This is a genomic window from Spirosoma aerophilum (assembly GCF_054782495.1).
The window spans coordinates 1-57,391 of record NZ_BAAGSJ010000031.1; the positions used below are offsets into that span (position 1 = coordinate 1).

The following is a 57,391-nucleotide window of genomic DNA, read 5'->3' on the forward strand; positions in this document are numbered from 1 at the left end:
ATAATCCCTTATCTTTGTATCATACTTTCAGAACGGACGTAATGACCGAGGGAAAAACAGCAGTCGAAGTTGACGAAGATAAATCTGTAACGCGATTTAGTGCTTGCTTACTTTTTTCAGCAAACGCACTTTCACGAGCCATTACAGCCATCGGCGATGAGGAATTTGGTCGGTTTGGGATGTGTTACTCACACGCTTATATGTTGTGTGAAGTCGTAGGCCAACCGGGTATTACCCCATCTGAATTGAGTGAAACCTTGTACCTGACACCATCGACGATTACTCGTCTGGTTGAAAAATTAGAACAGAAACACTTGGTCCGACGGGAGTCGGAAGGTAAGAAAACACTCATTTATCCAACATCGGAGGGTATAGCCCTGCAACCCGAAATTGCCGAAGCCTGGGATCGTGTCGGAAAACACTATTCACAGCTTATTGGCGAAAACGACGTTTGTAAGTTGACACACCAGGTGTTCAAGGCGGCTCAGGCCTTAGGCTAGAGCCCCCTTAAAAAAATTTCCTATAAATATTGTTTGCACATACAACAAACCATAGCCATGAAAACGAACGACGAAACCATCGGATTAGTAAGCAGCAATGCAACAGAAACCACGAAAGATATTTGCCGCTCGCTGGCTAAAAAAGGTATCTCGGCCATTGTTGTGCAGAAGGAGGGAATCTCACACGAAGTAGATGAGCCCGCCGACCATCACCACTGGTCTGGCCAACCCGGCAAAGACCTGTTCTTCAACGGCTGGAAACTCATGTTTTAAAGAGAATTCTTTTGTATGATGTAGGAGATATCGTATCCTTCCTATAACCCTGACGGATTATAATACATCATATAGAATACATCATACATTCCTACCCCCATGAACTACATCATTACCGGCTCGTTGGGCCATACCGGCAAACCCATTACCGAAGGCCTCGTTAAGGCAGGACATACGGTTACTGTTATTACCAGTCGACACGAAAACGCATCGGCTATTGAAGCGCTCGGGGCAAAGGCCGCCGTGGGTAGCGTGGAGGATGCGGATTTTGTGAAGCAGACGTTTGCCGGTGCCCATGCCGTTTATCTGCTCATTCCCGGCAAATGGGGCGTCACGGATTGGCGGGCCTTTCAAAACCGCATCATCGACAACTATATTGCCGCTATTGAGGCCAATGATATCCGTTTTGCGGTGTTGTTAAGTAGTATAGGAGCACATTTAGGCGAGGGAACCGGCCCCGTTGACGGGCTGTTCGACGCGGAACAAAAACTATCCGCCGTATCGGGGTTGAACAATAAGTTTCTGCGTCCTTCCTACTTCATGTACAATCTCTTCGGGATCATTGACATGGTGAAAGGGGCGGGGATTGCCGGTAGTAACTTTGGCGATGAACCGGTTGTTCTCACGCATACCGACGATATTGCCGCTGTCGCCTTGCCGGAGTTATTAAATCTGGACTTTACGGGTAACCGGGTTCGTTACATCGCCAGCGATGAACGGACCGGACCGGAGATTGCCCGGGTGCTGGGCGAAGCCATTGGCAAACCCGATATGCCCTGGGTGGTTTTCTCCGATGAACAATATACAGAAGGTCTCAAACAGGCCGGCCTTAACGAGGAGATGGCCAATGGATACGCCAAACTTGGTGAGTCTGTTCGTAACGGGCGGATGCAGGCCGATTTTTATGCCAACAAACCAGCTTTTGGTCAGGTGAAGCTCGAAACGTTTGCCAAAAACGAGTTTGCTCCGGCTGTCAACGCCTGACACGCCACCCCCATTCCACACCTACTGAATTATAGGTCTGCACATTAATTTGATGCAGATCTGTTTATCCCACAGATTCGTGCAGACTAGTCGATGTCGAACTATTCTGCACGAATCTGTTTTTTTATGTACACCCCTATCGGGTATCGTATCGACACTAATTTATCATTAACAGCTTTTACACATGAAAACGGCATTGATCACAGGGGCTAACGTTGGCATTGGGCTGGCCACCGCAAAGGCACTGGCGCGCAAAGGATTTAACCTGATTCTGGTTTGCCGGAACGAACAAAAAGGTCAGGAGGCTATGGCTACCCTGAAACGAATAAATCCGGCCGTAACCGTCGAACTGTTGATTGCTGATCTGACCAATGTCGATTCGATAAAAAGAGCCGCCGAACAGGTAAATAAGACCCACCAAAAACTGGATGTGCTGATTAACAACGCTGGTTATTCACCCGACAGAATTGAGTTTGTCGGGACGGTCGAGAAATCGTTTTTTGCCAACCATATTGGCCATTTTGTGCTGACCTATTACCTGATGGATCTGCTCAAAGCGGCTGGTGAAGCCCGGATCATTAACCTCTCGTCGGCGGCTTATGCGCTGGGGAAGGCTTCCCGGTTTTTGCAGTACGACAAAAAAATATCCATTATGTCGGCCTACGGCGATGGGAAGCTGGCCAATATCCTGTTCACTAAAGAGCTGGCAAAACGCTATGCCGATGCCGGTATAACGGCCTACGCCGTACACCCCGGTGTGGTCAACACGGGCTTTGGCAGTAATTTTACCGGTGCACTGGGCTTTATGATGAACCTTGCCCGGCCGTTCATGCGCTCACCCGAGCGGGGTGCCGAAACGTCCATTTTTCTGGCCACAGCCCCGTTATCGGAGGTGACGAAACGGAACGGCAATGCGGGCGGGTCGGGTGGTTTCTTTGCCGACTCAGCGCCAAAAGCAATCAAGCATAACGACGTGACCAGCAAGCAGGCGGCCGATTTGTGGGAAAAAAGCCTGGCGTTTGTGTAGTCCGATCAAACGGCTCGCGTCAACGTAAGCGTGTGCCGCTCGTCGGCGTAGCTGTATGAAACGGCCAACTGATAACTATCACAAATCTGCCTGACAATAGCCAGACCCAGGCCGACAGAGGCATTGCTTGTGGTATCTTTCCGGAACCGAAGAAACAGACTGGCGGGGTCTGTGGCTAAGCCAGGGCCTGTGTTACGCAGCGAGAGGTGGTCGGTCGAAGAGCTTATGTCGATGCAGCCTCCTGTTACATTATGGCGAATGGCATTGCTGACAAGATTGGAGAGCAGGCTGTCGGCCAGAAAAGGCGGGAGTTGTACCTGAAACGGAGTGCCGGGCTGATACGTAACCGTAATCTGTTTGTGAAGCAGGACTTCCTCCATATCGGTAAGTCGCTGGGTTAGTTCGGCGGTTAGATCGATGGGTTGCGCATCCACAAACTGTCCATTCTCGATCTTGGCCAGTAGCAGCAGGCCCTGATTGAGCCGGGCCATTCGCCGGGATGCCTGATAAATGCTTTCAATCCAGTCCGTTTGTGCCTTTGTCAACTGCTCCGACTGAATCAACTGTTCCACTTTCGCATTGATCAGCGCCAGGGGCGTCTGCATTTCGTGCGAGGCATTTTCGGTAAACTCTTTCAGATTCCGGTAGTCATGCTGCATTTTGTCGGCCATCTTTTGCAGGACTTCGTTCAACTCGCTGAACTCCGCAATGTCGGGCTGCGATAGTCTCAGGGGTTTACTGTTGCGAAGGTCGAATACTTTAATGCGCGACAGCGTGTCGTAGAAAGGGTACCAGAGCTGGACAGATAGCCGGCTTTGAAACCAGAATGTTCCCAGCAGCAGCAGACCCAGAAACAAAGCCATTGTAATCGTGATCACTTCAATAAGCCGATACGTCTGAATCAGCGACTTCCTGATCTCGATTCGGTGCATGGTTCCCTGAATCGGTGCGTAGAAGGTGAGTTGCCGAAACGGAATCAGCTCGTCATCGTATCGGTTGCGAATAAGGGTGTCGGTAAACAATTCGCCGGTTGCCGGGGCCTGCCGCACGGGTACAACCTCTATTTTATTCTCGACAAAATAAGGGCTGCTCGACCAGGCATTGTGGGAGTGAACATAGGCTTCGAAGTCGCGCTTCTCGACTTTCAACCGGCTTTCGACCTCGTCGTAGATCAGAAACCGGATGATCTGGTAAAACGCTACGGCCGTCAACAGGTAAACCACCAGTGAGAAGGCCAGATAGATCCGGTTGGTTTTGGTGAGCAGTTTCAAGGCTGGCCAAATTTATACCCGATGCCGTAAATGGACTGCACGTAGTCGGCGGCTCCTTTCTCCAGCAGTTTACGGCGCAGGTTTTTGATATGTGAATATACCATATCAAACGAATCGGCAGAGTCGATGTTGTCGCCCCAGAGATGTTCGGCGATGGAAGCTTTCGTTAGCGCCACGTCTGTATTCGACAGGAAGTACAACAGCAAATCATACTCTTTTCTGGATAGGGTAGTGGGCTGGCCGTTCACAAATACCTTCCGGGCATTTGGCGAAACGCTGATCTCCCGAAAGCGGATTTCGGTATGACCGCCAAACTGCCGCCGACGCAGCAGCGACTTGACGCGGGCATTCAGTTCGGATAAATGAAAGGGCTTGGTCAGGTAGTCGTCAGAGCCAATCTCCAGTCCCTTTATCTTGTCTTCCAGTGCATTACGAGCCGAAATGATAATCACGCCCGTTGTGGCTACCAGTTGTTTGAGCGTCTGTATCAACCCAAATCCGTTGCCATCGGGCAGCGTCAAATCGACAATCACACAGTCGTAATTGTACAGATGAATCTTTTCATCGGCCTCCCGAAAGGTAGCCGCCGTTTCGCAGATATAGCCCTCTTTGACCATGTAGTCGGTGATACCTTCGGCCAGTCCCTGCTCATCTTCCACAACCAGTACTTTCATGCTGTTACCCGCTAAGTAGTGAACGAAGGTAGCGGTCAATTCTGGAAAGATTTAGGAATCGACGTTTCACAAATTCATTAGGTACTACCGCCACGCTACAGTCATTTGATCGCTATGTGCCCGGTAACCAAAGCTTCATCTTAACGCCGTCATTGCCTTAATCAACTCATTTTCTTCGGCCAACCGCCTGTTTTCCCAAATGTTTCCAGAATTGAGGTCGTGTTTTGCTGACGGAATCCGAGCACGAAATCAAGGCCGGATGTATTGTCTGGGATGAAACACGTACAAGTCAAGCATACCGCAGGTCAGAAATCAACCGCCAGGCTGTTCATTCTGGGAATGAGCTTGCTGGCTCTTCAGGCATCGGGGCAAGCCCTGACGCTGAATCAGGTGGTGGAGCAGAGCGTTCGGCAATATCCGTTCCTGCGCGCCAAACAGGCCGAAGTGAGCAGTGCCCAGCGACGGCTTCAGGCCACTCGAACGGAACTGCTGCCCACGGTAATCCTTCAGGATCAGTATACCTATGCCACCAGTAACAGCCTCAATAACTCCTATTTCCCCAATGAAGGCACGGCGATATCGACGTCGGGAGGTGTTCGGCCGGTGGCCATATCGCAGGCCAGTTTTGGTAGTTACACCAGTGCGTCCATCGAGTGGCGTGCCATTACATTCGGACGGGTGAAGGCCAATATCAATGCCGCCAAAGCCGATCTCCAGCGCAACGAGGCTGATTACGACAATGAGATTTTTCAGCACCAGGTTCGCACCATCGACGCCTATCTGCTTTTATTAATCAATCAGAAACTGGTGCAGATTCAGCGGAGTAATCTCGAACGGGCCGAAACGTTCAAGCGCGTTGTCGATGCCGGGGTTCGGTCGGGTATGCGGGCGGGTGTCGATAGCGCTCTGGCCACTGCCGAAGCGGTTCGGGCGCGGTTGCTGCTTCTCGAAAGCCAACAGCGCGAACAGGTGCAGCGGCTACGGCTTTCTGAACTGGCGGGCCAGCTTCAGCCCGGCATGAAGGTAGACAGCATGCAGTTTTACAGCTCGCTGCCCAACGGTACTTTCCTGTCCGATTCGCTCTCACCAAAGAACCCAACGCTGCGGTTGTTTCAGTCGCAGATCAACCTGTCGGCGGCTCGGAGTCTGGCTACCCAGCGGTCGGGTATGCCGGTTATTTCGCTGGTGGGGGCCGGCAATGCCCGTGGCTCCGGCTTCTCGAACCAGGGCGATATTTTTCAGACGAATCAGTTAAACGGACTGGGGTATCAGCTGGGTAATTACCTGCTGGGCGTGGTGGCCCGCTGGAACCTGACGAACCTGTTACGGGCAAATCAGGACTATCGGGCCGATCAGTTTCTGGTCGAGCGGTCGAGACAGTTGTTCAACACGCAGCGGCTGCAAATTACCCGGCAATATCAGGAAGCCGAGACCCAGTATCAGGTGGCGCTGGAGCAGGCCAGGCAAACACCCGTTCAGCTACGGGCTGCGCGGCAGGCGTATAATCAGGCCCAGACCCGCTACCAGAATGGTCTGACCGACCTGCCCACACTTCTGCAAAGCGTCGTGACGCTCAACCGGGCCGAAGTAGACGGCTACGTCGCCACCAGCAACGTCTGGCGGTATCTGCTGCTGAAGTCAGCTGCCGATGGTGATCTGTCTTTATTCATGAATCAAGTCAGGTAGAGACGTAATTCCTTACGTCTCTACATACCAAATCCTCCTATGTACAACATCATTCGTTCCGCCTTACGGAAACCCATTTCGGTCGTTGTGGGCGTTGTGGCTATCCTGTTTTTCTCGGTAATATCGCTGTTCACGATCCCCGTCGATATTTTCCCGAACCTCGATTTGCCAACCATTTACGTGGTGCAGCCCTACGGGGGTATGGCCCCCGACCAGATGGACGGTTTTATCGCTACCCGCTATCAGGACCACTTCCTGTATGTGTCGGGTATCCGCGACATTGACATAAAAACCATTCAGGGACTGTCGCTCATTAAGCTGCAATTCTATCCGGGTACCGATATGGCGCAGGCAGCCGCTGAAGTGGCCAATAACGTGTCGCGTGCGAAGGCATATATGCCCGAGGGCACGGTGCCGCCCCAGGTTGTGCGTTTCGATGCCAGTTCGGTGCCGGTGGGGCAGCTGGTCTTCGAAAGCCCCACGCGTTCGCTCAACGAAATTCAGGATTATGCGTCCTCGCGGGTGCGGCCCATGTTCTCCCGCATTCCGGGGGTGTCCAGTCCGCCCCCCTTCGGTGGTAACCAGCGAACCATCGTTGTTCGGGTAAATCCGCAGCTGGTGCGGAGCTATCAGCTAACGCCGGAGGAGGTGATCAAATCCATCGTTACCAATAACCAGCCGTCGCCAGCCGGAAACATCCGTATTGGCGAGAAAACGCTGATGACGCCCGTAAACTCGCTGGTCAAGAAGCCGGAGGATTTTCTGAACATACCCATACGTGTAGGGTCTGGCCCAACGGTTTTCGTGCGCGACATTGCGACGGTGGAGGATGCCGCCGACGTAACCGTGAGCTATGCGCTCGTGAATGGCCGCCGGGCGGTATACATTCCGGTGGTGAAAAAGTCGGATGCGTCGACGCTGGATGTGGTCAGCAACATCCGCAAAGCCATGCCGGAGCTGCAAAAAGCGGTGCCGGAAGATGTGAAAATCTCCTACGAATTTGACCAGTCGGTTTACGTAACCAACTCGCTGAAAAGCCTGGTAACGGAAGGGATTCTGGGGGCCGTGCTGACCGGTTTGATGGTGCTGCTTTTTCTGCGCGACTGGCGTAGTGTGATCATTGTGGTCCTGACAATTCCGATCTCTATTTTGTGCGCCGTGATTTTGCTGAACCTCTTTGGGCAAACGATCAACATCATGACCCTGTCGGGGCTGGCGCTGGCTATCGGGATTCTGGTGGATCAGGCCACCGTCAGTATTGAAAATATTCACCAGCATCTGGAGATGGGGCGGCCGAAAGCGGTGGCGATCTGGGATGCGTGTAAAGAAATTGTTTTTCCCGAATTCCTGATCCTGCTGGCAATTCTGGCGGTGTTTGCACCCGCCTTTGTCATGAGCGGTGTGCCACGTTCGATGTTTCTGCCGCTGTCATTATCGGTTGGTTTTGCCATGATCGCGTCGTTCCTGCTGTCGCAGACGTTTGTGCCGGTACTGGCTAACTGGCTGTTGAAAAGCCACCCGCACCACGAAGCGCCAACCCTCGCCCTCGACGCCGAAGAGCGGCACATGATCGAGCAGGAAGGCACGCATCCCGTAGCCAACGCCACCGGATTTGACAAGTTCAAGCAACGGTATTCGGCAGCCCTCGAAAAAATCCTGAATCGGCGCAAATGGGTCGTTGGCGGGTATCTGGCGGGCAGCCTGGTCATTATCGGCCTGTGTTTCTCGTTCATTGGTACCGATATTCTTCCACACGGCAACAGCCATCAGTTTCAGATGCGGCTTCGTATTCCGGATGGAACACGGGTTGAACGCACAGAAATGGCAACGCTGAAAGTGCTCGATATCATAAAGCAAACCGTTGATAAAGACGGGCAGCATCCTGACGCGGTCGAAATTTCATCGGCTTATGTCGGCACCGTGCCTTCCAGTTATGGTACGTCGAATATTTTCGTGTTCAACAGTGGGCCGCATGAGGCTGTGCTGCAGGTATCGCTGAAAGAGGAGTATCCGGTAAAAATGGATAACCTGAAAGAAGAACTCCGGGCCAATATTGCCAAAGCTTTACCAGCCGCCAGCATTTCTTTCGAACCCATTGAGCTGACCGAGAAGATCATGAGTCAGGGGGCATCGACTCCCATTGAGGTAACGGTGGCGGCTAAAGACCTGAAGGAAGCGGGGCGATTTGCCAATAAGATTCGGGAGCGGATGACGAAAATTGATTTTCTGCGCGATGTGCAGATTGCCCAGCCCCTGTCGTATCCTGTGCTGAATGTGACCATGAACCGCGAACGGGCGGGACAGTTGGGCGTAACGTCTACGCAGGTGGCCCGGTCTATGGTGGCCGCTACTTCATCGAGTCGCTTTACGGATAAGAACCTGTGGCTGGATGAGTCGAAAGGACTGGCCTACCAGGTGCAGGTGCAGATTCCGGAATACCAGATGAGCAGTGCCGGCGACATGGGCAACATTCCGCTCAAGAGTGGCGAAATGCACCCGCTATTATCCGATGTGGCTACGTTTTCGGAAGGTACGGCCCCCGGCGAATACGACCGGGCCGGCCCAAACCGGCTGGTAACGGTAACGGCCAATCTACAGAATAAAGACTTGGGTTCGGCCCGCAAAGCCGTTGAGCAAGCCATTAAAGAAGCCGGAGAGCCTCCGCGTGGGGTACTGGTTGACATGGGTGGGCAAACCAATCTGCTGGTCGATACACTCGATAGTTTACAGAACGGTCTGCTGGTGGCCATTGTCATTATTTTCCTGCTGCTGGCGGCCAACTACCAGTCTTTCAAGCTGTCGCTGGTGATTATGGCCGCTATTCCGGCGGTGGTGGCCGGGGCCTTGCTGATGCTGCTGGCCTGTGGCGCTACGCTGAACCTGCAATCGTACATGGGTCTGATCATGTCGGTTGGGGTGTCGGTGGCCAACGCCATCCTGATGGTGACCAATGCCGAGAACTTACGCCTGGAAACCGGCAATACACGACGGGCGGTGGTCATGGCGGCCAACAGCCGGATTCGCCCGATTCTGATGACCAGTATTGCCATGATTGCCGGGATGGTGCCAATGGCTTCGGGCATGGGCGAAGGAGGAGACCAGATTGCGCCACTGGGTCAGGCCGTTATTGGCGGATTGATCGCGTCGACGCTGGCCGCCCTGCTGGTGTTACCCTGCGTGTTCACACAGTTTCAGACTAAAGCCGCCCTTCAGTCTGTATCCCTTGATCCCGAAGATCCAGAAAGTAAATTCTATCATCAGGAGACAACTGCCAGCGTGTAATAACCTATAGCTCAAGCCGATCTAATGTTCACGTTCAACTGATACAGACATGCTCTTTTCAATCGTTAACCGCTCCTTTGCTCATTCACTCTTTCGCTCTTTTTTGACAATGAAGCTCCTATTGCCGCTAATCGCCCCTGCTTGTCTCGCCCTTGGACTGGCTTCCTGCTCATCGGCCGTGAGCGATGACAAATCCGCCCGCAAAGAGCCCGAAGTCCAGGCCGTTGCCGTCGCTACGGTTCAGTCGATGCAGCCCAGCAAGCAGGTTACGCTGCCGGGTGAATTAAAACCCTGGAACCGGGTAAATATGTACGCTAAAGTAAAGGGCTACGTGCGCGATATCGCCGTTGACCGGGGCACTTCTGTTCGGAAAGGGCAGGTGCTGGCCCGACTCGAAGCGCCGGAAGTCATCTCGGAACTGAGCCAGGCGCAGGCACAGCTGCAGGCGCAGGAAGCTACGCTGGTGGAGCAAACGACCCGCGCCCGGGCCAGTCGGCTAACCTACCAGCGGCTGGTGCAAACGGCCAAAATGGAGGGAGCCGTGTCGGCCAATGAAATTGACCAGGCCCAGGCCAGAATGCAGGCCGACAGCGCTATGGTAGCTGTGGCGCGCGGCACGGTGCAGGCGGCCCGTTCCAACTACCAGGCCAAAACCGAGCTTCGGCAGTACCTCACCATCACGGCTCCCTTCGACGGTATCGTGATCGAACGAAACATCAGCCCCGGCGCATTAGTCGGTTCGGGCGATAGCGGCAAGCCCCTGTTTGTGCTGGAAGATAACCGCATACTCCGGTTGACGGTAGCCATTCCCGAAACCTTTGCCAATCAGTTGAAAACCAAAAGCGCCGTCTCATTTACCGTCAACGCCATTCCCGAGCGCAGATTTAAGGCGACACTGGCGCGGTCGGCGGAGAGTCTGGTAGAAGCCAACCGCGCCATGATGGCCGAGTTCGACGTGAACAACGCCGGGCATGATTTAAAAGCGGGTATGTATGCCGATGTGACGCTGCCCATTGAACGGTTGGCGAAAACACTGTTCGTGCCGGTAACATCGGTTGTCAGTTCGAGCGAAAAGATGTTTGTGATTCGCGTGCGCGACAACCGGGCGCAGTGGGTATCGGTGCAGAAAGGTAATGTGGTGGATAGTCTGGTCGAAGTGTTTGGCGATCTGCAGCCCGGCGTGGCTATTGTTAGAACGGCATCCGAAGAAATTCGGGATGGTCAGGCCGTAACATCTACGCGTAAGTAAGGTAAAACGGGTAAGTGTGGAGACCTTTTATGGAAGATGGGCCAGGGTCTCGTCTGCTCATAAAGGTAGTTAACGAGCGTCTGCACCAAAGTAAACTTTTGGGGTCTTGTAGCGCGGAAGCAACGTTTTTTCACTAACCTTACTCCTTGTCAATAACAACTGTTTTTACCTCAACTCCCTGGTTATGAAACGAATTAGCATTACGTTACTGATTAGCCTGATACTCGCTGTATATCAGGTAGGTTATTCGCAGACTACGATTGTCGGGAACGGCCAGATCATCAAGACACAGCGCACAATCAGCAGCTTTAGTAAACTATCGGTGCGGGTAGGCATGCGGGTGCGTATTGTGCCCGGCGATGCCGGTATACTGGATCTGGAAGGTGAAAGCAATATACTGGAGCATGTGGTGACCGACGTGAAAAACGGCGAACTGACGGTAATGCTGACGCAGAATAAAAGTTATAACCAGACCAAAGGGGTCACCGTCACGCTGCACGTTGCCAAACTTGATCAGGTGATGGTGAGCACTGGCTCTTCTGTCGAGTCAGATCGGCCTATTCAGGCCAACAAGCTAGTGGCTACGGTCGAGACCGGTAGTCGGATAACCGCCCCCATTTCAACTAAAATGCTGAAATTAACCGTCCGGGAAGGGTCACAGGCCAATCTGGAGGGAACGGCAACCGACGCTGATATCAGCCTTTCGGGAGCGGGTAAACTGAATGCGGATAAATTAACCATTGCGCACGCCAACCTACGGGTCGATGGGGCCAGTCGGGCTGATATCCACGTAACAGAATCGTTGTCGGCTTCGGCAGATGGCGTTAGTACGGTCAACTATACCGGTAACCCAACCGTGAAATCAACGGAAGCGACCGGATTATCCAAGATTCGGAAGCAGGGGAAGTGACGGGGGGCGAAAGAGTGAAAGAGCGAAAGAATGAAAGAGCGCTGGACTCACAATCACTCTTTCGCTCTTTCACTCTTTCACTCTTTCACTCTTTCACTCTTTCGCTCTTTCACTCTTTCACTCTTTCACTCTTTCACTCTTTGCCTATGAACAAAAATGGCGACGCCCAACTGGTCGTCGCCATTTTGAAACCCACTCTATGAGAAATGTTTTAGTTACCGGCCGCTCAGCGGGAAGATATAGCCGAGCGCTGCCTGTCCAAAAATTGTTTTTGAATCGGTACTGAAGCCATTATCGATATCGCCCAGTGGATAAAGTCCCCGAACTTCGATCGTGACGTGGCCCGGTCCGGCTTTCAGGGCTGCGCCAACACCGGCACCTGCTCCAAAGCCGAAGCGTCCTTTGGCACCATCAATGGATATTGTTTTTCCGTTTTCGCTGATGTTCAGTTCATAGGCGGCATAGGGGCCAACGTTCAGGAAGAAACGGTTTCCGGCGTAGGTGCCCGTTGAGAATTTAAGGAATAGGGGTACTTCCACAACATCAGCGCCTAAAGTCGATGTCGTACCGAATAGTTTAACGCTCTGGGCATACCGGGTATAGTTGATCTCTGGCTGAAAGGATACAGCTCCTTTGCCAAAGTTGAAGGTCAGGCCACCCACAAAGCCGATGGCCGGATCAATACCAGTGACTGCTTCGGTAAAAACCGGGTAGGTAACGCCACCCCGTACACCGATTCGAAAGCCGGATGTACTGCTGGCTACGCGCTCCGGCTGGCTGGTTGTCATTGTCGGCTGGGTGGTGGCTGGCTGTTGAGTTTGGGCTCGATCGGCTGTTGAAGGTGTAGTCGAGGGCGTTTTTGCTGGTTTCCGGGTAATACCATGATGCTCATCATACAGTTCCTGCTGGCGGTTGGTAGGGGTGGCCACGGTTGAACTGGCCGGCTTCGTTCGGGATGCCGGCTGTGTTGTACTTGCCGGCTTCGTTTGCGCAATCGCTAAACCAGCAGGCAACAGAGTAAGCGCCAGGAAAAACTTTAATGCTTTCATTAGGTAAGTACTGGATTAATAAATTAACTATGTAAGATTAGTCGCTAATCTACTAAATTCTGTAACAGGTCTTAGGAAACGGTCGATTCGTTTGAGGGTACGGTTGTTTTTACAAACATTTCAGCCGAAAGTTGAGTAAATAAAGAGAAGTAAATCAGTACGTATGAAAACGGAACACCAGCGCACGGCACTCATTACGGGAGCTAATAAAGGAATAGGTAAAGAAATTGCCCGGCAGTTAGCCCAGAAAGGGTATGCCGTATTTATCGGTGCCCGCGATATGGCCAAAGGACGTGAAGCCGCCGAGGAGCTTTGCGAAGCCGGTTATGAGGCAACATTTATACAGCTTGATGTCAATGACCCGGTTAGTATACGAACGGCTTCGGGTACGTTCTCACAAAAGGCCGACCATCTGGATGTGCTGGTCAATAACGCGGGTATCCTGGAAGATCATGGCGAAAATATCCTCGATCTGAATGTTGAAATGCTGAACCGCACGTTCAAAGCCAACGTAGCCGGTCCCATTCAGGTAATTCAGGAATTCTTACAATATCTGCACAAAAGCCCCAATGGAGGCCGTATTGTGAATGTATCGAGCGGAGCCGGTTCACTCGCCAAGATGAGTACATATGCACCGGCCTACAGCGTCTCCAAAACGGCGTTGAATGCGGTAACCCGGCAATTTGCGGGGGCTTTAAAGGAACATAACATTGCCGTCAACTGCGTTGATCCGGGTTGGGTACGTACCGATATGGGCGGCCCCACCGCCAGTCGGCCCGTTGAGAAAGGTGCCGAAACGATTGTCTGGCTCGCCAGCGAAGCCCCGCAGTCAGAAACGGGTAAGTTCTGGCACGACAAGCAGGAAGCGGAGTGGTAACCGGAATGTCTGAACCGGGATTTTCTGGATTTAAATGATCTACCTGATTATCCTTGACAGCTTCAGTAGTATTCGAATAGAACCTACCAGGGATAATCATTTAGATTTCTGATTACCCTTAGTAGTGTTCGACTTTGTACTAATCAGGTAAATCATCTAAATCCAGAAAATCCCGGTTCAGATAGCATCTTCACCGCTTCATACGCATTCAGCAAACCACCCGAACGGCTCAGGTTTTTGAAGGGAACGGACTGATCGGCCCGGCCGGGTTTACGTACCTGAAGGTCGGGCTTGTAGCTGCTTTTCATCAGAATATCTTTGATCTGAACGGCCGTTAGCTTTGGGAAATAGGATCGTAACAGAGCGGCTACGCCTGCGGTCATGGGGGCGGCCATGCTTGTGCCCGAAAAGCTGGCATACTGGTCATGGGGGAGTGTTGACAGAATATCGGTGCCGGGGGCGAAGAGATCGACCGTTTGCGTACCATAATTCGACGACCGGCTGGGAAGCCCGGTGTTTACCCGCCAGGTGCTGTTGCCAACGACCAGCACATTTTTCGCCACTTTCCCATTCTCGTACCGGGCTGATGGGTAGGCGGGGAGCGAATCGTAATTTTCGCCGTTGTTACCTGCCGCATGCACGATCAGTACATCACGTTCTTCAGCAAACCGGATGGCGGCATCGACCTGCTCCTTAAAGGGCGACAGGCGTTTGCCGAAGCTCATGTTAATCACTTTTGCCCCGTTTTCAACGGCGTATCGAATGCCGTTGGCTACATCTTTATCGCGCTCGTCGCCATTGGAGGGTACCACAGAAACGGGCATGATGAGTACATTATCGGCCACGCCATCAATGCCTTTGCCATTGTTGCGTTTGGCCGCAATGATACCGGCCACGTGGCTCCCATGCACGGCTAACTGCTGCGACTGACCAATCAGCATACGCGGACTTCCATAATACCGTTCGGTTGGATTGGCCGGGTTGTCGCCAACGGTGGCTCTTGGGTTGTAGTCCGGATTGAAGGCAATGGTAGCTTCGCTGCCCATAATTTGCCTGAACCGCTCCCAATTTTTCCGAATGAGGGTTAAATAAAATTTGAATGGGCCATACTGAGTTACATAGGCTTCGGCCAGAATGCCTTTGACGGCTAAAGCCACAGAATCTGTTCCCGTTTCAACCTCACGAATGGCAGTGGCACTCGTTTGGGCATCGGGTAGTTTCGCGCTGATTTGATTCGCGATCTGCCAGAACCGGGCTGTGTCGGCAAAGGCTATACGTTTGGGCTGGCTCGCCTGATACCGCTTCAAAAACTGGGCCTTCGCTTTCTGATAAGTTTCGTATTGCCGTTTTTCCGATGGGCTAAGTTTAGCGGGATTGGCGGCATCGTATTTATCCTTCAAGAGAACGTAGGTCTGGGTAATTTCGGGTTGGTCATACTCATAGGTTGTTCCATCCTTGGCCCCCATGAAATTCCAGCCGTTCACATCATCCGTATAGCCATTTTTATCATCGTCGGTCTGGTTGTCGGGCGTCTCTTTGGGGTTCTTCCAGATCACGTCGCGCAGGTCTTCGTGAGTTATATCAACGCCCGAGTCCAGCACGCCAACGATGACGGGCACGGAGGGTTTTCCTTTAAGCAGTTCATAAGCCTTGTACAAACTGATACCGGCCACTGAGTCGAGAGCGGGGTCGAGGTACGGCCAGTTGTGCGGAGGCTGGCTCAGGGTCGGCCGTTGCCGGACAAAGGGTGCTTTCGACGCAAAAGCCTGCTGGCGTTCCGGGCAGTCATCCCGAATAAATTGCAACGACAGCCCTTCGCCGTTATTCAGGTAAACAAGGCGATAAAGTCCTACCTGGCTCAGGCCGCACGGGCTTTGGCCCGACATTTTCTGTAATGCCAGCGTGTCGTTTACCTGCTGATACCGCATCGTTTCCAGTGGCGTGGTCTCATTATCCGGTGTCACAGACAGCGTGTCATTCCGAAACAGCAACGTTACGGGCACCTCGTCCGGCGCGAGCACTACGCCTTTCCAGCGTGTGTTGCGAATGGGCAACTGCGCCTGAGCTGCGGTGAATAGGCTGGTTAGAGCAAGCGTATATAGTAGACGGACAAGGTGTGCAGGCATGATGAATTTCGTTGACTTCTGTCTAAAAATAACGCTTAAAAAGAAGATAATGATGTGCTGTTGTAGTACTGACGGTCACCGGGCCGACGCTCGGCACTACATATAAATCAAAAGGTCCCCGTTTTCACGGAGACCTTTTTTAGTGATTAAAACCATATTGCTTAGTAACCCGGATTCTGCTGTTTGGCCAGCGTTGGGTTGTTCAGCAGCTCTTCGGCCGGGATTGGCCATACAAAACGGAAATCGCTGTAGGGGATACCCGCCTGTAGCCTGAACGTTGTAGCCGGGTTGTTGGTGTACAGCGGAGCAAAGTTCGTGATCGAAATATCAGCTTTAGCCGGAATACCATCCGCCTGTTTGAAGTCGGCGTCCTGGGCCAGACGGTGAATGTCCAGCCAACGCATACCTTCTGCCAGAAACTCGGGACGGCGTTCGTTGATGATGGCCCGAACCAGATCTTTGCCGGTGGCAAAGCTAGCGGCCGTGTACTGGTTAGCGGCATCCGTCACTGACCGGTTCCGTACGGCACTCAACAGAGCTACCGCCCGCGCATCGACACCCGTGCCACTACGGCCCAGGGCTTCCGCCAGGTTCAACAGAACTTCAGCATAGCGAATGATTGGCGCGTTCTCTGTCCGGGTCGTTACATCCGGGTATTTGCGGGTGAAGTTACCCCCTTTCCCGGCTGAGCCTGGGGTATCGGCGGCAAAAGCTGTAGCTGATTTCCGCAAGTCTGTAGCGGGGAAGAACGGCTGGTTCCACAGGATCGGGCTGATCAGGATAATACCCCGGCCCGTTGTACTTACTGCTGAGTACATCGAAGCAGGAGCACCGTTTACGCCGGCATTATCCACGTCGTTGTTTTCGACCGAGAAAATCGACTCCGTGTTGTTCTTGTTCGCCGAACCAAACGCGCCCAGTGGCGATGTGGTCAACGCATAGGCCCCAATCGGGCTCGTGAAGGGAGCCGCCGTTGGAACGAGTTTATTGGCTTCTTTGATCACTTCGGCCCAGTTGTTCTGGTGCAGGCGAACCCGCGTTTTCAGCGCGATGGCTGCGCCTTTAGTCGCACGCGTGATCTTGATATTACCGGTTCGCGTTTCCGGTAGCTTCTCTTCGGCGTAGTTCAGATCTTCGAGGATCTTGTCGTACGTTTCAGCCACTGTGTTGCGGCCCTGCTTGATGGCTTCGTCAACCGACGAACCACCCGTTACGGCCGTAGTCCGATAGGGAACACCACCGGCAGCGGCTGTTGGATTGTCGCTATACGGACGGGCGAAATTCACGACCAGATAGTGGTGTGCCATAGCGCGCAGGAACCGGCACTCCGCTTCGTAGGCGTCAATTTGTGCCTGTGTCAGAGCCGCCGATGGCGTTGCTGTTTTCAAACCGGCAATAACCACGTTGGCCCGGTTGATCATGGCGTACGCATTCTGCCAGTAATACACGTTGTTTGGCTGCGTAGGGTCGTAGTTGTTCTGATACGTGACGGCGTAGAAGGTTGCTGCCAGCGCCATATCTTCACCCCGCATGTCGCCCTGTTGCAGGTGGGCAGCGCCAAATGCATAGCCCCGAACGGCGCCACCGGCATAAAAACCGGATTGACCACCGTCGTATACGCCCGCCACGGCCAGCGCAATACGCTCGGGTGTCTGGAAGGCCGTTGTTTCTGACAGAGCCGTTTGTGGCTCCAGATTGTTCACGTCGCAGGATGCTAAAAACAGCGATCCGCTCAGAACTAAATATAAAGATGAGTTCTTGAAATTCATGGAGTAACTGTTGTTTAAAAGCCGATGTTCAAGCCAAACGTGGTCAGACGCAGTTGCGGGTTGGTGTTGTAGTCAATACCAAACTCGCTGTTGGTGTCGCCGTTGGCGTTGGCTTCAGGATCGAGGCCTTTGTATTTGGTGAATGTAAAGGCGTTCTGAACCTGAGCGAACAAACGTACACTGCTGATGGGGAAACCACCTTTGTTCAGCAAACCTTTAGGCAGTGTGTAGCCTACGATGATGTTCTGAATACGGACGAAATCGCCGTTTTCTACAAATCGGCTGATGGCGTTACCCGTTTGGTTAACGATTCCACTCTTCGACAGGTACACTCTTGGTACATCCGTTACATCACCCTCTTTCTGCCAGCGGTTCAGAATTTCGCGGCCGTTGTTGTTGAAGTCGTTGTTCAGCAGGGTCTCCTGACGGGTTACGTTCATGAGTTTGTTGCCGCCCGAGAAACGAACGAACACTTCCAGATCAAGTCCTTTGTAGCTGAACGAGTTGATCAGACCGCCGTAAAATTTCGGGTTGGTGTTGCCCAGAATAACCCGGTCGGTGGTTGGGCTCAGGGCCGCACCGCTGGTGTTGGTCAGGCTGTTTGGTGCAGCCGGGTCGAGGAAGGAGTAGCCCGTCGACACGATGTCACGCTGTACAACCCGGCCATCGGCTTTGTAGTACATGGGGTTACCATTCGATGGGTTAACACCCGCATACCGATAGCCATAGATAGCGCCTACCGATTCACCCACGCGGTTGATGTTGTAGGTGAAAATAATGTCCTGGTCAACGCCTTCGTTGTTTTTGGTCAACGCGGTGATTTTGTTGTTCAGGGTAGTGAAGTTGGCACTCACGTTCCAGCGGAATCCATTGCGGTTAATGGCTTCCACATTTACTGCCGCTTCAAATCCTTTGTTGACCATCGCCCCCACGTTCTTGTTGATCGAGTTGTTGGGGATACCTACCGAACTTGGCGTAGGAGCCGCCAGAATCAGACCATCGATGTTGTTGCGGAAATAATCCAGGCTCGCGGTGATCCGGTTGTTCAGGAAACCAAAGTCGATACCGTAATCTTCCTTCTGGCTACGCTCCCAACGCAGGTCCGGGTTACCCGCCTGGTTGAAGGCAATACCGTTTTGCGAGGCATACTGACCGGCACCGAAGGTTCCTACGTAAGGGAATGATCCGATATCCGTGTTCCCTACTTCAGCATAGCTGGCCCGTAGTTTGAAGTCGTTCATGACCCGGCCAACGCTGGAGTTCTTATAGAAATCTTCCTGCGACAGGCGATAGCCGATCGATCCGCCTTTGAAGGTACCCCGGCGTGTAGCCACAGGCAACGACGACAGACCATCGTTACGCGCACTGAACGAGGCCAGATACTTGTCGCGGTAGCTATACTGGATACGACCGAAGTACGAATCGAAACCGTTCGGAACAAACGTACCGCTGGATGTCTGCGTTGAGTACGAACCCGTAATCAGGCCATTTTGCAGGAAGAACAGATCCGAGAAGCTCTGACCGCCTGCCGTGAAGGAAGACGTCGTCGTTTTCTGGAACTCCGTACCCAGGGTCAGGTTGACGTTATGTCCGCCGAAATCACGGTCGAAGTTCAGGACGTTCTGCCAGTTCCAGCGCAGTACTTCACGCGATACCTGGCTGATCAGACCATTGCTGCCCCGGCCATCGCCATGACGGGGGTCCCACGACTGGAAGCTACGAACGCCGGTGTAGTCAGCGCCTAACTGCGTACGCAGGCTTAAACCACTGAATGGCGTAACCGATAGGTAACCTGTTGGCAGCACCCGGGTTGTAGCCGCATTGAACTTGTTGTTGTCGATCACGAAGCGGATGTTCGTGTAGTTGTTGTCGATGTTCCGGGTGTTGGCACCACGGCCCAATACCGAGCCATCCGACGAGATGTTGTAGCCCGTTGGACTGGTGGGGTCATATACCGGTACGTTCGGGAACAAACGGGCAGCGCCGGTCAGGTTACCCGACAGGGCGTTTGAGCCGGTGTTGAGGCCATTGTTGATCGTACGAGCCACCTGAACCTTCGCGCCAACGGAAATATATTTGTTGATCGCGTGGTCAACGTTTGTCAGGAACGAGAAACGAGTCTGGTCATTCGGGCGAATGGCACCCACCTGTTTGTTATAGCCCAACGAGTAATAATAGGTCGTTTTTTCGCCACCACCCGAAATGCTCAGGTTATAGTTCTGCGAGGTACCCGTGCGAAGAATTTCGTTCTGCCAGTCGGTGTTGGTGTTGTTGGCATCCATGGCGGCAATGGTTCCGGCACCGGCAGCGGCACTTTTCTCGTTCGAGATTTGGACGAACTCCTGCGCGTTGAGCAGGTCGAGCCGGGTCCGGGCTACCGATGTACCCCCCTGAATGTCGAGGTTTACCCGAACGCCCGTGTTTTTCTTACCCTTCTTGGTGGTGATCAGGATAACGCCGTTGGCCGCGCGCGAACCATAAATAGCGGTTGCAGCTCCATCTTTCAGAATATCGTACGATTCAATATCCTGTGGGTTGATATCGCCCAGCGGGTTGGTTGGTGTAACACCACTCTGGTTGCCCGTAATCAGCGGAACGCCATCTACAACGATCAGCGGATTCGATCCTGAAGAGATCGAGTTTGTACCGCGGATACGAATAACGGGCGCCTGTCCCAAAATACCCGATGGCGTAGAAACCTGCACACCGGCTGCCCGTCCGGCCAGTTGCTGGTCGAAACTCGGCGTTGCCAGGTTAGCAAGAGCGGCCCCTTTCACTTCCGAAATAGCTGATGTGACGCGCTGGCGTTGCTGGGTACCATAACCAATGATCACGACCTCGCTTAGTTGCTGCGCATCGCCTGCCAGTGTAACGTTGATTGTAGAGCGGTTGCCAATAGCCGCTTCCTGTGTCGTATAGCCGATGAAGCTGAAAACTAACGTACCATTTGCAGGCGCATTGACGCGGTAGTTTCCACTGGCGTCTGTCGTTGTTCCCCGGTTGGCACCTTTTACCTGTACAGTCACGCCTGGAAGACCTGACCCGTCGTCTGATGAAGTAACGCGACCACTAACGGCTACATCCTGCGCCAGAACCGGCAAACAGAAAACAAGCGAAAGCAGCCAGCATCCCAATAAAATTTTCCGCATAAGAATGATTAAGTTAAAAACATATTGTAGAATCCCGAAAACGGGGATACAAAGTTACTCTACAGATTAATAAATGCCATCATTTTACAGTAAGGAATTTTGGAATATTCTAATAACAGCGCCTACAAGTGCAGAAGCGACCTGTAATTTTTGGCGTTCACAAGCACCGTTTGATAAAAACATTCAAAAAACGGCTGGATTGCACTGGTTTTGTCGGCTTGCTGATCTGTATAAGTTTATGCAAACCTTTTCTAGAGTTCAGAGTTATATTAATTATGTTATATATGATGTTATAATATCGAATCATAAGTTATTGATGTACAGTAAAATAGATCATTTATTTACTTATTAAGGCTGTTTTGTGCTAGATTATATTCGTAGTTTTCATCACAGTATATACTTAGTCCACTGAATTACTTAGTCAATTTTTTGAGAAAAATAATATCTCGAAAAGTTTAATTATTCCAAGATAATATCATTAAAAAGCCATTAAAATTGATATTTTATATGGTGAGTTCAGGGTATTTTAGAATTGGTCTATAAATTTTTCTAATTGTACAATTCCGATAAATACTCAATTTTTTAATTAAGGTTGTGAGTAGTGTTTATTGCAGAAATATTAAACAATTAGTTAGCTGAAATGCCCATAACTCTTACCCATTCGGTGGATGAATCATGGCTAACCTGCTGATTAATTGTCTCGTAGGCTACAAAAAAAGGCACCGACCTGTTGGGTCGGTGCCTTACTGTAGGATAGAACGAAGCGTTATGCCCGAACCCGAACCCGGTATTCCATCGGTACAACGGTCGTATTATCGTCAAGCGTAACAAGGAAGAAAAACTGCATGTCCGAAAAGGTTACAATGCCCCCAGTAGTCGTGCTGGGCATGGCGGCCAGCTTTCGAAATGCCAGATAGTTCGCAATTGTTGTTGTGAACGTAGCCGTTTTACCACTCACCGAAATCTTCGATGCCAGGGTATTCGCCGTTGTTTTAAACGTATTCTGGTTCAAACTGGCATTGATGGTCGAAGCACCCACCTGGGTTATTTCCTTAAACGAGCGTGGGCTTGCTTCAGGAAGGGTCATTGTAATACTAATGTTTCCGCCACCCGCAATAGACGTTTCGCCAATTGGGATACGTTCGAAATACTTGAAATTGGTGAACGTGATCGCGTTGTCAGTTGCCTGGGCATCGCGGATTGAAACGATGTCATCTTTCGTACAGGCTGCTGCCAGGAACAACAGAAGAAAGCTGGCTATATAACTTAGTTTTTTCATGATCTTGTATCGTAAAATGAGTTAATCAATATCCCACCATAAACGCTCATCCATCCGTGGACCCGGATTGGGCACATTCGGATTGCGTTGTTGTTCGTTCGATGTATACGGTAAACGAACTGGAATAACCCCCGGATTATCGCCCTGTGCGTTCAACGGCAAAGCGAGCCTTGGAAAGCCTGTACGACGAATGTCATTCCAGGATTCAATACCCATACCAATGTTGGCAATCCACTTTTGGGTCAGAATCTGACGGAGCCGATTCTGGTTGTCGCCGGATAGCGTCACGATTTGTGGATTCTTGGTAAAGTAATCGTTGACATCCGTCAGGGCCACTCCGGCTTTCAGCATGGAAGCCCGGATCCCTTCCTGATACAACGCCTGCGCATCACCGGCTACACCCAGCGAAACAACCGCTTCGGCGAGTAAAAACGCCCGGTTGAAGTTGGTGATGATACGGGTTGGTGCTTCGCCACCGGTACCAATCAGGTAAACGCCGTACCGCGACCGGTTCGCCACAACGCTCGGGGCGGCTGTTGTCGCGCCGTTGTTGAACCCTACGTACCGGCTGGTATTGGCTGCCAGCGTGAAGAAACGGCTGATACGCGGATCATTATAGGTCGTTAGGGTGTCGATAAACCGCTGGCTAGCCATCAAATCGCCCGTCCGGTTAACATAGTTGAACGAGAAGAGAGCGTTCTGCTTGCCATTATCCGTACCAAATCCTACCTGGAAATCCAGTGCGTTATCGTTGATCAGGCCGGCAGGTGAAGCCAGGATCTCTGTAATGATCTGCCGGGCCTGAGCGGGTGCTTTGCGGCTCATTTGTACGGCCAGGCGCAGCATGAGTGTATTGCCCAGGCGCTTCCATCTTGACAGGTTACCCTGGTATGCCACATCGTCGGCTGCGGGCAAAACCCCCGTGTTGGGTTTGTCCAGATCAGCCATCCCTTCTTTGACAAGGTCGAACAGGCTTTGGATCTTTTTCTCCGAACTGCCGAGGTAAATATCCTGCTGGGCATCTACCCGTGGAGTCAGGTTAGCCAGTCCCTGCAGCGCTTCTGAATAAGGAACATCCCCCCAAACGTCGGTCGCAATGCTAAAGCCATAAGCTTTCAGGATTTTAGCGATACCGGCATAGGCAGGAGTCGTTTGCTGGGTTTGATCAATAAGGCGCTGGGCGTTAGTGAGCATACCGGCGTAAATCTCCCCGTTCCACTGGTTATCTGAGGCTCCGCGCAGGTTGAACACATCGTAGGCGGCTACCTGGTTGGCAACCCCGGCCATGTGCTGCGTTAATACCTCATTGATGCGGTTCAGGTCGTTGGTGGAGGTGAAAGCCGCATCGTATTCAACCGTTGTCAGCAGTACCGAGGCCGGCACTACCGTTGGGTTGTTAGGCGTAGTATTAATATCGAAGAAGCTTTCGCGACAGCCTGCCATAACGGACAGCAGCGACATAGCGATAAGCGCTTTATAAGTTGTTTTCATGAAGTGACAATGATTAGAAAGTAAATCTCAGATTCACACCGTAGTTACGGGTATTGGGCGCGCTTTGTAATTCCAGACCCCGGATGTTGCCTGCTCCCTGGGTGTTTACTTCAGGATCGATAGGCGAGCCGGGAGCAAAATACCATAGGTTACGGCCAACGACCGATAGGGAGATACCGCCAAATGGCGTTTTGTTGATCAGCGACGCTGGCAGGTCATAGCTCAGGGTTGCTTCGCGCAGGCTGTAGCGCGTAGCGCTGAACACGTTCAGGTCACTCTGCAAACCAAACGCCCGCCAGTAACTTTGTGCATCTACCTGAATATTGTTTGGGGTGTATGACTTAGTGCCATCGGCGTTGCTGATTTCAAATACACCCGGTATGATACGGGGGGCCTGGCGGTTAACACCCGTTACGTCCAGCGTACCGTTCGACTTGTACGAACCCGACGAGAACTGAACCAGCTGCCCGCCCTGCTGGGTATCAAACAGGAAACCAAGGGCAATCCCTTTGTACTTAAAGGTGTTCTGGATGCTGCCTATCCACAGGGGGTTGGGGTTGGAGATATTCTGGTTAGATACTTCCGGGTTCCACAGACCTGTGTTGGGGTTGATGATCCACTGACCATCGGGGTTCGTTGGCTTTTTATTCCCCAGGATAACGCCATAAGGCTGTCCTTTTACGATGGAGGGTATCGAGCCGGTGAAAGCACTTCCCGGAATGGAGAAGCTTTCTACGCCCGGCGCAATGTCGACAACTTCGTTTACGTTGCGGGTGTAGTTAACGGTTACATCCCACCGGAAATCCTTAACCCGAATCGGGGTGACCGTCAGCAAGGCTTCAATACCTTTGTTCGTCATTTTACCCACGTTCGTGGTCCGTGTTGTATAACCGGTTGATGCTGCCATACCCACGTTCACGATCATATCTGTACTGACCGAGTTATAATAGGTAAGATCAACGCTAAAGCGGTTATCAAACAAGCCAAGGTTCAAACCGCCTTCGTAGGAGGTAGTGAACTCAGGTTTCAGGTTGTCGCCGGGCCCAATCCGGTTGCTGATCGAGAAGGCGTTCTGACCGTTGATCGGGAAGGTGATGTTCGATACGTTGTTACCCCGGCTGGTAGTCACATAAACCGACTGTAGCTGATAGGGATCGGCATCTTTACCCACCGTAGCGGCACTACCGCGTACTTTCAGGTAAGACAATGTCGATGATTTGATTGGGAAAATATCCGACAGAATAACGTTTGCCGAAACCGCCGGATAGAAATAGGTATTGTTGTTGAGCGGTAATGTCGACGATTTATCGAAACGGCCCGTCAATTCCAGAAAGGCATAATTCCGGAACGAAAAACTGGCCTGTCCGTAATAGCCGGCCAACCGACGCAATGTGTTGCTCTCTCCCGTGCCGTTTGAAAAGACGGTGGCATTGCTCAGATTGTAGAAGTTAGGCAGCGTCAGGCTTTGTCCGTTGGCCGTTACGTTCTGCGATTTTCGCTGGTTAACGTTAAATCCTAAGCGACCTTCAATGTTAAGACCCGGCAGGATGTCATTTTTCTGACCGGTCAGGATCAGGTCACTGTTCAGTTCCTGCCAGTAGTAAATATCTTCGCCAACACCACCCACCAGCAGGCGGGCCGCACTGGGCGCGAAAATTTGCTTACGGCGGTCTGTATACGTGTCGATACCGGCCCGGTAAAACAAATTAACGCCCTTAACCAGATCAACGCCAAAATTGATATTTCCAATCAGGCGATCGACGCTACTGGTTGTCCGGTTGTTTTCCAATCCCCAGATTGGGTTCTCGTTCGAACCCGGCGTACCCGCGAATACACTGCGACCATTCGCATCCTGAAAAGGAAGGTTCGGAAGGTCATAGCTTCGGGGTACCGATACCAACTGCCCGAAGGCACTACCACCGTTACCTGTCAGGGAGTTACTCTGACCCGTATTGCTGTAGTTGATCGATGCGCCAACGTGAAATTTGTTCGATAGTACGGTGTTGCCGCCAAAACTTACGTTGGTCCGGTTAAATTTCGAATTTCGAACAATACCTTCCTGGGCCGTATTGGCTACCGAGAAATTATAGTTGCTCGAACCGCTTGCGCCACCAATGTTCACGGAGTTCGATAGAATCCGTCCCTGGTTGAAGAAATTCTTAATGTTGTCGGGGTAAGCCCGGTAATTCGCGTAGGCTTTGTAGGCCGGAAAAGCTCCCCCCGGAAACAAAGCTGTCGAGTCAAGCTGGGTGGGTGTTACGGCATTACGGGTGAAAAAGCCATTTTCCAGCGTGGCTGGTGAGCCATAGGCAGGGCCCCAGGAGGCTACACTATTACTCTGAAAAATGTTGTTCAAGCCCTGGCCGAAGCCGTTCTGGAAATTAGGTAAGCCATATACGTTCTGAAACGTTATGCCTGAATTGACCGTGATCTCGGTTTTCTTCTTGGCATTTTTACCCGACTTTGTCGTGATCACGATAACCCCCGAAGCCGCCCGTGAGCCATACAGAGCAGCTGCAGCAGGTCCCTTGAGCACGTTCAGCGACTCAATGTTCTCCGGGGCAATGTCCAGGGCCCGGTTAGAGGATTGTGGGCCACCCAATGTACCGTTTGGACCAAGGTTAGTCCGGTCTACACTGTTACTGATGGGAATACCATCGACTACGAAAAGTGGCTGGTTGTTTCCGGTAAAGGACTGAATACCCCGGATGTTGATGTTGGTTGACGCACCCGCTTCACCACTGGCTCCCGTGATCTGAACCCCCGATACTTTACCCTGTAAGGCATTAAGTACGTTAGGTTCGCCCCGTTGCGAAATACGGTCACCGTTTACCTGTTGGGTGGCGTAAGACAGAGACCGCTTGTCACGCTCGATACCCAGGGCCGTAACAACGACCTCGTTGAGGTTGTTGGCGTTGTTGCTAAGAGCCACATCGATGGTTGTCCGATTACCAACCACTTGTTCCTGTGTAGCGAAGCCGATAAAGCTAAAGACCAACCGGCCGGCAGCAGGTACGCTTACCCGGTAATTTCCATTGGCATCGCTGGTTGTTCCACGCGCTGTACCTTTAATCTGTACGGTCACACCTGGCAGGCCCGACCCGTCGTCTGATGAAGTAACACGACCACTCACTGTTACATCCTGTGCCAAAACGGGAAAACAGGATAATAACAAGAGTAGCCAACTTCCTAGGAGAAGTTTGCTCATGAGAGTTTGAATGATGAAATGTTTGGTAAAATGAAAAACTAACCAACAAAAATAGTTAATAATCAATACATGCCACTATTCACTTTTTATTTTAGTTACAAAACAAACATGAAATTCGCTTTAATGTAGCTACAGGCAATATTTAACTATTCTGAGAATAATATTTATTGTTTGTCTATAGGGATACAGTATTTACCCGAGTATTATATGATTGCGACTAGGGAGAAAATACTTATCGGGCAGTTTGTCAGGATGGGAAATCGTTTAGCGATTTTCGTCAGTTATTCTGATTGGCCAGTTGCCGTATAAGTTGGTGTGCCGCTTACTTAGTTTAGTCTCTATCGATCACAAAAAATGCCCTTCAATTTTCGAAGGGCATTTTTTGTGATCGATAAAATTTGTGTGACGAAAAGCAGGCGTTTTAATGAGTTGCTGATCGTTTCGCATTGGTGAACAGGTAGCCCGTTGCCCAACTACCTGTTCATGTGCCTTTAGTAACCTGTATTCTGGATGATCTGCTTGTTGGCGTCCAGTTCGACCTGCGGAATCGGGTTGACCCGTCGGTAGTCGCCAGCCGGTATAGTTCGGGCCGAAGCTGGGTACTGATCGTTGCGGGTGAGGGGTAAGTTGAGCCGATTCAGGTCATCGAAACGGTCCCCTTCAAAGGCAAGCTCTTTTCGGCGTTCGGTAATGATGGTATTGATCAGATCGCCCCCCGATACGGTATACCCCGCAAAGGATGGGTCACGATTTTGCGCCAACTGATTCAGTAAGGTGCGGGCGGTGGCCTCGCTGCCGGTGCGGGCGGCCGACTCAGCGGCAATCAGCAGGACATCCGCGTAACGGATTACTTTAATATCATCCTTGTCGGCGTTGTTGGTCACGTTCTGGTATTTGTTGACAACGTACGTACCCGCTCCGGCTTTTGTGCCTGCTCCGGAAATAATTAACCCCCGGCGGGCATCAGTAGCACTGTACAGATTATACAAATCCGTTGTTACCAGACCATCGCCATAACCAGCCTGGTTATACATGTTCGCCAGTGCGTCGAAGCCTACGTTGGCTACGCCGTCTACCGATACCTCAAAGATGGTTTCGGCCTTATCGGTTCGTGGCGTTGGGTTGGCCCAGTAGGCATTCAGATTCTCAGATGGAAGAAGCTTGTAGCCACCGCTGGCAATTACATCCTGTGCTGATTTTAACGCGTTGGTGTAATCGGCCTGATAAAGGTACACTTTTGCCAGCAGGGCCTCGGCTGCATACTTCGTTACATACGACGAATTAGGACGCGTACCCGCCATTTGGGTAAAGGCCTGAGTCAGATCCGTGGTGATCTGGGTGTACACCTCTTTCACCGTATTCCGGGCCGGGCGCAGCGACTGGTCATACGTCAGCACAAGAGGAACACCGGGAGATGCCGGATCGGTGGTGTAAGGCTTGGCAAACAGTTTGACCAGTTCCCAGTACATTAGCGCCCGGATGGTCAGCGCTTCGCCTTTATATTGGCTCACGGCTACCGACGAGGCCACCTGCGAATTAATGATGTTATTCGCCTGCAAAATGGTGGTATACGCCAGCGTCCAGGTATTCTGAATATCGGCGTTCTGGACACTTACGGCCAGCTGGTATTGCTGCGGGTAGCGCCCCGAATTATTGGCAGACAGGTAAATGTTATCGGCCGACAGATCGCCGATGAACGGAATCGTGCGGCCATATAAATTGGCATTTCGAAGCGTCGAGTACATCCCGTTGAGGGCGGTGCTTAAATCGGCTTCGGTGCGCAGTGCATCCGCTGCGGGCAAGCTATCGTAAGGCTTTAGATCTAAAAAGGACTGCTTGCAGCTTCCCAGACTCATCAGGCCAGCGACGAGCATGAATATGATTTTCTTTTTCATGAGACTTTAAAGACGTTTGTTGATTAGAAGCCGATGTTAATACCCGCCGTGACAACTTTGCTGATGAAGATGTTCAGGTTGCTTTGGCCGGTAATGCCTAACTCGGGATCGAAGGGAAGATTTTTATCGAACGTTTTGGTGAACAGGTTCGTACCGCGCACGTAGAAACGGGCCTGCGAGAGTTTGCCCTTGCCAACGAGGGATTGGGGTAGGTCGTAAGACAGCGTTACGGCCCGCAGACGAATGAAGTCGCCTTTGTAGAGGTAGCGGGTCGATGAGCCATAGGACTGGTTCGAGTTGTTGTAGATGTACTTTGGCACATCCGTGATATCACCCGGTTTCTGCCAGCGGTCCATCTGGCGCTGTACTTTGTTGAAGCCTGCATTGTATCCGTCGCCAAACAGGTAGTTGGCCCAGGTATCCTGCACGTAGTTGCCAAAATTGTAGTTGATCTGCGCGTCGAGGGTGATTCCCTTAAACGAGAAGGTGTTGTTGAAGCCACCGAATACTTTTGGCGAGGCTGTTTTGTACAGTACCCGTTGGGCGGCATTGTAGCTGTTTGTGGTGCTCCGGTCGATGCTGCCATCGGCATTGGTCACGTTCTTGTACCACAGCGGGTCACCATTGGCCGGATCGACGCCCGCCCATTCGCGCAGGTAGAACGTCTGGAAGTTTTGCCCTTCGCGCCGGATGAATGAACCATCCAGAATGTCCAGCCCATTGTATAGTGTCTTGATCTTGTTCTGGTTAAAAGCTGCGTTCAGGTTGATGTTCCACGTAAAAGCACCTTTCAGCGGAGCGGCATTGATGGTCACTTCCAGCCCGCTGTTGACCATCGCCCCCGCATTGGCCAGCGTGGAGCTGAACCCCGATGTGCGGGAGAGTGGTACGTTCAGCAGAAGCTGGCTGGTTGTGCGGGAGTAATAGTCCAGTACAACATTAAGCCGGTTGTTCAGAAAACCGGCGTCAATACCCACGTCAAACGGCTTGTTCAGCTCCCAGGTCAGGTCCGGGTTACCGGGACTGTTGGGGGCGCTACCCGTCAGGCTGTTATAGTTTAGGTTTTGCGTGAAGCCGTTGACGTTCACCGACGAGCCGTAGCCATAGGTGGCACGCCACTGGTAGTTGCCGATGGCTGCGTTCCCATTGACGCCGTACGACGCCCGCAGTTTCAGGGCCGATACAACGGTATTGTTCCGCATAAACTCTTCCTGGTCGATATTCCAGGCGGCTCCTACCGAATAAAAGTTACCAAAGCGATTGTTGGCACCAAAGCGAGACGAACCATCCCGACGGAAGCTGCCCGACAGGGTGTATTTGTTTTTATAATTAATAAAAGCGTTGGAAATCAAGGATGCAAACGAGAAATCGGCCCCGTTCTGCGAGGCCGTTTTTGGGGTTGCGGCAACCGCTAGTGATGTCAGAGCCGACGTGTTCGGAAAGCCTTCGCCATAGGCCGAGATAAAATACCCCTGCGACTTCTGTGCTTCATAGCCCGCTTTCAGATCGACGAAGAAGTCGTTTTCGCTGTTCAGGTTCAGCCGGTATTCGGCCAGATTTGTCCAGGTCCAGTTGAAATAGCGTGTATAATACGAAAAGGCCGATCCATTGGCCGTGCGACCATCGCCGAAAAACGGGTTACGATAGAAATTCTCCTCGATGTTGTTATAGTCGATCCCGTACTGGCTGCTCAACGCCAGATTTTTGATAGGACGGTATTCGACCCGGCCCGAACCAATGCCCCGCAGGTTGCCGAAGGAGTTCTTGTTATACTGAACCAAAGCTACAGGGTTGTATGTGCCGGGGAAAGTGGTCGTTGAATAGTCCAGAATGCCCTTGGCATCATAGGCGTTTTGCGTGGGCCGCAGGAAGTAAGCTGCCAGAATAGGATTGGCAAAAGCCCCCCCGTTGTTTGGGTTATTTTGCTGGGTTACGCTGGGGTTGAGGTTCAGCCGGAATGATAGTTTCTGACTCGCGTTGTGCGATAGACTCACAGCGGCCGAAAAACGCTCAAACTGGGAGCCGATGGTGGTAGCCTGCTGTTTGAAATACCCTCCCGATACGCTGAATGTGGTCTTATTGTCGCCACCCGATGCCCGGATGTCGTACGTTTGCTGCTGACCCCGGCGCGTAACCAGGTCCAGCCAGTTCGTTTCCGGGTTACCGGCACCCAATAAGGCCAGTGTGTTTGTGATCTGCGCCGGCGTAGCGCCCGAATTGACCAGACCCTCCTGCGTCAGTGTCAGGTAGTCGGCTTTATTCAGCGGTTTCGATACCGAAGGAATGCTTAGGTCGGTGTATCCTATTTCGGCGTTGGCCGAGAAACGGGTTGGTCCCGAACGGCCTTTTTTGGTGGTGATCAGGATAACGCCATTGGCAGCCCGTGAACCGTAAATGGACGCCGAAGAGGCATCTTTCAGGACGGTTACATCCTCAATATCGTTTGGGTTCAAACCCGCCAGAGCATTGGTTAAATTTCCTGAACTGACTCGGGAAAGGTCGCCCGCGTTGATAATAACGCCGTCAACTACATAGAGCGGGTCAGCACCGGCCGTAATGGAGCCAATACCCCGAATCCGGATGGGCGTGTTGGAGCCGGGTGCTCCCGAAATAGCGGATGCCTGTAAGCCAGCCACTTTACCCTGAAGCTGTTCCGTTACCGCGGGCAGAGTCGCTTTGGTGACTTCGCCACCTTTAATAGACGTTTGCGCACCGGTAATACTTCGGCGGTCCTGGCTGCCATATGCCACCACCACCACTTCGTCCAGCGCACCAACGGACGCTGTCAATTCAATATTCAGCGTCGAGCGGGTGCCTACAGCTATCTCCTGAGTCGCAAAACCAATGGCCGAAAAAACCAGCGTTGCATTGTTCGTTACGGCCAGCCGGTAATTCCCTTTCGAATCAGTTGTTGTACCATTCTGTGTGTTTTTAATGGCGATTGTAACGCCGGGCAGGGCACTGCCATCCTCACTGGCCGTTACGTGTCCTGAGATCGTACGATCCTGCGCCAGCGTTGGCAGATAGGATAATACGAATAGGAGACACAGTCCTAATAGATTTTTTTTCATTGTTATTGAGTTGATGAAAGATTGAAAAATGATAATACTTTGTACTGATAGAATTTAAGCTAACGAATCTACATGCATTCATTTAAGAAAACAATATATTCTACTGATTAACGTGTAAATTGCCTGATAAACTAATTGCCAAAAACCGAAATTGTACAATTCTATGAATCGTTATCAACTTTGTAGTCGTGTGTTACTCCTTGGCGGCCTTGCCGTTCAAACGGCCTTTGGTCAGACGGTGAATGCCCGCATGGATAAGACCGCCGAGAGCCTTGAGAAAAAGGTAGTGGCCTGGCGTCGGGACTTTCACCAGCATCCCGAACTTGGAAACCGGGAGTTTCAGACAGCCGCTAAAATTGCCGCCCATCTTCAATCGCTGGGTATGGAGGTGAAAACCGGCGTTGGTAAAACCGGCGTCGTCGGTTTACTGAAAGGCGGTAAACCCGGTCCTGTTGTTGCCCTTCGTGCCGATATGGATGGGCTGCCCGTTACCGAACGGGTGGAGCTGCCCTTTAAATCAGAAGCCCGGACGGAATACAATGGCCAGCAAACGGGTGTCATGCACGCTTGTGGGCACGATAGCCACGTAGCCATGTTGATGGGTGCGGCCGAAGTACTGGCATCGGTTAAAAACGATTTACGGGGAACGGTCAAGTTTATCTTCCAGCCTGCCGAAGAAGGCGCACCCGCTGGTGAAGAAGGGGGCGCTTACCTGATGATCAAAGAAGGGGTGCTCGAAAACCCGAAAGTCGACGCCATTTTTGGTCTGCACATCAACTCGCAAACCGAGGTGGGCACCATAAAATACCGTCCGGGTGCTACCATGGCGGCCGTAGATGAATACGCTATCAAAATTAAAGGAAAGCAGACCCACGGCGCGGCTCCGTGGTCGGGGGTCGACCCGATCGTTACGGCGGCACAGGTGGTGATGGGCTTACAAACGATTGTGAGCCGCAACCTGACTCTCACCGACAACGCGGCCGTCGTGACCGTTGGTGCCTTGCACAGCGGTATCCGGCAGAATATCATCCCGGAAGAAGCCAACATGATTGGTACCATCCGGACGTTCAGCCCCGAAGCGCAGATGCTGGTTCACCGACGCATCAACGAGATTGCCACCAACATTGCCGAAAGCGCCGGTGCCAAAGCCGATGTGAAAATCAATATAATGTATCCGGTAACGTACAACGATCCCAAACTAACCGACCAGATGGCCCCAACACTCGAAGCGTTAGCGGGTAAGAACAATGTGAAGTTAACCCCCGCCCAAACCGGTGCCGAAGACTTCTCGTTCTTCCAGCAGAAAGTGCCGGGCTTTTTCTACTTCCTGGGTGGTATGACGAAAGGTAAAAAACTGGAGAATGCTGCTCCGCACCATACCCCCGATTTCCAGATCGACGAAAGCTGCTTTGTATTGGGGATGAAGTCCCTCTGCCACCTCACCGTCGATTACATGGAACTCGCCAGCAAAGGCGTCGCCGTGAAAGAGCTTACGGCGAGTGGGAAATAGTTTTTTTGTCGGTAAGTCAGTAAGCGGCTTCGCCTAAGTCGGTAAGTGGCTGGCGCGCGAAAGCGATACTCCAGCGTCAGCCACTTGCTGACTTGGCGAAGCCACTTACCGACTTAGGCGCAGCCGCTTACTGACTTACTGACTTAATGACTTAATGATCCCTGACAGCAGGCCGGGGAAGAACCGTTTTAAGTAGATAGCGTAGATTTCTTTACCGCCGATGTAGATTTCTTCTTTGTTGCGGGCTACCGCTTGCAGAAGCCGTCGGGCGAATACATCAGGGGCCATGCCCTTTTCCTGATTTTCATCCATTTTGCCGTGAACCCCCCCGTTGGCTCCCAGAGCATGAAACGAAATAGGAGTGCGGATGTAGCCCGGGCAGACCAGTGTCACACGCAAACCGGCGGTAGCTGTCTCGGCGCGAAGCGAATCGAAAAAGCCATGCAGCGCGTGTTTACTGGCGCAGTAGCCGGAGCGCTGTTTGGTGGCGAGTTTCCCGGCAACGCTGCTCGTAACGACAAAATGACCGGAACCCTGCGCCAACATACCTGGTAAAACAGCTTTAGTAAGCGCTACGACGCCAAAGAAGTTGACGTCCATCAGGCGTTTATACACCAGAAAGTCGGTGTCGGCAACGGAGCTTCGCTGGGTAATACCGGCATTCTGGAACACATAGTCGATCCGCCCGAACCGCTGGTAGACGGCCCCAACAAGATCGGGTAGACGTTCGGTATCGGTCATGTCCATAGGCAGTATCAGCACATCTGTAGCCGGTAAACCCGTTAGCTTCGCAACGCGTTGCAATTCTTCTTCGCGCCGGGCCGATAAGACTAATCGGACGCCTTTGTAGTGTGAAAGGGCCAGGGCGATAGCTTCGCCAATGCCCGATGAGGCACCGGTAATCCAGATGACAGCCGTAGAGAAGGACACAGGCCTGACGGGTTAAATATGAAAATTAAGGGTGGCCTGTTCGGCGTCGATTACTAATTTCACTGCTTTTCCGATAGGTAGCGCCAGATTATAGGCAACGTGGCCGGCCGGAAAATCGAACAGGACCGGATAGGAGTAGGCCGCCACAGCATCGGCAATGATCTGATTGGCGTCTTTACCGAAAGGTAGCGACACATTGCTGCGCATATCCGTAAACTGACCCACAACCAGCCCCGCCAGTTCAGCTATTCGACCGGATCGCCGGAGCTGTGTCATCATCCGATCGAGGGAGAAAAGTGTTTCGTCAATGTCTTCGATAAACAGAATCTTACCGGCAAAGTCCAGGTCGGTGGCGGTGCCGATTGAATTGATAAGCAATGTCAGGTTTCCGCCTACCAGTGGCCCTGTCGCCTGACCAGGACGGTTGAGCGGGTGAATGGGGGGGCTATACTGGGCTGGCCCCTGTCCAAACAGCCATTGCCGTACGGATTCCAGCGACTCTTCCCGGTCAGGATCGCCAAACTGCCGGGGCATGAGCCCGTGTAAACTCACAACGCCATGATTGCAGAGCAAGCTAAGTAAGACCGTTACATCGCTGAAGCCAACGAGCCATTTTGGATTCGCCTGTAAACCAGACAGGTCGAGGCCATCGGCAATGCGGTAGCAGCCGTAGCCTCCTCTGGCTGCAAAAATGGCCCGTACGGAAGGGTCATCGAAAAGCCGCTGAAGATCGGCCCGGCGCAGGTCGTCTGATCCCGCAAATGGCCCGTCGATGGCGTGCAGGCTGTCGCCTTCAATGACGTTTAGCTGCCAGTCTTCGCGTAAGATTCGCAGTCCGTCGGCCAGCTCTTCATAAGGAAACCAACTGGCCGGAGCCACCACACCAACGGTATCGCCGGGCGAGAGAAAAGGGGGTAAAATCACGGTAGGGTATTAAGTTTACAGGGGTTAGTTCAAGGGTGCTTCCTGAACCTCATCCAATTTGTCCAGATCTAATTGTACGGGTGTTTGCTGCCTCCCGTCGAACATAGGGCGAAATTTATACCCCCACAATACCTCATTGAAACGATAGGAAAATCGGGTATGTACATTCTGAACGAAGGTGTCGTCCAGGGCATGGAGTGAGATCAGAAATTCCGTGTCGGATTGTTCAAGGTCTTCGGGTGTGCAGCCGTATAGGGGGCTATCTTCCGTAATGGGATGAACAATGGTCCAGTTGGTTGGAAAGAACGAGACTTTCCGGCGTTCCAGATCAAGGTTGTAATACCGGCGATAGGGAGCCCCATCTTTGCCGACTTCCAATCGGGAGAGGGATACCGTTATTTCAATATTGATCAGCTGATTGGATCTGGTATTGATGATCCGGAACATCCAGCCGTTAATATTCAGGTAAGGCGCCAGAACCGATTGTTTGGAAAAGCGGATATGCGCTACTGAGCGTGAAAATCGACCGTAGAGCAGGCCCGTTGCCAGCGCAAAGGCCAACAGGCCGATCATGGACTCAAAAGCCGCAATGGAACTGGTCAGGAAGCTGTCAGGAGAAATATGGCCGTATCCTACGGTAGTGAGTGTTTGGGAGCTGAAAAAAAAACACTTCCAGAAAGGGCCATATAAGGGTTTGTCACTGGCGGCTTTCAGCATGTCAGGATCGGCCAGCATATATATACCGGCAAAGAAGGTATTGGCCGTCACGTAAAAGAGGATGAGCCAGCCTATAAATTGCAGCCAGCCTATGGTAATGAGCCGGTTATAAATATTCAGCCGATCCCAGAGTGTACCATTAATACGAACAATATTGAACGAGCCGTCCTGATTGATGAGCCGGGAAAGAGAATCCGTTAACTTGGTGCCAAAACCAACATCGTCACGTCGTACTTCCTGCTCAACTAAATTGCTGTCTTTAGGTGTTTGGTTAAAAAGGCGTTGATTTGTTGTATCCATTGGCTTTGGTAGAGAGGTGTTGGCAAGGGTAGGGGCTGTTAAACAAAGTTATCGCAATTTTTGCCTCCTTCTTATCGCTCTACCTGAATTATCCCCATTTCACTCGCGCTATGCACCCTATTGAAATTATAACAGCTTTACTCGGTGTAACAACCCTGCTAGCAGTTGTTGCCCGTCGATTACGACTATCTTATCCTATACTGTTGGTCATTACCGGTCTGTTTATTGGCTGGATACCCGGTTTGCCCCCCGTGGTGTTATCGCCCGATGTCACATTTCTGGTGTTTCTACCGCCATTGCTCTATTCATCCGCCTGGCAAATTGATAATGTCGAGTTAAAATTATACAGCCGTTCGGTGTCGTTTCTGGCCGTTGGGCTGGTCTTGTTTACGTCCTCTGTCGTTGCGCTGGTAGCGGTGCTTTTTATTCCGGGTTTTTCGCTGGCACAGGGCTACCTGCTCGGAGCCATTATTGCCCCTCCCGACGCCGTGGCGGCTTCTTCTGTCACAAAAGGATTAAATATTCCCCGACGCATTACAACCATACTCGAAGGCGAAAGTCTGGTTAATGACGCCAGTAGCCTGATCATTTATCGGTATGGCCTGGTGGCTATTCTAACCAGTCAGTTCGTTCTTTGGCAGGCGAGCCTTCAGTTTGTTGGGATTGCGCTGGCGAGTGGTGCTCTAGGGCTGGTCATTGGCTGGATCATGCTCCGGGTTCACAAGGCCATCAGCCGGGATACGGTGACCAACACCGTTATAACCCTGCTGACTCCCTACGGGGCGTATCTTATTGCCGAAGAACTGCACATCTCGGGAGTGCTGGTGGTCGTAACGGTTGGGCTCTACATCTCGGCCCGGAGCCACGAGGTGTTCTCCCATCAAAGTCGGTTGCAGAGTAACTCCGTCTGGTCAGTTATGGTCTTTCTGCTCAATGGGTTGGTCTTTATTCTGATCGGTTTGCAACTGCCAACCATCGTCTCCGAACTAAATGGATATACCCTTCCTCAGTCTGTTATGTACGCGCTGTTAATCAGTGCAGTAGCCATCATTTGTCGAATTGTTTGGGTCTTCTTCGGAGCTTATGTGCCCCACTGGCTAAGTTCCCGCGTTCGAACAAAGGAAGTCAGACCCACCTGGCAGCAGGTAGCCGTTGTTAGCTGGGCAGGCATGCGGGGCGTTGTTTCGCTGGCGGGGGCACTCGCCTTACCCCTTACGCTCCCGAACGGGCAACCGTTTCCCGGTCGCGATCTGATTCTGTTCATCACATTCGGTGTTATTTTCTGTACGCTGGTGTTGCAGGGACTAACCTTGCCGGTTCTCATCGATGAACTGGGTGTACGGGAGGTAATCGATGAAAAGCTGGAAGAACGCCGAATTCGACAGAAAATGGCACTACAGGCTATTACCCATCTGGAAGCCAATCATTCGGCGGGCTCTGTTCACGACGATGTACTGAACTATGTGAAGAATATGTATGAGTTACGCATCAACGAACTCAATGGAATGCTGCGGGCCAGCTCCCTCTCCGAACGGCCTGCCGTACTTTACCAGCAAGCCACCCGCCTACAGTTAGAGTTGTTGACCGTAGAGCGAACGGTACTGACCGAACAGCGTAAGGACACGCTACTTGATGATGAGGTGCTTCGGAAAATAGAGGAGGAATTAGATTTGGATGCCGCTCGTCTTTCCCTGGTAAATCCTGTCGAATGAAATTAGGTGTATGTTTTAATATATGAAAATCAGACGTGTATTGACTTATTGGTTAAAGCAACTGAATTGGTAAAAAACCTTATTAAATTTTAATTAAGGGTTGCAATGAAATTAGGTAATAATACTTAATTTGGTGGCAAATTTAGAGGAAATCGTCCGTAACGATCCTTAAGTACCAATCGACAAAATGAAATTTATTACAGGTATGATCAGTTTAGTCGTACCGGCTTTCAACGAAGAAGAGAGTTTATCTGTACTGGTTCATCGGCTCATGTCGGTTATGGACCAGTATGACTCTTACGAAATTCTGATTGTTGACGACGGTAGTACCGACCAGACTCGCCATGTACTTCGGCAGTTAAGTCAGGCATACTCCGTTGTTCGATTTATTTCCTTTTCCCGAAATTTCGGTCATCAGATGGCCCTTCGCGCGGGCTATGATAACGCACGCGGTGAGGCTGTCATCTGTCTGGATGCTGACCTTCAGCACCCGCCGGAACTGATTCCTGCTTTGATTGAAAAATGGCGGGAAGGCTTCGAAGTGGTTTATACAATTCGTAAGCCTGACCCTAATCTGTCGTTGTTCAAACGCACTACATCCAAATACTTTTACCGGTTGCTTCGTAACGTTTCCAACTTACAGATCGAGGATGGGGCCGCCGATTTCCGGCTGCTCGACCGTAAAGTGGTAAACACCCTTAAACAGTTTAAAGAAAACGACCTTTTCCTGCGGGGCGCTATCTCATGGGTAGGATTCCGCCAGTGTCGTATTCTGTACGAACCAGCGGCCCGCTATGCCGGTCGGTCAAAGTATTCGTTTCAGAAAATGCTGAAACTGGCGGCCATGGGCATTACGTCCTTCTCAACCCGGCCGCTGTACATGTCGGTACTGCTTGGCTTTATTATGTTTGTGCTGGCCTTCCTCTTCGGAGCGGAAGCTTTGTATGAACACTTTTTTACCGACGCTACCGTATCGGGCTGGACAACCCTGGTGTTGCTCATGACCCTCATTGGTGGGGTGCAGTTCATTATGATCGGCATCATTGGCGTATATTTGGGCAAAACGTTCGTAGAGGTAAAAGGTCGCCCCCCATATATTATCGGCGACACGAGCGAGATCGAGGAGAGCGTAACAACAACATGGCAAGCCCCAACTCAGGAAGTATTTTATTCACCGTTGACGTAGAAGAGTTTGATACCGCCGTTGAATTTGGCCATCCGATTCCGTTACGGGAACAAGTGGCCGTTTCGACCCGTGGATTAACCTTGCTGGCCGAGCGGTTTGACGCCGTCGATGTTCGCACCACGCTGTTTACGACAGCTAACTACGCCCTGCACGAGTCCGATTTAATCCTGAAACTGGCTCAGAAGCACGAAATAGCGTCGCACGGTTATTTTCATACCACCTTCGAGCCCGCCGATCTTTTGACGTCGAGGCTGGCCCTGGAAGCGTTGTTAAATCGGCCTGTAACCGGTTTTCGGCGAGCGCGGATGGGCTATGTCGACCCTAATGACGTTCGGGCAGCTGGTTATCAGTACAATTCATCGTTGCACCCAACCTGGTTACCCGGTCGATATAACCACTGGGGCGAACCCCGGCACCCGTTTCGCGAATCCAGTGTCTGGCAAATTCCGGCTTCGGTGACGCCCAACCTGCGTTTGCCGCTTTTTTGGCTGAGCCTGAAAAACTTTCCATTCGCCTATTACAAGCAGCTTTGCCGACAAACGCTGAAAGCTGACGGATTCCTGAATCTATATGTTCACCCCTGGGAGTTTACGGATTTGTCGGGTTATGAAAAAATTCCTGCTTACGTCCGTCGCCACTCGAAGGACGAACTACTCGACCGGGTTGAAAAGCTACTGCGTTATCTGAAACCACTTGGGGATTTTACCTCAATGGGAGATTTTGCGCAAGGTCTCCAGGTTAATGTTCCGGTGTAGTATCGCCATTAGTTTCCTATATGCTTTCGTTTTTTAGAAAACCCATATTCAGTGATTTTCGCTTTATCATAGGCATTTATGGGCTGCTGGCGCTGTTTGTGAGCATTCGGACGCTTATCGATCAGGATTCTAATAACTACCGGATATTCTATTATTCGCTCGATCATCTCATTGCCGGGAAGAATCTGTATTTGCTCTACCCGGCCGAATATACCGACCATTACCACTACGCGCCAACCTTTGCCGCTCTGTTCGCTCCAATTTTTGCGCTGCCTTTTTCCGTAGGGTTATTTTTATGGCATTTGCTGTTTACGGCGGTGTGGGTATATGCCATTTACCGCATGCCCCTCACGCATTCGCAGAAAGTATTTGCCTACTGGTTTAGCATGCAGGAGTTGTTTACATCGCTTGTTAACAGCCAGACGAATCCGCTTATTGCTGCCCTGTCTTTGTTTGCCTTCCTGAGCTTCGAAAAGCGTCAGCCTTTCTGGGCCGCTTTTTTCATCATTGTCGGCTTCAATATCAAAATATATAGTCTGGTGGCGGCCGCCTTGTTCCTGTTATATCCTCAAAAACTCCGCTTTCTTGCCTACATGGTGTTGTGGGGTGTGTTGCTGGGCGTACTGCCGCTGTTGTTCACCTCGCCAGCTCAACTGGTGTGGCAGTATGAGAATTGGGTCAGTCAGCTGCTGTTGAAAGCCGACTACGACAAATGGGCAAATACGTCCATTCACAAACTGGTTCATCTGGTTATTTCTCCCGATATCAGCACGTCTGCCATCATTGGAGCAGGCGTAGTGCTGTTCTGTACGGTTTATATACATATCCGGAAATTTAAAGAGCGGGGATTCCAGATGTTGCTGCTGGCTTCCACGCTGATTTTCCAGGTAATTTTCAATCCGGTTGCCGAATCGCCCACCTACATAATTGCCGTCACGGGCGTGGTTATCTGGTGGTTTTACAGCCCACAAACGTGGCTGGACAAGGCGCTGCTGATTAGCTGTCTGGTGCTGACGATTTTGTCGCCCAGCGATATTTTTCCGCGTTATCTGCGGGAGCTGTTGGTTAAACCCTACGCGTTAAAGGCTTTACCCTGTGTGTTGATCTGGTTCCGGCTGCTCTACATCATGCATACCTCAAAACCCGTTGCTGAATCACAAGCCAGGGCAACGACTTATCTTCCTTCCTGAAAAGAAACCTCTACTCTAAATCGACCAGTCATGTTTTATCTCCATTTCCCTTAATTCCCTCTTTAATGGCTTCTACCTGGCTCGATTTCTGGCAGCAGGAAAACGAATTCGACGAGTCTATGTCGACGAATTTCAACTATTTCCTGGCTCGTGTCGAAACGTACATCCCTTTATCAAAAAAACAGCGTGTACTGGACATCGGCTCTGGTCCGGGAAATCTGGAGGACGCCTGGCATGATCGGGTTGCCGAAATTCATGGGCTGGATATTTCCAAACGATACAATGAAATTGCCCGCACCCGGCACGCGGCTTCGGGTAATGTTCATTTTTATGATCTGGATCCTGACAATTACCTGAATTTCAGCTCGATCGCCGGTCGTCAATTCGATGTGATTATTGTGATGAGTGTGGTGCAGTACTACCGGAACATACAGGAGGTAGAACAACTCTTGCAGACGATCAAGCGGATGGCGGCTCCGGGGGCCACGGCTTTGGTTTGCGACCTGATGGTGGGCGAAAGCTTTCTTAATGATGTGATCGGGATTGTGAAACAGTCGCTCCAGCAAGGGAAGTTTTTGGCGACAATGAAGCTGTTGCTTCGGCTCCGCTTTTCGTCATATCATACCGTACGGAAAGAAAACGGATTTTTGGTCATTCCCGAGCAGGAATGGATGGCCATGTGCCAGCGGGTAGGGCTAAAGGCCCGGTTTATTGACGAACCAATCACCCTGCAACGCGAGCGCCGGAATCTGCTGATCAATTTCTAGGGAGGCTGTGCTGATTACGCTGACCGGCTCCGGTCAGTAACCCGTTTGTCAGATAAAGACAACATCTTCGATCACATCCGTCCCCATGTCTTTATTGACCAACTGAATGAGTTTCTGCTTGGCGTTGACTAGTTCGTTGCGGAGCGGAGCCGATGCAATTTCGATGTACAGTTTCCGGTCGCGAACGTAAAGACGATTGGTGCGGGAAGCAATGGTTGGTCCCATCATGCGACCCCAGAAGGCTTCGAGGTAGGTTTCGTTGAAACGGGTTTGAAGCTGGTATGCTTTTAATAACTGCCCAATGGCGTCTTTTAAGGACGTGACTCCGGCCACCCGGGTGGCGTTTTCACGGTTGTAACGATACGTCTGGTTCATTGGCAGGGTGTCTTACTGCAAAAGTAAACAATGAATTGACTTAATGAATCCTGATTGACGAACCGTTTAAAAAAAGTTTAGCCTTCAGGCTGCTTTAAAAATGCGGCTGGCGTGGTTCATACCCTCTAAGTCGTTTGTAGTGACAGAACTAGCACGTCGCAACCAGGGTGTCGGGATAGATAAAAATCGCTAGTGTTTGGATTCACGCCGTTTGGCTGTTATACTTGCGCCATCAAGTCAATTGCAACGCGTCAGTTTCAAGTCGTATGACGCGCATTGATTTATAAAGAAGCGGGGAGAGATCAGGCTCTGTGAACCGCTGGCAACCTACCACATGGCAAGGTGCTAACTCCTGCCTAAAGTTATTTAGGGACTATAAATCGGAAACTCACATGCTCTATCATCAGCCATGTATGCCCCCAACTAGCGGGGTTTACTAAGCAGCCTTCACCACCACCACGAAAGCCGGGAGGGTTTGTCGTGCGTTAAATCCAGTTTGACGTTTATTGTTCGTCGATTGACATTGCTGCAAACGCAACAACAGTCCGGCGGCTCTGCCAGAAACAGCAAACGACCACCAACACGAATTCCTAACTATTCTTAAAACCATGTCAGAACTACATTTCGATACCCTTCAACTACATGCTGGCCAGGATGTTGACCCGACGACCAACGCCCGGGCAGTGCCCATTTATCAGACCACCTCGTTCGTTTTCAATGATGCGGCTCACGGCGCCGATCTGTTCGCCCTAAAAGCGTTCGGCAACATATATACCCGCATCATGAACCCGACCTCCGATGTATTCGAGAAGCGTATAGCAGCTCTCGAAGGCGGGGTGGCGGCTCTGGCAGTAGCGTCGGGACAGGCGGCTCAGTTCATAGCCCTAAGCAACATACTGAGCGCGGGCGATAATTTTGTGACAACCTCGTTTCTCTACGGCGGCACGTATAATCAGTTCAAAGTGTCGTTCAAGCGGCTGGGTATCGAAGCCCGCTTTGCCGATGGTGACAAGCCCGAAGCCTTCGCCAAACTGATCGACGGGAAGACAAAAGCGATCTACCTTGAAACGATCGGTAACCCCGGCTTCAATATCCCCGATTTCGACGCCATCGCTGCGTTGGCGAAAGAGCATGATCTGCCGCTTATTGTCGACAATACGTTCGGTGCTGGCGGCTATTTGTTCCGCCCCATCGAGCATGGTGCCGCTGTGGTGGTTGAATCAGCCACGAAGTGGATCGGCGGACATGGTACGAGTATTGGCGGGGTCATTGTCGACAGCGGTAATTATAACTGGGGCAACGGTAAGTTTCCACAGTTCAGTGAGCCATCAGAAGGGTACCATGGCATGGTGTTCAGTGATGTATTTGGCGTCGGTGGTCCCTTTGGCAACATTCAGTTTATCATTCGGGCGCGGGTGGAAGGGCTGCGCGATTACGGTCCGGCGATCAGCCCGTTCAACTCCTTCCTGTTGTTGCAGGGGGTGGAAACGCTGTCGTTACGGGTTGACCGGACGGTGCAAAACGCGCTGGCGCTGGCGCAGTGGCTTGAGCAGCATGAGCAGGTCGAAGCTGTCAATTATCCGGGTCTGGCGAGTAGCCCATACCACGAGCTGGCCAAAAAATACCTCAAGCGGGGTTTTGGTGGTGTCTTCTCGTTCAAAGTGAAAGGCGATGCCACAGCCGCCGATAGATTCGTGAACAGCCTTAAACTGGTGAGCCATCTGGCTAACGTCGGCGATTCGAAAACGTTGATCATTCACCCCGCAGCGACCACCCACCAGCAACTGAGCGAGCAGGAGCAGGCCAGTGCCGGTGTTGAACTGGGTACACTTCGCGTGTCGGCGGGTATTGAGCACATTGATGATATAAAAGCTGATTTCGAGCAGGCCTTCGCCCAGATCGCCGAGCCGGTAGCAGCCTAGTTTTGGGTTAGGTTTATGGTTCACGATTTATGGGCTTTGCTGTTCAGGGCATACCAAAAATCGTGAGCCATAAACCACAAACTTCTTTCGATTGAATCTTAATTACTTCGATTACAAATATTCGTTCCCGCTCGAATCAGGGGAGAGCCTGCCGGGTTTTCGGCTGGCTTACACCACACGCGGCACGATCAACAGCGACCAGTCGAACGTCGTTTGGGTATGCCATGCCCTGACGGGTAATGCCGATGCTGGCGACTGGTGGGGTGGTATGGTAGGAGCCGGTAAGTATTACGATCCTGAACATAATTTTGTGATCTGTGCCAATGTGCTCGGGTCCTGTTATGGTTCTACGGGCCCGTTATCCATCAACCCGGCCACGGGAAAGCCGTTTCACCATGATTTTCCGATGGTTACCGTTCGGGATATGGTGGCCGCACTTGATTTGTTACGGCAGGAATTGGGTATCGAAAAGATTCATACCTGCATTGGCGGCTCTGTTGGGGGCGAACAGGCCGTTGAATGGGCCATCCTTCAGCCAAACCTTATCGAAAATCTGGTGTTGATTGCGGTAAGTGCCATTGCTTCGCCCTGGTGCATTGCGTTTAACGAAGCCCAGCGGATGGCCATTGAAGCCGATCCTACCTGGGCCGAACCGCGCGATGATGCCGGACTGGCCGGGATGAAAGCCGCCAGAGCGATGGCCATGATCTCCTACCGGAATTACGATACCTATGGGTTCACGCAGGCCCTCGATAACAATGAGCAGCTGGACGGCTACAAAGCTGCTGGTTACCAACGGTATCAGGGCGAAAAACTGGCCGACCGGTTCAATGCCTTTACCTATTGGGTGCTCTCGAAGGTGATGGATTCGCATAATGTGGGGCGTAACCGGGGCAGTATTTTAAATGCACTGGCTCAGGTGAAAGCCCGGACGCTGGTGGTGGGTATTCGCTCCGATCTGCTCTTTCCGCCTTCGGAGCAGCAGTTTCTGGCCCGGCACATCCCAAACGCGGTCTATGAAGAAATTGATTCTTTATACGGACACGATGGGTTTTTAATTGAATTTCGACCGCTTTCCGGTATTATCCGGAAGTGGATGGCGAGTGCCGTTTCGACGGATGGGGTATCGGTAACCAACTCGTTAAAAACCAGTAAGTAGCCGGTTAATTAGTCAATTATGGTTTGGTACGAAGCCGATATTCGGGCGTTGGAAGATAAATTGGCCGCAACACCGTCGGTTACAAAAAGAGTCGTGTTTTACGGTAGTTCGTCGGTGCGTATGTGGACAACACTGGCGCAGGACTTTCCGGAGAGTAACCCACTTAATTTAGGCTTTGGCGGCTCCACGCTGGCGGCCTGTGCCTGGTTTTTTGAGCGATTGATCGTCCCCATTGCTCCACAATCCATTTTGTTTTATGCCGGAGACAATGACCTTGGGGATGGCCGGCATCCTGAAGAAGTGTATCTGTTCTTTTGCGCCTTTGCCGACAAAATGAGTCAGCTGTTACCGGGTGTACCGCTCACCTTTTTATCCATTAAAGTCAGCCCGGCCCGCTGGAACATCGCCCCGCAAATACAGACCGCCAATCGATTGATTCGGGAGGAGCTGGCGAAGCGGCCTGGCTACGGGTATGTCGATATGACAACGCCCTTGCTGGGGGCTGATGGCAAACCTCGTCGCGAGTTTTTTGAAAGCGACGGCCTGCATCTCAATCCGGCCGGCTACCGGGCATGGCGACAGGCATTACAGCAGCAATCCTCAATTTTTTAATGATTTGTTTATCATAGTTGCATTGTAACTAGACGGAATCGTCGCAATTTCACGGGTGTTAACCTCAACGTTATGCACCGGGAATATCATAAATGGTTTAGCTCAAATCTGGGCCGTGATATGGAGTTGCTTGTTCTGGGTCATGCCGGTGCGCGGGTGCTGGTATTCCCAACCCGTCGTGGCCGCTTCTACGAATACGAGACGCTGGGTCTGGTCGATGCGTTAGCCGAAAAAGTTGAGAACGGGTGGCTGCAATTGTATTGCGTCGATAGTATTGATCGCGAGAGCGTATACAATCTGTCGGCTCACCCGGCCGACCGTATCCGGCGGCACAACCAGTATGAGCAGTATATTATTCATGAAGTCCTCCCGCTTTCCCGTCTGAAAAACCCCCAGCCGTTCATGATTTCGCACGGCTGTAGTCTGGGGGCTTACCATGCTCTGAATATTGCCTTTCGGCATCCGCAATGGTTTGGTAAGGTGGTTGCCTTTAGTGGGCGCTACAACCTGTCGGAGCCGGTAGCGGAGTTTCCCGGTCTGTTCGACGATTACTACGACGAGGATATTTACTTCCACAGCCCGAATCATTTTCTTCCCAATCTGGATGATGGCACCATGCTGGAGTCTCTCCGCCGACTTCAGATTGTGCTGACGATCGGCGCCGACGATCCCTTTCTGGGTAGCAACGTTACCCTGAGTTCAGCATTGGAGGAGAAGCAGATTCCGCATGATTTATATGTCTGGGAGGGACGGGCACATCAGGCCAGTGACTGGCAAAAAATGGCCCCGATTTATTTATAGATGAATTGAATACAGCGACAGGGAGCACATAAAGTATATGTGCTCCCTGTCGCTGTATTCAATTCATTCACTTCCTGACGAAACGCATCACGGCGATATCGCCCATGATCAGGGTGAGGGTGTTGTCATTGACCGAGTAGCGATTTACCGTTTTCAATACATTGAGAAACGTCTGTTCGCCTTCGCCCGGACACATCATGCGCGTCATGGCCATAGCATCGGTAAAGCTGATCTTTGGCCCGTCGACCATAAGTTTACCGTTGAAGGAATTACAACTGGTAGACCCATTGAGTCGTTGTTTAGCGGTGTCGAAGGTAATGGCGGGCTTTTTCTCAGGATACAATCCGTTAAACGCTATTCTTGGCCCGGAAATGTAATTCAATTCCCAGGTGCCATCCAGTGATTGATTGGTGTTGGACGACTGCATTTGATCCGTAGATAACGAAAGCTTTTCGGTCAGATATAGATAAGGGGGATGAAAGTGATGGGCGAAAATCTTCTCCTCACTATCCGGATACTTCTTGAAGTATTCACTATCGCCCAACAGAACGATGGTTGCTCCGGTTCTGACGTAGTCGTTACTATTAAAATAGTCGGGGGCTTTGTAGCCGCTCAGGTTTTTCTGCACCGTTTTCGACGCCAGTTTACCTAAATACTTCTGGTAGTTCTGCTGTGCTTTCAGCGCTGGCTTACTGAGACTGTTGTAGATGTAGTTGAGAACGATCCGTTGCGGCAGCTTTTGTTTTTTTATCATAGCGGGTGCCCCTTTAAACGGATTCGTTGTATTCACATCGTTGATCGTCTGGATGGTGAAGGGCACTTCAGGCACCCAGTCGGCGGCATTGACAACGTTGTAGGCCCAGCCATTTTGGGTGGCGGCCTCGTATTCATAGGCATAATACAGATTGCCCGGTTTCGGTCCTGCACTGCAGTACGTTTTGAACACAACATCAGCAGGGATACGCGACTGCTTTTGCAGATTCCTTAAGTAGGACGTCAGCAAAAAAGCAATGCCACCACCCTGACTGTGGCCCATGATGATCATATCTTTAATGCCCGCCCGGTAGCACGAATCAATTTTGGGCAGAATATCCTTTGCCAGAAAAGCCGTACTCACTAACCAGCCTACGTGCACCGCAGCCTTAGGGCTGGATGCGAGTTCGTACTGGAAGTTTTCTTTGTCGCTAATCTGTATCGACCCTTTTGCCGGCACCATGGCCGCATAAAAATTGCTTAACCAGCTTACACTGTTGGCCGTTGTGCCACGGATGCTCAACACCGCTACCGACTGCGGACTGCTCCACAGATCCCACATGTTATCGAGCCCGACAACGGGGGAGCGATAAACCCGCTTGAACTGTTGGGGTTTAAGGAAGGAGTTGACGTAGGTGGAGTCGCCAAACTGGGCTGACACTTTAAGCAGTTCAATGTATTCTGCTTTATCAAAGCCCGGTTTCAGCTTCTGACCAAACATGGTGAAGGGCAATGCCAGAAAAGTAATAATGGCTAAAGTGTATTTCATGTGGGATTAATTAGTGATAGACAGAATTTTCGATAATCAGGTAATAACCAACGGATAGCGGGTAAACGCTCGGCCTAATTCACGCGTGACACGCGTATGGAAGCTACCTGATTATCCCAGCCAAACCGGCGTAAATCGCTCACTGAACTGGTAAAGATCTGCGAACGGCCCTTCAGGTTTGGCTTTCTGAACACCTGAACGGCATAGCCCGGGGCTACCGTGAGGGAGGTGATATTCTGGGCAACGTCACCTCCCAGCGATTTAAACGTACCTGTCGCAAAATTGGCCATGTTGCCCCGATAGTCAAGGTCATAATAGAGGGCCACAACGGGCCGATTGCCCGACCCACCGCCATTCCCGCCCCCCGATCCACCGCCGGGACCACCGGGTTGGTTCATGGTGATAACGCCCGAGACAATCTGATTATCCCAACCGACTTGTGCCAGCATGGAATTGCTGGTGGTAAATGTTTGGGTTCGACCGTTGCGGGCCCTGGCTGTGACGGCCCATCCGCGAGGTATGTAAATAGATGAAATGTTGCCGCTCAGAAATCCTAACGAGCCGTTGGTGAAATTGCCCGGACTGAAACTCCTCGACATGCCCGTGTATTTAATGTCACGATAAAAAATAACCTGGTTGCCCTGCGGACCAGAATTTGTATTGCCATTGCCCCCCTGTATCTGGGCAACTGAATGAGATGGGGCACACAGAATCCACAGCATCAGGAGGCAGATGCCGGCTTTTGTACATAGTGCTGAGTACATATAGTAAGCGGTTTTTGAATAAGTGTATGTGAACTGCCCCTCTTAACTAATTGTACGGCAAAATGTTAACCTATAAGTAAGTTAATCTCTGTAATAACATCCTGCGCTTGTCGAAAAGCGTTGGTGTAAGGTTCCACCAGTACCCGGCCCGGCGGGTCAGTTGATAGGTCAGCATCCCAAAGGCCGGAATGATGCCAGTTGTCGAGATGGTCCCAGTCGGGTCGATCTACCATGGGGTACATACATACCCCTAAAAGCGGCACACCCGCCTGCAAAACAGCCGCGCACTCCTTGCCAATCATCTCGATCCAGAAGGGACGGTCAATGCCGGGGTGGCTCGTTTCCGTAAGAGCAATCGGGCGTCCGTATCGTCGGTAAGCTTTCATCAGGAGTTGGCGGAGGGGCACCCAGCGGGAATCAGGTATATCGTCATTCCAGCCTAAAAATGTGCCCGTGCCTTCAATCCATTGGTTGTTATAATAGTAGTTGAAGCCCAGAATATCCACGTACTCGGGCGACCCACCCAACTCGGGCGTAAGTCGGCCTGCCAGCATATCGACCGATTGAAACTGGTTCTCATCGGCAATGGCTGCGTTGATGATCTGTTCCGGCGTCGCGTTCAGGGGCGGCACCATTTGCACGAGCGGCTCAGTTGTCAGAATGCGAATTGTTGGGTCCAGTTCGCGCATGGCGGCAACGCCTTCAATGTAGGCACGCATGAGCCCAACCTTAACCTCCCATCCTTGTTTTGTGCAGTAAGGTGTTGTACCACAGGCATCTCCACCCAGCCACGACATAAAGCTAACTTCATTGATGGGCGTAACGATCAGGACATCATCGGGATATAAGTCGCGGTAAAAGCGAACAAAGGCACGGCATAGAGACGCAAAACGCCGGGCAAACATAGGGTGCAAAGGGGTTAGGTCGTCCGGATAACCAAAGTGACATAAGTCCCAGACTTGTTGAATGCCCTGCCGGTGTCCTTCGGCCATCATGTCGGCAACGACGGTCCAGTCGTACTGATACGGTCTTTTTTCGACATGGCTCCATTGAATACCTTCCCGAACCGTTCGGACATTGAATGCATGCAGATCAGCGTAATCTTCTTTCAATAACTGCAGATGGCCGGATGCACGGAGGAGGTCAACGCGGTTGCCGAAGCAGTTTAACTGGTCGGTACATTCATAACCCGCCCACCAGAATGATTGGAACGGATTCAGAGATGGGGAGTGTGTTGAGTTGAGTAGCAAGGAAAGAAAAGTTGATGTACTCAAAGGTGCAAAAAAAGTAGGCTGACCTCAAAAAAAAGGCGTTTTTCCGAGGGAGTGGCGATGCTGGCGCGGGCTTGAGTCGATGCTGGCGCGGGTATTTACCCGTGCCTTTTTTATGAAGTCAGTATTCACTGACGCAAGCGAATGCCTGCGATATGAAAAGGCACGGGTAAATACCCGCGCCAGCACCTTCGAAGACGTTTTTCTGAGCGTGAGGTTAAGGTACCAAACAGCCAGAGGCTGTTTGGTACTTGTTTACAACGCCTTTACAATAGCAATCACGAGTTTGGCGGAATTGCGGGCGGCTGTCGGGTAAAACTTATCGTAGGCAATGTGCGCTTCGGCATCGGCGCGGTCGCTCAGGCTGCGAATAATGAGGTGTGGTACCTGAAGCTGATAGCATACCTGGGCAATGGCGGCTCCTTCCATTTCGGTCGCGTCGGCACCAAAGTCGGCCCGGAGACTGGTCACTTTAGCAGGGGAGGCCACAAAGACATCGCCCGTGACCACGGTGCCCGTCATTACCTTCACGGGCCGGTCTGAAACACCGCCCGATGCCAGCGGAATACCTTCCAGCGAAACGGTTTTGACAGCCCGTTCGGCTAAGCGCATCAGGGTTGTATCGGCAGGGAAAAAGACCGGGTTGAACTGCTTGGTGATCGCGTTACGGGTCTGTCGGGTCGGGGTATTTTTAGCGGTAATGGCTCCATAATCGTGGTGCGCCGTTTGTCCGGCAATCACAATGTCGCCCGGTTGCAGGTCGGGGTTTGTGCCGCCCGCAATACCCGTGAACAGGATACGCTGCGGCCGAAAATGATCCAGCATGAGCGCCGTGGTCATGGCTGCATTCACTTTGCCGATGCCTGTTTCGGCGACCACAACCCGTTGGTTACCGATCTTGCCGGTCGTGAACACAACACCATCGACGATTACGGTTTTAGGCTTGGACAAGGTTTCTTTAACCAGGGCAACCTCCGCGCCGAATGCGCCCAGTAAACCCGTTATCGGTCGGGGTTTGTAGCGTTGGGCGAAGGCAACGTTTGCGAGAAGGAGGAGAAGTAAGGTTGCTTTTTTCATATCAGGATAAGTTGTAGATAATTGTGGTGTCGGGTTCTCAAACCCGACACTGCGAGGTTTTAAGAAACCTCGTGTGTGCTATGTAAGGAGGTTTTGAGAAACCTCATTGGTCAGGTCTGAGGACCTGACTCCACCGAAACGAAACAACGGTGCGCTAATGCCCGCTCGTCAAGGCCAGCACACAAAAGACATCGACAATCCAGAGACCGAGCGACACTTCGCGGCTTTTGCCAACGGCGACTTTAATGACTGTCCAGGACAGAAACCCCCAGATGAGCCCCTGGGTGATGGAGTAACTGAACGGAATCAGGACCAGCGCCAGAAATGCCGGTAGCGCGTCATCTAACTGGCCCCAGTCAATGCGCGTAATAGGTTTCATCATGAACGCCCCCACCAGCACCAGGGCCGGAGCCGTGGCAATCGCCGGGATGACCGAAAGAAGGGGTGATAAAAAAAGAAATGGCAGAAAACAGCAGCCGGCCACAATCGCTGTGAGCCCCGTTCGACCGCCCTGCGCAATCCCCACCGCCGACTCGATATAGGCCGTGCCGGGGCTGGTGCCAAACACCCCCGCCAGCGTGGTGGCCACAGCATCGGTCATCAGCGAGCGGTTCAGGTTACGCGGCTGGCCGTTTTCGTCCTGTAAGCCGCCCGCTTCGGCAACGCCCACGAAGGTCGACAGGCTGTCGAACAGATCGGTGAAGGCGAAGGCGAAAATAACGGGCCACAGTGACCACGACAGCGAACCCAGCAGGTCGAGCTTGCCCAGCAGTGAAAAGTCAGGTGCGGCCACAATACCCTGAAAATTGACCAGCGTTTTCTGGCCGAAATTAACGGCCGAGGCATCGCCCCAGTACCGCCCGATGGGCCAGGCCGCCAGCGTTGTCAGGATAATACCGATAATAATGCCGCCCGGCACATCCCGAACCACCAGCACACTCATGAGCAGCAAGCCAAAGACAAATGTGAGAACAATGGGGTCGTTGAAATGGGCGATGCTGACCAACGTAGCCGGATTGGCCACGATGAACTTGGCGTTTTCGAAGCCAATGAGCGTAATGAAAAGCCCGATGCCAGCCGAAACCGCATAACGCAGCGGTTGCGGGATGGCCCGCACAATTGCCGACCGCACGTTAAATACTGAGAGTAGCAAAAACAAGACCCCCGCCCAGAATACCGCACCCAGCGCGATCTCCGGACGAACGCCCATGCCTTTCACTGCCGTAAACGTAAAAAAAGCATTCATGCCCATGCCCGGCGCCACCACAATAGGGTTTCGGGCGTACAGGCCCATCATGAGGCTGCAAAAGAACGACAGCAAAACGGTCGCTGTCAAAACACCACTGAAGGGCAACCCGGCCTGACTCAAGATTGCCGGGTTGACCACAATGATGTACATAGTTGCCAGAAACGTGGAGATTCCGGCCAGAATTTCAGTGCGACGAGGGGAGGTGATCGTAGTTGACAAAGGTGTTGTCGTTTATCGTTGATGCCCTAACAACCCACAAACTACAACCCGAACGCCATAAACTCAAACCGTAGCCAGTAAACTCCCGGCTGCTTCATCGACCCAGACCAGGGCGTTGGGGTGCGTTTGCATGATACTGGCTGGCATCTGCTCCGTAACCGGACCCTGTAGCGCTTCCTGTAACACAGGCGCTTTCTTCTCGCCACTCACCAGTAAAATAACTTCTTTTGCATCGGTCAGATGGCGCAGACCGAGGGTGATGCCGTGGCTTAGCGTTGTTTCGGTTTCAAAATATTTCTGCCCGACGGTCTTCGTGCTTTCAGCCAGCTCAACTACATGGCAACCCAGCGTAAAGGGTGTTCCCGGCTCGTTGAGAGCGATGTGGCCGTTCATACCCATGCCCACCAGTAATACATCCAGGCCGCCCCGCTCGGCAATAACAGCGTCGATTCGGGCGCACTCGGCAGGTAGGTCGCTTGCCTTGGCGTCGAAAACATGTACCTGATCCAGCCGTAGGTTGAGCGGGTTAAACAGATCACGGAATACGTAAAACGAACAACTCCCGAAGTCGTCAGGGCCGAAACCCACCCACTCGTCAAGACCTACAAACGTACACTGGCTAACATCGACACGCCCATCTTTTACTAAGTTGACGAACCGATGGTAAGTCTCAATAGGGGTATCGCCCGAGGCCAGACAGAGTGTCGCCGTGGGCTTCTGGTTGATGATGGCGGCAAGGTGTTCGGCCGTATGCTGCGAAAGCGTGCCGTGGTCGGGGAATTTTTGTATGGTCATGGTTTTTGTCATGCTGGAACGCCAGCCCGGTAACGAAGATAAGTCCTTCGTTAAATAAAATTATATAGTGTCATGCAAACATGCTCCTTCGTTACCGGGCTGGCGTTCCGGCATGACAAAAAAATCATTTCAACTCACTCGCCCGCACATCGCGGGTCCAGCGTTCGGCGCCTTTCTGGTCGTAGACTTTGATGTTAAGAACCCGGTCTTTGGCCGGGCCGCTGACGCTCAGAATACCGAAATTGCGGTCGGTTACCAGCGTACCGTCTACGTAAGTCGGTAGTTTCAATTCCTCGGCCAGGGGTTTTGCCGGGCCGGAGGTGAGGGGCGAAATAGTCAGGTCATACAGCGGATAGGTACCGGGGCGGTCCAGTTTGTGCAGAATGGAGTGGTGGCGATCGCCGGTGAGAAATAACACCCCCGGGATTTTAGCATCGGTGATGGCTTTGAACAGCCGATCGCGTTCGGTGCCGTAAATGGCGTAGTTCTCGAAAGCTTTTGTAGGGTTAACGATCTGCCCGCCTGTAACGATAAACTTGAACGTGGCCTTGCTGAACGTCAAAGCGTCCAGCAGCCATTGCATCTGTTTCTCCGAAAAATAAGCTTTGTTGGGGCCATCGGGCATTTTATCCGGTGCCCGGAAGGTACGGTCATCCAGCATAAAAAACTGGCAGTCGTTCCATTCGAAAGTGCCCGCGCAGCTTTCGGGAAAAATGAAATTCGGATTGGCCCAGAATAGTTTGAAGGCATCGAGGGTCACTTCTTTCAGCCAATACGATCGGTCGGAGTCGTCGGGACCGTAATCATGGTCGTCCCAGATAGCGTAATTGTGTGTGGCAGCCAGTAACGGCTGCATTTCGGGCAACGAGCGCGTGTGCGTATACCGGCGCAATACCCCGCTCCGGCTGTTCCAGTCTACTTCGCGGGTGTAGGTATTGTCGCCCGTCCAGAGCATGAAATCGGGCTTTTGGGCGGCCAGTGCCGTAAAAATCTCGTAGCCACCGCCATAAGGCGTGCCAGGCCGGTCAACATTAGCCTCGTTGACGTAAGTGCAGCTTCCGACGCCGAAGCGAAACATCGGAGGGTCGGTCCGCCATTGCCACAGGCTTTGGGTTTGGAACTTGGTCGGGTAGGGCAGGCTCACCTTCTGGCCCTCTATTAACACGTCGTACGCGTACGTCTTTCCGGGGTCCACCTGATCGGCGAGCAGGTGGGCTGTAAAAGCCGTTTGCCGGTTGGTATATACTTCGTTGGTCAGGTGCGTCGTAGCCGATGCTGACGCTGGTGTACTGCCTGCGGTTGGACTGTCGACTTCATGATAGCGAATCTGAACCCGGGCGGGTTGTTTGGTTTGTACCCAGAGTTTTACTTCGCGCATCTCCGAATAACCCACCATCGGGCCCGATTGAATCAGGGCTGAGGGCGACGCTTGTTTTTGTCCATTTCGTCTGGTAACGGCCTGTTTTTTGGCCGCTGACTGACCAAATACGGCAAAGGGTCCGAAAAGCAGAAGGACTAAGAGAAACTGAATTTTGTACATGGGGGAAAGATGGCGTAATTTTGCGGTTCGTTCAACGAAGTCATGCAACTAAATAACCGTACGTACCAGATTCAGGGTGTCGATGTACTGGAAATTGCCGATGAATTCGGTCTTCCTCTTTACGTTTACGACGCCGACAAAATTATCGAAAAAATCGGCTTGCTCCGGTCTTCATTTGCCGGGGTCAACCTAAAGATAAAATACGCGGCCAAGGCGCTGACAAACATCTCCATTCTGAAGCTAATGCGTCAGCAGGGCGTGGAAATGGATTCCGTATCGGTCAATGAGGCCCGCATGGGGATGATGGCTGGTTTTGAGCCCGGTCAGATCATGTTTACGCCCAGCGGGGTGTCGTTCGATGAAATCCGCGAAGCTGTTTCGCTTGGTTTACAGCTAAACGTCGACAGTCTGTCCTTATTGGAATGGGTTGGTCAAACTTACGGAACACAGGTGCCTATCAGCATCCGTATCAATCCGCACATCAGCGAGGGCGGCAACATCAAGATTTCGACCGGTCACGCCGACTCGAAATTCGGTATCTCCATTCTACAGCGCGATGCCATTCGTGCTATAGTCGAGCAATACCAGATTCCGGTTGCCGGGCTGCATATTCATACGGGTTCTGATTTTAAGAATGCCGGTGCGTTTTTAAAGGGGGCCGAAGTCCTGTTCGATCTCGCCGGCGATTACCCAAACCTGTCGTTTATTGATTTCGGGAGTGGGTTTAAGGTGGCCTATAAAGAGGGCGATCACATTACGGATGTCGAAGAACTCGGTCGTCAGGTGTCGGCTGCTTTCCAGAATTTTTGTAAGAACTACGGGCGCGATCTGGAACTCTGGTTTGAGCCGGGTAAATTTCTGGTGAGTGAAAGCGGGCATCTGCTGGTGAAAACCAACATCGTGAAAGAAAACCCGACGCGTACGTTCGTAGCGGTCGATTCGGGCCTGAATCATCTCATCCGCCCGATGATGTATGATGCCTACCATGACATTAAAAACATCTCGAATCCACAGACCGCAGACGAACCGGTAACCGAAAAGACTTACAACGTCGTAGGCTACATCTGCGAAACGGACACCTTTGCTACCGATCGCACTTTACCGGAAGTAAAACCCGGCGACGTGTTGTCTTTTGAGAATGCCGGTGCTTACGGTTTCAGCATGGCCTCGAACTACAACGCCCGTTTTCGCCCGGCCGAAGTACTGGTTTATGAAGGAACTCCGTACCTGATCCGTCAGCGCGAAACGTTTGAAGATCTGGTTCGCGGGCAGGTAGATTTGTCAATTTTTAATCAACAGGAGACACTAAATGTATAATGTATAAGGGCTAATGCCAGTGCGCATAGGGTCATTCTACATTCTACATTTTATATTATTCATTACAGCAATGGGACGCGCATTTGAATACCGGAAAGCCCGGAAAATGAAACGGTGGGGGCAGATGGCTAAGACCTTCACCCGTATTGGTAAAGACATCGTTATGGCCGTGAAAAGCGGTGGGCCCGACCCCGACAGTAACGGGCGGCTACGGGCTATCATCCAGAATGCCAAAGCGGCCAACATGCCGAAAGAAAACGTCGACCGGGCCATCAAAAAAGCCTCATCGAAGGATCAGGAGGACTACAAAGAAATCGTGTACGAAGCGTACGCTCCCCACGGCATTGCGCTGGTGATCGAGACCGCAACGGACAATCATAACCGTACGGTAGCCAACGTTCGGAGTTACCTGAACAAACTCGGGGGTAGCTTAGGCACACAGGGAATGCTCGACTTTATGTTCGACCGTAAGTCGGTTTTCCGGATCACGGCAGAAGGCATCGATCAGGAAGAACTCGAGTTGGAATTGATCGACGTGGGTGGCGACGAGGTTGAATTTGACGAAGAAGCAAACCAATATGTTATCTACGGCGAGTTCACCGCTTTCGGCAGCGTCCAGAAATTCCTGGAAGAAAAAGGCTATGAAATCAAGCAAGCCGAGTTCGAACGAATTCCCAACGACTACAAAGAGCTAACCGATGAAGAGGTTGCCGATGTTGAGAAGCTCATTGAGCGAATCGAAGAAGACGACGACGTTCAAATGGTTTATCACAATATGAAATAGAAAAAGGCCGGTTTAATCGGCCTTTTTCTATTTCATATCTATTTGGAACTCACATCTTCCCGGATGATCTGGACCCAGCTTTTGATGATCTGGGGGGGAGCGTTGCGGGCCAGCAGGGCAAAGTAAGTCGTGGCCTGGTAGTAGTACAAACCCGTGGGCAGTTCCGCCCCATCACTGCCCCGACCGTCCCAGGCCAGCGTCGGACCGCTGCCCTCGTAGACCT

Annotated in this window: 44 protein-coding genes and 1 riboswitch; of the genes, 21 read left to right on the forward strand and 23 right to left on the reverse strand. The window is 51.8% G+C overall.

Annotated features, from left to right (window positions below):
* Positions 1-41: 41 nt before the first annotated feature.
* The 4 genes from ACYVK4_RS27115 (at position 42) to ACYVK4_RS27130 (ending at position 2,784) form a co-directional block, all read left to right on the forward strand.
* The gene (locus ACYVK4_RS27115) at positions 42-500 is read left to right on the forward strand and encodes a MarR family winged helix-turn-helix transcriptional regulator (RefSeq protein WP_461130753.1); all 459 of its coding nucleotides are present in this window, start codon (positions 42-44) and stop codon (positions 498-500) included.
* A 57-nt stretch (positions 501-557) separates the two neighbouring features.
* Entirely contained in the window at positions 558-773 is a 216-nt protein-coding gene (locus ACYVK4_RS27120) for a hypothetical protein (protein ID WP_461130711.1), read from the forward strand.
* A gap of 99 nt (positions 774-872) precedes the next feature.
* Positions 873-1,757, forward strand: a complete 885-nt coding sequence (locus tag ACYVK4_RS27125; protein ID WP_461130712.1) for an NAD(P)H-binding protein — start codon at positions 873-875, stop codon at positions 1,755-1,757.
* 184 nt (positions 1,758-1,941) lie between these two features.
* A complete protein-coding gene (locus ACYVK4_RS27130; protein WP_461130713.1) occupies positions 1,942-2,784 on the forward strand; it encodes an SDR family NAD(P)-dependent oxidoreductase in 843 nt (280 codons plus the stop codon).
* A gap of 5 nt (positions 2,785-2,789) precedes the next feature.
* On the opposite strand, the gene ACYVK4_RS27135 is transcribed toward ACYVK4_RS27130, so the two are convergent.
* Both ACYVK4_RS27135 and ACYVK4_RS27140 read right to left on the reverse strand, forming a co-directional pair.
* Entirely contained in the window at positions 2,790-4,055 is a 1,266-nt protein-coding gene (locus tag ACYVK4_RS27135) for a sensor histidine kinase (protein ID WP_461130714.1), read from the reverse strand.
* Positions 4,052-4,729 carry a response regulator transcription factor gene (locus tag ACYVK4_RS27140; RefSeq protein WP_461130754.1) on the reverse strand — a complete coding sequence of 226 codons (678 nt, stop codon included), beginning with the start codon at positions 4,727-4,729 and terminating at the stop codon, positions 4,052-4,054. The genes ACYVK4_RS27135 and ACYVK4_RS27140 overlap by 4 nt, the downstream gene beginning before the upstream one ends.
* Positions 4,730-5,002: 273 nt before the next feature.
* On the opposite strand from ACYVK4_RS27140, the gene ACYVK4_RS27145 reads away from it, so the two are divergent.
* The 4 genes from ACYVK4_RS27145 (at position 5,003) to ACYVK4_RS27160 (ending at position 11,856) form a co-directional block, all read left to right on the forward strand.
* On the forward strand, positions 5,003-6,415 hold the full coding sequence (locus ACYVK4_RS27145; RefSeq protein WP_461130715.1) for a TolC family protein: 1,413 nt from the start codon (positions 5,003-5,005) through the stop codon (positions 6,413-6,415).
* 39 nt (positions 6,416-6,454) lie between these two features.
* On the forward strand, positions 6,455-9,697 hold the full coding sequence (locus ACYVK4_RS27150; RefSeq protein WP_461130716.1) for an efflux RND transporter permease subunit: 3,243 nt from the start codon (positions 6,455-6,457) through the stop codon (positions 9,695-9,697).
* Positions 9,698-9,746: 49 nt separating this feature from the next.
* A complete protein-coding gene (locus ACYVK4_RS27155) occupies positions 9,747-10,946 on the forward strand; it encodes an efflux RND transporter periplasmic adaptor subunit (RefSeq protein WP_461130717.1) in 1,200 nt (399 codons plus the stop codon).
* Positions 10,947-11,130: 184 nt separating this feature from the next.
* Positions 11,131-11,856 (forward strand): head GIN domain-containing protein, encoded by a 726-nt coding sequence (locus tag ACYVK4_RS27160; protein ID WP_461130718.1) that lies wholly within the window; start codon positions 11,131-11,133, stop codon positions 11,854-11,856.
* Between the two features lie 215 nt (positions 11,857-12,071).
* Here ACYVK4_RS27160 and ACYVK4_RS27165 read toward each other — a convergent pair whose 3' ends face one another.
* Positions 12,072-12,905, reverse strand: a complete 834-nt coding sequence (locus ACYVK4_RS27165; RefSeq protein WP_461130719.1) for a porin family protein — start codon at positions 12,903-12,905, stop codon at positions 12,072-12,074.
* Positions 12,906-13,068: 163 nt separating this feature from the next.
* Between ACYVK4_RS27165 and ACYVK4_RS27170 the strand changes: the two genes are divergently transcribed.
* Positions 13,069-13,782, forward strand: a complete 714-nt coding sequence (locus ACYVK4_RS27170) for an SDR family oxidoreductase (protein WP_461130720.1) — start codon at positions 13,069-13,071, stop codon at positions 13,780-13,782.
* Positions 13,783-13,934: 152 nt separating this feature from the next.
* Here ACYVK4_RS27170 and ACYVK4_RS27175 read toward each other — a convergent pair whose 3' ends face one another.
* From ACYVK4_RS27175 to ACYVK4_RS27210, 8 genes are all read right to left on the reverse strand, one after another.
* Positions 13,935-15,908 carry a S8 family peptidase gene (locus tag ACYVK4_RS27175; RefSeq protein ID WP_461130721.1) on the reverse strand — a complete coding sequence of 658 codons (1,974 nt, stop codon included), beginning with the start codon at positions 15,906-15,908 and terminating at the stop codon, positions 13,935-13,937.
* A gap of 161 nt (positions 15,909-16,069) precedes the next feature.
* Positions 16,070-17,677, reverse strand: coding sequence for a RagB/SusD family nutrient uptake outer membrane protein (locus ACYVK4_RS27180; protein ID WP_461130722.1), 1,608 nt, complete (start codon positions 17,675-17,677; stop codon positions 16,070-16,072).
* A gap of 14 nt (positions 17,678-17,691) precedes the next feature.
* Positions 17,692-20,826, reverse strand: a complete 3,135-nt coding sequence (locus tag ACYVK4_RS27185; RefSeq protein ID WP_461130723.1) for a SusC/RagA family TonB-linked outer membrane protein — start codon at positions 20,824-20,826, stop codon at positions 17,692-17,694.
* Between the two features lie 766 nt (positions 20,827-21,592).
* Entirely contained in the window at positions 21,593-22,105 is a 513-nt protein-coding gene (locus ACYVK4_RS27190) for a hypothetical protein (protein WP_461130724.1), read from the reverse strand.
* A gap of 21 nt (positions 22,106-22,126) precedes the next feature.
* Positions 22,127-23,596 carry a SusD/RagB family nutrient-binding outer membrane lipoprotein gene (locus tag ACYVK4_RS27195; protein ID WP_461130725.1) on the reverse strand — a complete coding sequence of 490 codons (1,470 nt, stop codon included), beginning with the start codon at positions 23,594-23,596 and terminating at the stop codon, positions 22,127-22,129.
* Positions 23,597-23,609: 13 nt separating this feature from the next.
* Positions 23,610-26,804: a SusC/RagA family TonB-linked outer membrane protein gene (locus ACYVK4_RS27200; RefSeq protein WP_461130726.1), complete on the reverse strand. Its 3,195-nt coding sequence runs from the start codon at positions 26,802-26,804 to the stop codon at positions 23,610-23,612.
* A 491-nt stretch (positions 26,805-27,295) separates the two neighbouring features.
* A complete protein-coding gene (locus ACYVK4_RS27205; RefSeq protein ID WP_461130727.1) occupies positions 27,296-28,699 on the reverse strand; it encodes a RagB/SusD family nutrient uptake outer membrane protein in 1,404 nt (467 codons plus the stop codon).
* A 23-nt stretch (positions 28,700-28,722) separates the two neighbouring features.
* Positions 28,723-31,770, reverse strand: coding sequence for a SusC/RagA family TonB-linked outer membrane protein (locus tag ACYVK4_RS27210; protein ID WP_461130728.1), 3,048 nt, complete (start codon positions 31,768-31,770; stop codon positions 28,723-28,725).
* A gap of 163 nt (positions 31,771-31,933) precedes the next feature.
* On the opposite strand from ACYVK4_RS27210, the gene ACYVK4_RS27215 reads away from it, so the two are divergent.
* Entirely contained in the window at positions 31,934-33,280 is a 1,347-nt protein-coding gene (locus ACYVK4_RS27215) for an amidohydrolase (protein WP_461130729.1), read from the forward strand.
* 135 nt (positions 33,281-33,415) lie between these two features.
* On the opposite strand, the gene ACYVK4_RS27220 is transcribed toward ACYVK4_RS27215, so the two are convergent.
* The 3 genes from ACYVK4_RS27220 to ACYVK4_RS27230 are packed head-to-tail and all read right to left on the reverse strand — an operon-like array spanning position 33,416 to position 36,151.
* A complete protein-coding gene (locus ACYVK4_RS27220; RefSeq protein WP_461130730.1) occupies positions 33,416-34,210 on the reverse strand; it encodes an SDR family oxidoreductase in 795 nt (264 codons plus the stop codon).
* Between the two features lie 12 nt (positions 34,211-34,222).
* The gene (locus ACYVK4_RS27225; RefSeq protein WP_461130731.1) at positions 34,223-35,134 is read right to left on the reverse strand and encodes a S66 peptidase family protein; all 912 of its coding nucleotides are present in this window, start codon (positions 35,132-35,134) and stop codon (positions 34,223-34,225) included.
* Between the two features lie 24 nt (positions 35,135-35,158).
* Entirely contained in the window at positions 35,159-36,151 is a 993-nt protein-coding gene (locus ACYVK4_RS27230) for an ion channel (RefSeq protein WP_461130732.1), read from the reverse strand.
* Positions 36,152-36,261: 110 nt separating this feature from the next.
* Here ACYVK4_RS27230 and ACYVK4_RS27235 point away from each other — a divergent pair, with 110 nt between their 5' ends.
* The 5 genes from ACYVK4_RS27235 to ACYVK4_RS27255 all read left to right on the forward strand — a co-directional run bounded on the left by ACYVK4_RS27235 (position 36,262) and on the right by ACYVK4_RS27255 (position 41,761).
* Positions 36,262-37,863 carry a Na+/H+ antiporter gene (locus ACYVK4_RS27235; protein WP_461130733.1) on the forward strand — a complete coding sequence of 534 codons (1,602 nt, stop codon included), beginning with the start codon at positions 36,262-36,264 and terminating at the stop codon, positions 37,861-37,863.
* Between the two features lie 187 nt (positions 37,864-38,050).
* Positions 38,051-39,049 carry a glycosyltransferase family 2 protein gene (locus ACYVK4_RS27240; RefSeq protein WP_461130734.1) on the forward strand — a complete coding sequence of 333 codons (999 nt, stop codon included), beginning with the start codon at positions 38,051-38,053 and terminating at the stop codon, positions 39,047-39,049.
* Complete coding sequence (locus ACYVK4_RS27245) at positions 39,004-39,804, forward strand: polysaccharide deacetylase family protein (protein WP_461130735.1); 801 nt, start codon at positions 39,004-39,006, stop codon at positions 39,802-39,804. Before ACYVK4_RS27240 ends, ACYVK4_RS27245 begins: the two co-directional genes overlap by 46 nt.
* Positions 39,805-39,824: 20 nt before the next feature.
* Entirely contained in the window at positions 39,825-40,994 is a 1,170-nt protein-coding gene (locus ACYVK4_RS27250; RefSeq protein WP_461130736.1) for a glycosyltransferase family 87 protein, read from the forward strand.
* 65 nt (positions 40,995-41,059) lie between these two features.
* Positions 41,060-41,761 (forward strand): class I SAM-dependent methyltransferase, encoded by a 702-nt coding sequence (locus ACYVK4_RS27255; RefSeq protein ID WP_461130737.1) that lies wholly within the window; start codon positions 41,060-41,062, stop codon positions 41,759-41,761.
* A gap of 48 nt (positions 41,762-41,809) precedes the next feature.
* Here the strand turns inward: ACYVK4_RS27255 and ACYVK4_RS27260 are convergent, their stop codons facing one another.
* On the reverse strand, positions 41,810-42,136 hold the full coding sequence (locus ACYVK4_RS27260) for a DciA family protein (RefSeq protein WP_461130738.1): 327 nt from the start codon (positions 42,134-42,136) through the stop codon (positions 41,810-41,812).
* Positions 42,137-42,414: 278 nt separating this feature from the next.
* Positions 42,415-42,518, forward strand: a riboswitch (SAM riboswitch).
* A 226-nt stretch (positions 42,519-42,744) separates the two neighbouring features.
* Here ACYVK4_RS27260 and ACYVK4_RS27265 point away from each other — a divergent pair.
* The 4 genes from ACYVK4_RS27265 (at position 42,745) to ACYVK4_RS27280 (ending at position 46,630) form a co-directional block, all read left to right on the forward strand.
* Positions 42,745-44,058, forward strand: a complete 1,314-nt coding sequence (locus ACYVK4_RS27265; RefSeq protein WP_461130739.1) for an O-acetylhomoserine aminocarboxypropyltransferase/cysteine synthase family protein — start codon at positions 42,745-42,747, stop codon at positions 44,056-44,058.
* Positions 44,059-44,149: 91 nt separating this feature from the next.
* Positions 44,150-45,217, forward strand: coding sequence for a homoserine O-acetyltransferase family protein (locus ACYVK4_RS27270; protein ID WP_461130740.1), 1,068 nt, complete (start codon positions 44,150-44,152; stop codon positions 45,215-45,217).
* A gap of 18 nt (positions 45,218-45,235) precedes the next feature.
* Positions 45,236-45,829 (forward strand): GDSL-type esterase/lipase family protein, encoded by a 594-nt coding sequence (locus ACYVK4_RS27275; RefSeq protein ID WP_461130741.1) that lies wholly within the window; start codon positions 45,236-45,238, stop codon positions 45,827-45,829.
* A gap of 72 nt (positions 45,830-45,901) precedes the next feature.
* The gene (locus ACYVK4_RS27280) at positions 45,902-46,630 is read left to right on the forward strand and encodes an esterase family protein (protein ID WP_461130742.1); all 729 of its coding nucleotides are present in this window, start codon (positions 45,902-45,904) and stop codon (positions 46,628-46,630) included.
* 67 nt (positions 46,631-46,697) lie between these two features.
* Here ACYVK4_RS27280 and ACYVK4_RS27285 read toward each other — a convergent pair whose 3' ends face one another.
* The 7 genes from ACYVK4_RS27285 to ACYVK4_RS27315 all read right to left on the reverse strand — a co-directional run bounded on the left by ACYVK4_RS27285 (position 46,698) and on the right by ACYVK4_RS27315 (position 55,067).
* The gene (locus tag ACYVK4_RS27285; protein WP_461130743.1) at positions 46,698-48,152 is read right to left on the reverse strand and encodes an META domain-containing protein; all 1,455 of its coding nucleotides are present in this window, start codon (positions 48,150-48,152) and stop codon (positions 46,698-46,700) included.
* Positions 48,153-48,226: 74 nt separating this feature from the next.
* Complete coding sequence (locus ACYVK4_RS27290; RefSeq protein WP_461130744.1) at positions 48,227-48,916, reverse strand: hypothetical protein; 690 nt, start codon at positions 48,914-48,916, stop codon at positions 48,227-48,229.
* Positions 48,917-48,981: 65 nt separating this feature from the next.
* On the reverse strand, positions 48,982-50,190 hold the full coding sequence (locus tag ACYVK4_RS27295; RefSeq protein WP_461130745.1) for an amine oxidase: 1,209 nt from the start codon (positions 50,188-50,190) through the stop codon (positions 48,982-48,984).
* A gap of 252 nt (positions 50,191-50,442) precedes the next feature.
* On the reverse strand, positions 50,443-51,264 hold the full coding sequence (locus ACYVK4_RS27300; protein WP_461130746.1) for a 5'-methylthioadenosine/adenosylhomocysteine nucleosidase: 822 nt from the start codon (positions 51,262-51,264) through the stop codon (positions 50,443-50,445).
* Between the two features lie 154 nt (positions 51,265-51,418).
* Entirely contained in the window at positions 51,419-52,732 is a 1,314-nt protein-coding gene (locus tag ACYVK4_RS27305) for an NCS2 family permease (RefSeq protein ID WP_461130747.1), read from the reverse strand.
* 63 nt (positions 52,733-52,795) lie between these two features.
* Entirely contained in the window at positions 52,796-53,527 is a 732-nt protein-coding gene (locus ACYVK4_RS27310) for a glucosamine-6-phosphate deaminase (RefSeq protein WP_461130748.1), read from the reverse strand.
* 124 nt (positions 53,528-53,651) lie between these two features.
* Entirely contained in the window at positions 53,652-55,067 is a 1,416-nt protein-coding gene (locus ACYVK4_RS27315; RefSeq protein ID WP_461130749.1) for an alkaline phosphatase D family protein, read from the reverse strand.
* A 42-nt stretch (positions 55,068-55,109) separates the two neighbouring features.
* Between ACYVK4_RS27315 and lysA the strand changes: the two genes are divergently transcribed.
* Both lysA and ACYVK4_RS27325 read left to right on the forward strand, forming a co-directional pair.
* On the forward strand, positions 55,110-56,384 hold the full coding sequence (gene lysA / locus ACYVK4_RS27320) for a diaminopimelate decarboxylase (protein ID WP_461130750.1): 1,275 nt from the start codon (positions 55,110-55,112) through the stop codon (positions 56,382-56,384).
* A 70-nt stretch (positions 56,385-56,454) separates the two neighbouring features.
* Positions 56,455-57,168 (forward strand): YebC/PmpR family DNA-binding transcriptional regulator, encoded by a 714-nt coding sequence (locus ACYVK4_RS27325; RefSeq protein WP_461130751.1) that lies wholly within the window; start codon positions 56,455-56,457, stop codon positions 57,166-57,168.
* A 38-nt stretch (positions 57,169-57,206) separates the two neighbouring features.
* Here ACYVK4_RS27325 and ACYVK4_RS27330 read toward each other — a convergent pair.
* On the reverse strand, positions 57,207-57,391 hold a 185-nt coding region (locus ACYVK4_RS27330; RefSeq protein WP_461130752.1), incomplete at its 5' end, for a hypothetical protein.

Bases quoted from the DNA above. Each gene is read 5' to 3' on its own strand.
- ACYVK4_RS27115 (WP_461130753.1), top strand. From the start codon at position 42: ATGACCGAGGGAAAAACAGCAGTCGAAGTTGACGAAGATAAATCTGTA.
- ACYVK4_RS27120 (WP_461130711.1), top strand. From the start codon at position 558: ATGAAAACGAACGACGAAACCATCGGATTAGTAAGCAGCAATGCAACA.
- ACYVK4_RS27125 (WP_461130712.1), top strand. From the start codon at position 873: ATGAACTACATCATTACCGGCTCGTTGGGCCATACCGGCAAACCCATT.
- ACYVK4_RS27130 (WP_461130713.1), top strand. From the start codon at position 1,942: ATGAAAACGGCATTGATCACAGGGGCTAACGTTGGCATTGGGCTGGCC.
- ACYVK4_RS27140 (WP_461130754.1), bottom strand. From the start codon at position 4,729: ATGAAAGTACTGGTTGTGGAAGATGAGCAGGGACTGGCCGAAGGTATC.
- ACYVK4_RS27145 (WP_461130715.1), top strand. From the start codon at position 5,003: ATGAAACACGTACAAGTCAAGCATACCGCAGGTCAGAAATCAACCGCC.
- ACYVK4_RS27150 (WP_461130716.1), top strand. From the start codon at position 6,455: ATGTACAACATCATTCGTTCCGCCTTACGGAAACCCATTTCGGTCGTT.
- ACYVK4_RS27155 (WP_461130717.1), top strand. From the start codon at position 9,747: ATGCTCTTTTCAATCGTTAACCGCTCCTTTGCTCATTCACTCTTTCGC.
- ACYVK4_RS27160 (WP_461130718.1), top strand. From the start codon at position 11,131: ATGAAACGAATTAGCATTACGTTACTGATTAGCCTGATACTCGCTGTA.
- ACYVK4_RS27165 (WP_461130719.1), bottom strand. From the start codon at position 12,905: ATGAAAGCATTAAAGTTTTTCCTGGCGCTTACTCTGTTGCCTGCTGGT.
- ACYVK4_RS27170 (WP_461130720.1), top strand. From the start codon at position 13,069: ATGAAAACGGAACACCAGCGCACGGCACTCATTACGGGAGCTAATAAA.
- ACYVK4_RS27175 (WP_461130721.1), bottom strand. From the start codon at position 15,908: ATGCCTGCACACCTTGTCCGTCTACTATATACGCTTGCTCTAACCAGC.
- ACYVK4_RS27180 (WP_461130722.1), bottom strand. From the start codon at position 17,677: ATGAATTTCAAGAACTCATCTTTATATTTAGTTCTGAGCGGATCGCTG.
- ACYVK4_RS27185 (WP_461130723.1), bottom strand. From the start codon at position 20,826: ATGCGGAAAATTTTATTGGGATGCTGGCTGCTTTCGCTTGTTTTCTGT.
- ACYVK4_RS27190 (WP_461130724.1), bottom strand. From the start codon at position 22,105: ATGAAAAAACTAAGTTATATAGCCAGCTTTCTTCTGTTGTTCCTGGCA.
- ACYVK4_RS27195 (WP_461130725.1), bottom strand. From the start codon at position 23,596: ATGAAAACAACTTATAAAGCGCTTATCGCTATGTCGCTGCTGTCCGTT.
- ACYVK4_RS27200 (WP_461130726.1), bottom strand. From the start codon at position 26,804: ATGAGCAAACTTCTCCTAGGAAGTTGGCTACTCTTGTTATTATCCTGT.
- ACYVK4_RS27205 (WP_461130727.1), bottom strand. From the start codon at position 28,699: ATGAAAAAGAAAATCATATTCATGCTCGTCGCTGGCCTGATGAGTCTG.
- ACYVK4_RS27210 (WP_461130728.1), bottom strand. From the start codon at position 31,770: ATGAAAAAAAATCTATTAGGACTGTGTCTCCTATTCGTATTATCCTAT.
- ACYVK4_RS27215 (WP_461130729.1), top strand. From the start codon at position 31,934: ATGAATCGTTATCAACTTTGTAGTCGTGTGTTACTCCTTGGCGGCCTT.
- ACYVK4_RS27230 (WP_461130732.1), bottom strand. From the start codon at position 36,151: ATGGATACAACAAATCAACGCCTTTTTAACCAAACACCTAAAGACAGC.
- ACYVK4_RS27235 (WP_461130733.1), top strand. From the start codon at position 36,262: ATGCACCCTATTGAAATTATAACAGCTTTACTCGGTGTAACAACCCTG.
- ACYVK4_RS27240 (WP_461130734.1), top strand. From the start codon at position 38,051: ATGAAATTTATTACAGGTATGATCAGTTTAGTCGTACCGGCTTTCAAC.
- ACYVK4_RS27245 (WP_461130735.1), top strand. From the start codon at position 39,004: ATGGCAAGCCCCAACTCAGGAAGTATTTTATTCACCGTTGACGTAGAA.
- ACYVK4_RS27250 (WP_461130736.1), top strand. From the start codon at position 39,825: ATGCTTTCGTTTTTTAGAAAACCCATATTCAGTGATTTTCGCTTTATC.
- ACYVK4_RS27255 (WP_461130737.1), top strand. From the start codon at position 41,060: ATGGCTTCTACCTGGCTCGATTTCTGGCAGCAGGAAAACGAATTCGAC.
- ACYVK4_RS27260 (WP_461130738.1), bottom strand. From the start codon at position 42,136: ATGAACCAGACGTATCGTTACAACCGTGAAAACGCCACCCGGGTGGCC.
- ACYVK4_RS27265 (WP_461130739.1), top strand. From the start codon at position 42,745: ATGTCAGAACTACATTTCGATACCCTTCAACTACATGCTGGCCAGGAT.
- ACYVK4_RS27275 (WP_461130741.1), top strand. From the start codon at position 45,236: ATGGTTTGGTACGAAGCCGATATTCGGGCGTTGGAAGATAAATTGGCC.
- ACYVK4_RS27280 (WP_461130742.1), top strand. From the start codon at position 45,902: ATGCACCGGGAATATCATAAATGGTTTAGCTCAAATCTGGGCCGTGAT.
- ACYVK4_RS27285 (WP_461130743.1), bottom strand. From the start codon at position 48,152: ATGAAATACACTTTAGCCATTATTACTTTTCTGGCATTGCCCTTCACC.
- ACYVK4_RS27290 (WP_461130744.1), bottom strand. From the start codon at position 48,916: ATGTACTCAGCACTATGTACAAAAGCCGGCATCTGCCTCCTGATGCTG.
- ACYVK4_RS27300 (WP_461130746.1), bottom strand. From the start codon at position 51,264: ATGAAAAAAGCAACCTTACTTCTCCTCCTTCTCGCAAACGTTGCCTTC.
- ACYVK4_RS27310 (WP_461130748.1), bottom strand. From the start codon at position 53,527: ATGACCATACAAAAATTCCCCGACCACGGCACGCTTTCGCAGCATACG.
- ACYVK4_RS27315 (WP_461130749.1), bottom strand. From the start codon at position 55,067: ATGTACAAAATTCAGTTTCTCTTAGTCCTTCTGCTTTTCGGACCCTTT.
- lysA (WP_461130750.1), top strand. From the start codon at position 55,110: ATGCAACTAAATAACCGTACGTACCAGATTCAGGGTGTCGATGTACTG.
- ACYVK4_RS27325 (WP_461130751.1), top strand. From the start codon at position 56,455: ATGGGACGCGCATTTGAATACCGGAAAGCCCGGAAAATGAAACGGTGG.